The organism is Streptomyces sp. NPDC048269, from assembly GCF_040652395.1.
Taxonomy (GTDB): domain Bacteria; phylum Actinomycetota; class Actinomycetes; order Streptomycetales; family Streptomycetaceae; genus Streptomyces.
The window spans coordinates 1-56,950 of sequence record NZ_JBEZLW010000039.1 but is presented as its reverse complement, the minus strand read 5'-3'; the positions used below and the strand labels follow the sequence as shown (position 1 = coordinate 56,950).

48 protein-coding genes and 15 pseudogenes (1 of these 63 cut by a window edge) are annotated in these 56,950 nt (G+C 69.4%); 45 read left to right on the top strand and 18 right to left on the bottom strand.

Annotated features, from left to right (window positions below):
• The 6 genes from AB0D48_RS29670 to AB0D48_RS29645 all read left to right on the top strand — a co-directional run.
• Positions 1–288, top strand: partial view of a hypothetical protein gene (locus tag AB0D48_RS29670; RefSeq protein ID WP_362403595.1) — the 3' portion only. It extends 60 nt beyond the left edge of the window; the window shows 288 of its 348 coding nt (coding positions 61–348); its start codon lies off the left edge, out of view; it ends in the stop codon at positions 286–288.
• A gap of 85 nt (positions 289–373) precedes the next feature.
• A complete protein-coding gene (locus AB0D48_RS29665; RefSeq protein WP_362403592.1) occupies positions 374–1,471 on the top strand; it encodes a protein kinase family protein in 1,098 nt (365 codons plus the stop codon).
• Between the two features lie 602 nt (positions 1,472–2,073).
• Positions 2,074–2,322 (top strand): hypothetical protein, encoded by a 249-nt coding sequence (locus tag AB0D48_RS29660; protein ID WP_362403589.1) that lies wholly within the window; start codon positions 2,074–2,076, stop codon positions 2,320–2,322.
• Between the two features lie 84 nt (positions 2,323–2,406).
• The gene (locus tag AB0D48_RS29655) at positions 2,407–2,724 is read left to right on the top strand and encodes a hypothetical protein (RefSeq protein ID WP_362403586.1); all 318 of its coding nucleotides are present in this window, start codon (positions 2,407–2,409) and stop codon (positions 2,722–2,724) included.
• A 547-nt stretch (positions 2,725–3,271) separates the two neighbouring features.
• Entirely contained in the window at positions 3,272–3,853 is a 582-nt protein-coding gene (locus AB0D48_RS29650) for a hypothetical protein (RefSeq protein ID WP_362403583.1), read from the top strand.
• Between the two features lie 143 nt (positions 3,854–3,996).
• On the top strand, positions 3,997–4,188 hold the full coding sequence (locus AB0D48_RS29645) for a hypothetical protein (RefSeq protein WP_362403580.1): 192 nt from the start codon (positions 3,997–3,999) through the stop codon (positions 4,186–4,188).
• 636 nt (positions 4,189–4,824) lie between these two features.
• Here the strand turns inward: AB0D48_RS29645 and AB0D48_RS29640 are convergent.
• Positions 4,825–5,238, bottom strand: a complete 414-nt coding sequence (locus AB0D48_RS29640; RefSeq protein ID WP_362403577.1) for a hypothetical protein — start codon at positions 5,236–5,238, stop codon at positions 4,825–4,827.
• A 71-nt stretch (positions 5,239–5,309) separates the two neighbouring features.
• Positions 5,310–5,780 (bottom strand): annotated as a pseudogene (locus tag AB0D48_RS29635) (PaaX family transcriptional regulator C-terminal domain-containing protein); the annotation flags it as partial.
• Between the two features lie 113 nt (positions 5,781–5,893).
• Between AB0D48_RS29635 and AB0D48_RS29630 the strand changes: the two are divergent.
• Together AB0D48_RS29630 and AB0D48_RS29625 are read left to right on the top strand one after the other, a co-directional pair.
• Positions 5,894–7,402 carry a DUF4246 domain-containing protein gene (locus AB0D48_RS29630; RefSeq protein ID WP_362403575.1) on the top strand — a complete coding sequence of 503 codons (1,509 nt, stop codon included), beginning with the start codon at positions 5,894–5,896 and terminating at the stop codon, positions 7,400–7,402.
• 133 nt (positions 7,403–7,535) lie between these two features.
• Positions 7,536–8,273 (top strand): annotated as a pseudogene (locus AB0D48_RS29625) (IS5 family transposase); the annotation flags it as partial.
• Between the two features lie 199 nt (positions 8,274–8,472).
• Here the strand turns inward: AB0D48_RS29625 and AB0D48_RS29620 are convergent.
• Positions 8,473–9,366: a LysR family transcriptional regulator gene (locus tag AB0D48_RS29620; protein WP_362403572.1), complete on the bottom strand. Its 894-nt coding sequence runs from the start codon at positions 9,364–9,366 to the stop codon at positions 8,473–8,475.
• Positions 9,367–9,514: 148 nt separating this feature from the next.
• On the opposite strand from AB0D48_RS29620, the gene AB0D48_RS29615 reads away from it, so the two are divergent.
• The 8 genes and pseudogenes from AB0D48_RS29615 (at position 9,515) to AB0D48_RS29580 (ending at position 17,847) form a co-directional block, all read left to right on the top strand.
• On the top strand, positions 9,515–10,156 hold the full coding sequence (locus tag AB0D48_RS29615; RefSeq protein WP_362403569.1) for a hemerythrin domain-containing protein: 642 nt from the start codon (positions 9,515–9,517) through the stop codon (positions 10,154–10,156).
• Positions 10,157–10,237: 81 nt separating this feature from the next.
• Entirely contained in the window at positions 10,238–11,224 is a 987-nt protein-coding gene (locus AB0D48_RS29610) for a GNAT family N-acetyltransferase (protein WP_362403566.1), read from the top strand.
• 56 nt (positions 11,225–11,280) lie between these two features.
• Entirely contained in the window at positions 11,281–11,946 is a 666-nt protein-coding gene (locus AB0D48_RS29605; protein WP_362403563.1) for a DUF4097 family beta strand repeat-containing protein, read from the top strand.
• Between the two features lie 60 nt (positions 11,947–12,006).
• Positions 12,007–13,224, top strand: a complete 1,218-nt coding sequence (locus AB0D48_RS29600; protein WP_362403560.1) for a serine hydrolase domain-containing protein — start codon at positions 12,007–12,009, stop codon at positions 13,222–13,224.
• Positions 13,225–13,516: 292 nt separating this feature from the next.
• Positions 13,517–14,707, top strand: a pseudogene (locus AB0D48_RS29595) (glycosyltransferase); the annotation flags it as partial.
• An 18-nt stretch (positions 14,708–14,725) separates the two neighbouring features.
• Positions 14,726–15,463: a class I SAM-dependent methyltransferase gene (locus AB0D48_RS29590; RefSeq protein ID WP_362403611.1), complete on the top strand. Its 738-nt coding sequence runs from the start codon at positions 14,726–14,728 to the stop codon at positions 15,461–15,463.
• Between the two features lie 100 nt (positions 15,464–15,563).
• A complete protein-coding gene (locus AB0D48_RS29585; protein ID WP_362403557.1) occupies positions 15,564–16,448 on the top strand; it encodes an alpha/beta fold hydrolase in 885 nt (294 codons plus the stop codon).
• 187 nt (positions 16,449–16,635) lie between these two features.
• The gene (locus AB0D48_RS29580) at positions 16,636–17,847 is read left to right on the top strand and encodes a glycosyltransferase (RefSeq protein WP_362403608.1); all 1,212 of its coding nucleotides are present in this window, start codon (positions 16,636–16,638) and stop codon (positions 17,845–17,847) included.
• A gap of 353 nt (positions 17,848–18,200) precedes the next feature.
• Here the strand turns inward: AB0D48_RS29580 and AB0D48_RS29575 are convergent, their stop codons facing one another.
• Positions 18,201–18,419 (bottom strand): hypothetical protein, encoded by a 219-nt coding sequence (locus AB0D48_RS29575; RefSeq protein WP_362403554.1) that lies wholly within the window; start codon positions 18,417–18,419, stop codon positions 18,201–18,203.
• A gap of 554 nt (positions 18,420–18,973) precedes the next feature.
• Between AB0D48_RS29575 and AB0D48_RS29570 the strand changes: the two genes are divergently transcribed.
• Together AB0D48_RS29570 and AB0D48_RS29565 are read left to right on the top strand one after the other, a co-directional pair.
• Positions 18,974–19,504 (top strand): HD domain-containing protein, encoded by a 531-nt coding sequence (locus AB0D48_RS29570; protein WP_362403551.1) that lies wholly within the window; start codon positions 18,974–18,976, stop codon positions 19,502–19,504.
• A gap of 155 nt (positions 19,505–19,659) precedes the next feature.
• Complete coding sequence (locus AB0D48_RS29565) at positions 19,660–20,235, top strand: aminotransferase class V-fold PLP-dependent enzyme (protein ID WP_362403605.1); 576 nt, start codon at positions 19,660–19,662, stop codon at positions 20,233–20,235.
• A gap of 292 nt (positions 20,236–20,527) precedes the next feature.
• Here the strand turns inward: AB0D48_RS29565 and AB0D48_RS29560 are convergent, their stop codons facing one another.
• A complete protein-coding gene (locus tag AB0D48_RS29560) occupies positions 20,528–20,683 on the bottom strand; it encodes a hypothetical protein (protein WP_362403548.1) in 156 nt (51 codons plus the stop codon).
• Between the two features lie 310 nt (positions 20,684–20,993).
• Here AB0D48_RS29560 and AB0D48_RS29555 point away from each other — a divergent pair, with 310 nt between their 5' ends.
• From AB0D48_RS29555 to AB0D48_RS29520, 8 genes are all read left to right on the top strand, one after another.
• Positions 20,994–22,256 carry an ATP-grasp domain-containing protein gene (locus AB0D48_RS29555; RefSeq protein ID WP_362403545.1) on the top strand — a complete coding sequence of 421 codons (1,263 nt, stop codon included), beginning with the start codon at positions 20,994–20,996 and terminating at the stop codon, positions 22,254–22,256.
• Positions 22,257–22,272: 16 nt separating this feature from the next.
• Positions 22,273–23,502 (top strand): SidA/IucD/PvdA family monooxygenase, encoded by a 1,230-nt coding sequence (locus tag AB0D48_RS29550; protein ID WP_362403542.1) that lies wholly within the window; start codon positions 22,273–22,275, stop codon positions 23,500–23,502.
• The gene (locus AB0D48_RS29545) at positions 23,499–23,876 is read left to right on the top strand and encodes a cupin domain-containing protein (protein WP_362403539.1); all 378 of its coding nucleotides are present in this window, start codon (positions 23,499–23,501) and stop codon (positions 23,874–23,876) included. The genes AB0D48_RS29550 and AB0D48_RS29545 overlap by 4 nt, the downstream gene beginning before the upstream one ends.
• Complete coding sequence (locus AB0D48_RS29540) at positions 23,869–24,972, top strand: FAD-binding oxidoreductase (protein WP_362403536.1); 1,104 nt, start codon at positions 23,869–23,871, stop codon at positions 24,970–24,972. The genes AB0D48_RS29545 and AB0D48_RS29540 overlap by 8 nt, the downstream gene beginning before the upstream one ends.
• The gene (locus tag AB0D48_RS29535) at positions 24,969–26,600 is read left to right on the top strand and encodes a class I tRNA ligase family protein (RefSeq protein ID WP_362403533.1); all 1,632 of its coding nucleotides are present in this window, start codon (positions 24,969–24,971) and stop codon (positions 26,598–26,600) included. The genes AB0D48_RS29540 and AB0D48_RS29535 overlap by 4 nt, the downstream gene beginning before the upstream one ends.
• Positions 26,597–27,844, top strand: coding sequence for a hypothetical protein (locus AB0D48_RS29530; protein ID WP_362403530.1), 1,248 nt, complete (start codon positions 26,597–26,599; stop codon positions 27,842–27,844). The genes AB0D48_RS29535 and AB0D48_RS29530 overlap by 4 nt, the downstream gene beginning before the upstream one ends.
• Positions 27,837–29,120, top strand: coding sequence for an MFS transporter (locus AB0D48_RS29525; protein WP_362403527.1), 1,284 nt, complete (start codon positions 27,837–27,839; stop codon positions 29,118–29,120). Before AB0D48_RS29530 ends, AB0D48_RS29525 begins: the two co-directional genes overlap by 8 nt.
• 71 nt (positions 29,121–29,191) lie before the next feature.
• Complete coding sequence (locus AB0D48_RS29520) at positions 29,192–30,391, top strand: low specificity L-threonine aldolase (RefSeq protein WP_362403524.1); 1,200 nt, start codon at positions 29,192–29,194, stop codon at positions 30,389–30,391.
• A 208-nt stretch (positions 30,392–30,599) separates the two neighbouring features.
• Here the strand turns inward: AB0D48_RS29520 and AB0D48_RS29515 are convergent.
• Together AB0D48_RS29515 and AB0D48_RS29510 are read right to left on the bottom strand one after the other, a co-directional pair.
• Positions 30,600–31,116: pseudogene (locus AB0D48_RS29515) on the bottom strand (transposase); the annotation flags it as partial.
• Positions 31,047–31,412 carry a hypothetical protein gene (locus AB0D48_RS29510; protein WP_362403521.1) on the bottom strand — a complete coding sequence of 122 codons (366 nt, stop codon included), beginning with the start codon at positions 31,410–31,412 and terminating at the stop codon, positions 31,047–31,049. The gene AB0D48_RS29510 and the pseudogene AB0D48_RS29515, both read right to left, overlap by 70 nt.
• A 449-nt stretch (positions 31,413–31,861) precedes the next feature.
• On the opposite strand from AB0D48_RS29510, the gene AB0D48_RS29505 reads away from it, so the two are divergent.
• On the top strand, positions 31,862–32,128 hold the full coding sequence (locus AB0D48_RS29505) for a hypothetical protein (protein ID WP_362403518.1): 267 nt from the start codon (positions 31,862–31,864) through the stop codon (positions 32,126–32,128).
• On the opposite strand, the gene AB0D48_RS29500 is transcribed toward AB0D48_RS29505, so the two are convergent.
• Positions 32,100–33,089, bottom strand: coding sequence for a helix-turn-helix domain-containing protein (locus tag AB0D48_RS29500; RefSeq protein ID WP_362403514.1), 990 nt, complete (start codon positions 33,087–33,089; stop codon positions 32,100–32,102). The genes AB0D48_RS29505 and AB0D48_RS29500 overlap by 29 nt on opposite strands.
• 163 nt (positions 33,090–33,252) lie before the next feature.
• Here AB0D48_RS29500 and AB0D48_RS29495 point away from each other — a divergent pair, with 163 nt between their 5' ends.
• The 5 genes from AB0D48_RS29495 (at position 33,253) to AB0D48_RS29475 (ending at position 38,321) form a co-directional block, all read left to right on the top strand.
• On the top strand, positions 33,253–33,651 hold the full coding sequence (locus tag AB0D48_RS29495; protein WP_362403511.1) for a hypothetical protein: 399 nt from the start codon (positions 33,253–33,255) through the stop codon (positions 33,649–33,651).
• 253 nt (positions 33,652–33,904) lie between these two features.
• Positions 33,905–34,867: a hypothetical protein gene (locus AB0D48_RS29490; protein WP_362403508.1), complete on the top strand. Its 963-nt coding sequence runs from the start codon at positions 33,905–33,907 to the stop codon at positions 34,865–34,867.
• 482 nt (positions 34,868–35,349) lie between these two features.
• Positions 35,350–35,526 (top strand): hypothetical protein, encoded by a 177-nt coding sequence (locus tag AB0D48_RS29485; protein ID WP_362403505.1) that lies wholly within the window; start codon positions 35,350–35,352, stop codon positions 35,524–35,526.
• Positions 35,527–35,722: 196 nt separating this feature from the next.
• Complete coding sequence (locus tag AB0D48_RS29480) at positions 35,723–37,072, top strand: FG-GAP-like repeat-containing protein (protein ID WP_362403502.1); 1,350 nt, start codon at positions 35,723–35,725, stop codon at positions 37,070–37,072.
• Between the two features lie 115 nt (positions 37,073–37,187).
• Positions 37,188–38,321 (top strand): FG-GAP-like repeat-containing protein, encoded by a 1,134-nt coding sequence (locus AB0D48_RS29475; RefSeq protein ID WP_362403499.1) that lies wholly within the window; start codon positions 37,188–37,190, stop codon positions 38,319–38,321.
• Between the two features lie 136 nt (positions 38,322–38,457).
• Here the strand turns inward: AB0D48_RS29475 and AB0D48_RS29470 are convergent.
• Positions 38,458–38,684: pseudogene (locus tag AB0D48_RS29470) on the bottom strand (transposase); the annotation flags it as partial.
• Between the two features lie 469 nt (positions 38,685–39,153).
• Between AB0D48_RS29470 and AB0D48_RS29465 the strand changes: the two are divergent.
• On the top strand, positions 39,154–39,594 hold the full coding sequence (locus AB0D48_RS29465) for a hypothetical protein (RefSeq protein ID WP_362403496.1): 441 nt from the start codon (positions 39,154–39,156) through the stop codon (positions 39,592–39,594).
• 591 nt (positions 39,595–40,185) lie between these two features.
• Here the strand turns inward: AB0D48_RS29465 and AB0D48_RS29460 are convergent.
• Together AB0D48_RS29460 and AB0D48_RS29455 are read right to left on the bottom strand one after the other, a co-directional pair.
• A complete protein-coding gene (locus AB0D48_RS29460; protein ID WP_362403494.1) occupies positions 40,186–40,395 on the bottom strand; it encodes a hypothetical protein in 210 nt (69 codons plus the stop codon).
• A 21-nt stretch (positions 40,396–40,416) separates the two neighbouring features.
• Positions 40,417–40,749 (bottom strand): DUF6233 domain-containing protein, encoded by a 333-nt coding sequence (locus AB0D48_RS29455; protein WP_362403491.1) that lies wholly within the window; start codon positions 40,747–40,749, stop codon positions 40,417–40,419.
• A gap of 224 nt (positions 40,750–40,973) precedes the next feature.
• Between AB0D48_RS29455 and AB0D48_RS29450 the strand changes: the two genes are divergently transcribed.
• On the top strand, positions 40,974–41,408 hold the full coding sequence (locus AB0D48_RS29450; protein ID WP_362403488.1) for a hypothetical protein: 435 nt from the start codon (positions 40,974–40,976) through the stop codon (positions 41,406–41,408).
• Positions 41,409–42,007: 599 nt separating this feature from the next.
• Positions 42,008–42,286, top strand: a pseudogene (locus AB0D48_RS29445) (leucine zipper domain-containing protein); the annotation flags it as partial.
• Positions 42,287–42,534: 248 nt separating this feature from the next.
• Here AB0D48_RS29445 and AB0D48_RS29440 read toward each other — a convergent pair.
• A pseudogene (locus AB0D48_RS29440) lies at positions 42,535–43,071 on the bottom strand (HD domain-containing protein); the annotation flags it as partial.
• Positions 43,072–43,167: 96 nt separating this feature from the next.
• A pseudogene (locus tag AB0D48_RS29435) lies at positions 43,168–43,395 on the bottom strand (DEAD/DEAH box helicase family protein); the annotation flags it as partial.
• Positions 43,396–43,734: 339 nt separating this feature from the next.
• On the opposite strand from AB0D48_RS29435, the pseudogene AB0D48_RS29430 reads away from it, so the two are divergent.
• From AB0D48_RS29430 to AB0D48_RS29400, 7 genes and pseudogenes are all read left to right on the top strand, one after another.
• Positions 43,735–44,328 (top strand): annotated as a pseudogene (locus AB0D48_RS29430) (transposase); the annotation flags it as partial.
• A gap of 836 nt (positions 44,329–45,164) precedes the next feature.
• Positions 45,165–45,602, top strand: a complete 438-nt coding sequence (locus AB0D48_RS29425; RefSeq protein WP_362403485.1) for a hypothetical protein — start codon at positions 45,165–45,167, stop codon at positions 45,600–45,602.
• 252 nt (positions 45,603–45,854) lie between these two features.
• A pseudogene (locus AB0D48_RS29420) lies at positions 45,855–45,938 on the top strand (IS5/IS1182 family transposase); the annotation flags it as partial.
• A 119-nt stretch (positions 45,939–46,057) separates the two neighbouring features.
• Positions 46,058–46,651, top strand: a complete 594-nt coding sequence (locus AB0D48_RS29415; RefSeq protein WP_362403482.1) for a helix-turn-helix domain-containing protein — start codon at positions 46,058–46,060, stop codon at positions 46,649–46,651.
• Between the two features lie 50 nt (positions 46,652–46,701).
• The gene (locus AB0D48_RS29410) at positions 46,702–47,064 is read left to right on the top strand and encodes a DoxX family protein (protein WP_362403479.1); all 363 of its coding nucleotides are present in this window, start codon (positions 46,702–46,704) and stop codon (positions 47,062–47,064) included.
• Between the two features lie 501 nt (positions 47,065–47,565).
• On the top strand, positions 47,566–48,024 hold the full coding sequence (locus AB0D48_RS29405) for a hypothetical protein (RefSeq protein WP_362403476.1): 459 nt from the start codon (positions 47,566–47,568) through the stop codon (positions 48,022–48,024).
• A 144-nt stretch (positions 48,025–48,168) separates the two neighbouring features.
• A pseudogene (locus AB0D48_RS29400) lies at positions 48,169–48,345 on the top strand (HNH endonuclease); the annotation flags it as partial.
• 808 nt (positions 48,346–49,153) lie between these two features.
• Here AB0D48_RS29400 and AB0D48_RS29395 read toward each other — a convergent pair.
• Positions 49,154–50,046: pseudogene (locus AB0D48_RS29395) on the bottom strand (IS5 family transposase).
• A 289-nt stretch (positions 50,047–50,335) separates the two neighbouring features.
• On the opposite strand from AB0D48_RS29395, the gene AB0D48_RS29390 reads away from it, so the two are divergent.
• The 3 genes and pseudogenes from AB0D48_RS29390 (at position 50,336) to AB0D48_RS29380 (ending at position 53,478) form a co-directional block, all read left to right on the top strand.
• Positions 50,336–50,893, top strand: a complete 558-nt coding sequence (locus AB0D48_RS29390; RefSeq protein ID WP_362403473.1) for a transcriptional regulator — start codon at positions 50,336–50,338, stop codon at positions 50,891–50,893.
• A gap of 33 nt (positions 50,894–50,926) precedes the next feature.
• Positions 50,927–52,019 (top strand): annotated as a pseudogene (gene tal, locus AB0D48_RS29385) (transaldolase); the annotation flags it as partial.
• A gap of 208 nt (positions 52,020–52,227) precedes the next feature.
• Positions 52,228–53,478, top strand: coding sequence for an FAD-dependent oxidoreductase (locus AB0D48_RS29380; protein ID WP_362403471.1), 1,251 nt, complete (start codon positions 52,228–52,230; stop codon positions 53,476–53,478).
• Positions 53,479–53,578: 100 nt separating this feature from the next.
• Here AB0D48_RS29380 and AB0D48_RS29375 read toward each other — a convergent pair whose 3' ends face one another.
• The 4 genes and pseudogenes from AB0D48_RS29375 to AB0D48_RS29360 form a co-directional block, all read right to left on the bottom strand.
• Entirely contained in the window at positions 53,579–54,124 is a 546-nt protein-coding gene (locus AB0D48_RS29375) for a ferredoxin (protein WP_362403469.1), read from the bottom strand.
• Positions 54,069–55,044: pseudogene (locus AB0D48_RS29370) on the bottom strand (IS5 family transposase). Before AB0D48_RS29370 ends, AB0D48_RS29375 begins: the two are co-directional and overlap by 56 nt.
• 68 nt (positions 55,045–55,112) lie before the next feature.
• Entirely contained in the window at positions 55,113–55,532 is a 420-nt protein-coding gene (locus AB0D48_RS29365) for a RacP protein (RefSeq protein WP_362403466.1), read from the bottom strand.
• A 2-nt stretch (positions 55,533–55,534) separates the two neighbouring features.
• A pseudogene (locus tag AB0D48_RS29360) lies at positions 55,535–56,534 on the bottom strand (DUF6192 family protein).
• Positions 56,535–56,950: the final 416 nt, after the last annotated feature.

The window sequence follows — 56,950 nt, the reverse complement described above, 5'->3', positions numbered from 1 at the left end:
TTCCTGGGCCTGATAGTGGCCGTCGCGCCGGGCCTGATCGTCGGGTACGCCTTCGTCGCGGTGAGCGGCAAGCTGTCGCTCACCGCGAGGGTTTCGTTGCTGGTGGCCCTGGCGATGGGTACGGCGGCGCTGTGGCTGGGTCTGGGGGAACCCGCCAGTGTCCTGCTGCCGCTGGCCATGTTGGTGTCGTTCCTCGCGACCCTCGCCTCGGGAGCCACGTTCCTCGGGCTCGAAGCCCGAAAGCGACGTGCACCTCGCTACCCCGCCCCGGCGTGGCAGAGCTGGTAGCGGCCAGGGGCGAACCGCAGGGCTACGCGTCGCGTGTGCGCGCCCTTTGGACGGGCCCAGGTATTTCAGAGAGGTTGGTGCCCTGGTGGAGGTAGCCGTCGAGAGCTTCGACGCGTCGCGTGGTGCGCGTTTGGCGGCCTACAGTGCCGTCTCCACATCGCTGGCGCTGTGCAGTGATCGCGAACTGCGGGACCTTGTGGATACGGCTGCGCCGATTGGTTCTGGCATCGGCGGGACCTCAGCGTTGCTGGAGGTCGGCGGAACCCCAGTCTTCGTTAAGCGGCTGCCGCTGACTGATCTGGAAAGGCAGCCGGAGAACGTCCAATCCACGGCGAACCTCTTCGAGCTACCGACCTTCTGCCATCCCGGCCTTGGGGTTCCCGGAAGCCCGGGATGGGGGGCCTGGCGGGAGTTGGCCGTGCACACCATGACGACGAACTGGGTGCTCGCACAGGACCATGAGGGCTTTCCATTGATGTACCACTGGCGGGTGCTGCCGCACCCCGGGCAGGTGCTGCCCGAGCTACTGGCCGACGTGGAGAAAGCTGTCGCCTACTGGGGAGGCGGACCGCAGGTGCGCCACCGGATCGAGGCGCTGCGGGACTCCTCGGCGAGCGTCGCACTGTTCCTGGAGTACATCCCGCAGAACCTGCACGACTGGCTGGACGTTCAGGTCAAAGCCGACGATGAGACGGCCGAGCAGGCATGCACCATGGTGGCGAAGGAACTTGAGGCCGGAACCTCTTTCATGAACGCCCGCGGGCTCCTGCATTTCGATGGCCACTTCCAGAACATCCTCACCGACGGCAAGCGTCTGTTCTTCACGGACTACGGCCTCGCGATCTCCTCCCGGTTCGACCTGTCGAAGGAGGAGGCCGACTTCTTCGACGAACACCAGACCTATGACCGCTGTTACACCGTCACCCACCTCGTGCAGTGGCTCGCCACCGCCCTGTACGGGTACGAGCGGGACGAGCGCAGCGCGTTCGTGCACGCCTGCGCCCGAGGGGAACCTCCGACAGGAATTCCGTCGCAGGTCGCGGCGATCCTCATCCGCCACGCTCCGATCGCCGCAGTGATGACGGACTACTACCGCAAGTTCCGTTTTGAGAGCAGGCAGACCCCGTATCCCCTGGAGGCGATCCGCCGGATCGGCGGGCCGGACAGCTTGTTCATCATCTGATGGACCTGGGCGGCCAACAGCCGGGCTGGATGCGGGAGGCGCCGGGTGCCCTGATCCGCTTCTGCTGAACGGCCTGCCTGCCTTGCCCGTAGCCACCGCGAACTCCTTGAGCCGTGCCTTCCCCTGGTTGAAGTCCCGGTCGTGAAACCGGCTGGTGGAGTCCAGGTTTGGGTAGAAGGAGGGGGGCGGCCCGTGCCCCGTGTCCGGTGGGATGGCAAGAACCAGGTGCCACGGCTGCCGCGGCCGCGAGCGGGGCACTTGCTGCCCACCATCTTCCCGGGGTGGTTGTCTGCGTCGGCGAGGGCTGCGAACAGGAGCAGCACGGCTGTTGGCAGGAAGAGGACCATGCCGATGACCAGGCCGACCACCGCCCATGTTCGTCGGCCTCGGCGGCGGCATCGTCCCCATGCGGTCGCACCCCACAGCAGACCCCAGACCAGACTGGTGACTGATCCGATTCCCGATTCCCGGTGACCGGTGACCGGTGACCGGTGACCGATCGGCGCCTCGTCGGTCATCGGTCATGACCGATTCCCACGTGACCGGTCACAGAGACTCTGACTACCGTCCCAGCAGCAGTTCCGCTGAACCTGGCCGTGTGGGTGCTGGCTTCGGTGGGGCGGGGGATCGAGCTGCCGTACGGTCTTCACGGCACGGTGATGGTGACCGGCCCGCAGCCCCAGGAGCTGGATCCGGATCCGGTGGCGGAGGTTCAGGGTGTGTGCGTGGTGGTGGCCGAGGTGCGGGCCGAGTGGCAGGACCGGCCGCCGGCCAGCGAGGGTGCCGCTCGCGCCGAGCTCCCTGCCGCCGGCCGGTATGTCAGGGATGCACTGCGGGCTCCGACGGCCTGAGGCCCTGTACGCCGCGGGACACGTCCCGCGGCGTACAGGGCCTGTTGCGAAAGGCTGGTTGCGGTGGGTTGTTAGGGTCCGGGCATGACGCGCCTGAAGGTTGAGATATCCGTTCCCGAGAGTCATGTGGAGGTGGTGAACGATGCTCTCCACGCGGCCGGAGCGGGACGGGTTGGCGAGTATGCCCGGTTCTCCAGTGTGTGGCGGGTGACCGGCACCTGGCAGCCGCTGCCTGGGTCGCGGCCATATGACGGTGAGGTGGGCGTCGTGCAGTCCGGCAAGGAATACAGGATCGAATCCGTCTGCGATGAGGAACAGGCCCGTGCAGTCCAGCAGGCGGTTCGCGACGCCCACCCGTATGAGGAAGCGGTCATCCACTTTCTGCCTTTGTACGAGCCGTGAGCCAGCTGGCTGCCCGCCGGGTCTCGTCCACCTCGGTGGACGGCCCGGTTTGGCGCCCCGCGGTCGCAACAGCTCAAGCCGAGCCGAACTGGTTACTCGTCAGATCGCCACGTTTCCACGACACGTGATCACCAACGAAGAAGGATTCCCTCTAGCGGTGCGGCGTGGTGTCAGGCCCGAACCGTGAAGGGCTCTGTGGGGCGGGCTTGCCGGAGAGGGCCTGGGTGATGGTGTCTTCGATGGTGAGGTCGTAGGTGCGTGCCATCTGCCGGATGCGGGCGACGGTCCGGCGGGGCTGGCTTTATCGAGCAGTAGTGGGTTCTGGCGCACATTCCGTGAACAATCTGGCTGGCTCTCCGGCAGCAGGACGTGCACCCCACGTGAGGTGCGCGGATTGGATGTCACGAGAGGTTTGTCGAGCCCGAGTCGAGATCGTTCACGGAATGTGTGCCAGAACCCACAACCGAACACACGCCCTGAGGGCTGCCGGGCGCCGAGCAGTATGTGTGAGACTCCCTCTGATTGATCACTCGGGGGGAGTTTCGCGTTGAACGCGCTGTTGAAGAGGGTGTGGATCGGGCTGGCCGCGACCTTGATCGTGAGTCTGGCCGCCGTGGTCCTGCCGGACCACATCCAGATAGACGACGACGGGCGCATCCACCTGGGCGCGCCCGCGCCCACGCCGTCCTCATCCACGGCGGCGTCCACACCGGAGTCCACGTCACCGCCCCTCACACGGGACGCCGTGGACGAGGTGATCCGGACCGCGGTCAGCGCGGCGGGCCTCGACCCGGCGCAGGGCCGCCCGGCCGTCGCGGCCGGCGCCAACTCGAACAGGACGGGCTGGATGGCTGTCCGCGAGAAGACTGCCGCACAGTCGGAGATGAACGCGATCTGCGCCGACCTGGAGCGCCAGGGCTGGACGCTGAACCCGAACGGCGACCGCCCCGACGCCTCCCGCAGTTACAAGCGCGGGGGCTGGTACCTGCTGGTGAGCACGCGCGGGAAGACCCAGGCACCGTCCACCACCTCCGCCTTGACCGACTCGCAGACGTACCTGACCCTGACCGGGCTCCAGCTGAACCTTTCCGACATACCCCTCCCCGAGATCACCGTCCGCATCGGCTGACCCCTCACAGAGAAGCCCACACCGTCTTCCCGGGAAACCCCGCCCTGGGCCCGCGGCGAGGAGGTGGCGGTCGCCCAGGTGGAGTTGCTGGGAGACGTCGCTGTTTTCGTCGCCGCGGCTGCCTGCCGGGTCCGGTGAGCGTGGTGGGTGACTTGAACGACTGGCAGCCCGGAGTCCACACCCTCAAGGCCCGCAAGGACGGCAAGCGCGCGGTCACGATCGCACTGCCCATGGAAAGCGTCCACTCGTTCCGGTACCTGGCCGCGGGCGACTACTGGTTCAACGACGAAACGGCCGGCGACCAGGACGGCCCCAACAGCCGTCTGCACACCTGACCGTTAGCGGTAGGGCCGGACCCGGCACGGTGGATGCCGGCTCCGGCAGAGCCCAGCCGCTCCGCGCGTCCTCCCCCGTCCCGGCGGGGGAGGGTTTGCGGACGGCGGTGGGGCAGCGCGACCATCGATTCGGGCCATCTGGTGCCCGGATCCGGGCGGGCGTGCATCAAGCCTGCCGGTCGCGGCGAGGTGAGACGACATGGACTTCCAGATGATGAAGAGGCGCTACGGGCCTACCGTGCACCTCACCCCACCGGCGAGCTCGACCTGGACACCGGAGCCGCTCTCGACGACGTGTAGAGCGACCTCGACGGCGTCGCCGCAGTGGCCTGCGACATGCGGCACCTCACGTTCATGGACGTGACCGGCCTGCATGGCCTGAGCGCCTTCGCCCACCGCCTGGGCACGCGCGGCCGGCCCCGGTGCCCCGTTCCGGCCTGCCTGGTCCGCTCCAGGCCCGGGTGTTGAGCGGGGCTTGCGAGTGCCGTACGGACAGCACGGCCGGATCTGCCGGGCTCTGTCTGAGCGGTCTCGCGGACCACTGTTAGGGCGGCTGACAGGTTCGCGCAGGATGTCAGCGGCGCCGATTGCCGCAGGGTGAACGCGTCACCTGTCCGACGCCCCGCACCCGCCTTTTCACGCGGGCAGCCACCCCGGCCACCACGGCGGCACGTTGTCCGGCCCGCACAGCCCCGAATCCCCCGGATACCCGTCCAGGGTGCCCTTGACGGCGAAGAACCAGATGACCAGTACCCCCAGCACGAGCACCACCGGCACCATCCGCAGCAGCGGGTGCCGGCGCGGCGTGAGCATCGCGACTACCACGGCGCACACCGCGAAGCCCACCACCAGGACCGGGAGCAGGAAGGTCAGCTCGGCCACACCACCCGCTTCCCAGCCTGCGTCGCAGTAGGCGCGTGCGCGGGACGAGAGGGCGATCGCCAGGCATCCGGCCGCGGCGCCCATCAGCCCGGAAGCGATCACCGAGAGGACGCCGGGCCACGTGCGGGACCTGTCAGGGGCAGGGGCAGGGGCCGGGTCCGTGGGCATGGGTTCGACTCTGACTCGGTGCGGGGGGCGTTCGGTTCCTGTCACAAGATCAGGTGACGCTCCGGCCGCAGCTACGGTTCCACGAACCCGGCGCCGACGTCCCGCAGCCGGTCGTGGAGTTCGGCGAAGACCGACGCCGAGCGGTCGCCCGGCCAGTCCGCCGGGAGGAGCTCGCGGGGCAGGACAGGGTCGGCATACGGGAGGCGGCGCCAGGTGTCCAGGGCGAGGAGGTAGCCGCGGTAGGCGGCCTCCGGCTCCGGCGGCGGACCCGACTGGAGGGCGCACAGGGCCGGTTCGTGGAGGTCGAGGAACTCCTCGTGCTCTTTGGCCAGCGCTGACAGGTCCCACCAGCGGGAAACCGACCCGGCCGTCGGCGGGAAGCCGAGGTGGGCGCCGCGGAACAGCTCCACGTGCGCCGTCAGGTGCAGCCGGTCCAGGGTGCGCCGGGTCTCCCCGTACAGGTGGGCCGGGGCGATCCACACGCCCGGCGAGACCGCGCCGAAGCCGAGCCGGGCGAGCCGGGAGCGCAGCAGGTGCTGTTTGGCGCCGGGGGGGCGACCGCGATGGTCGTCCCAGCTCGGGGGCCGCGGCTGTGGTGTCAGTGGGCCGGGCTATTCTTCCGGGCACCGCACACCGATCGTGAGGACCACCAGAAGTGACCGGCCTGTCCGCCTTCCCGCTGCCTTTCCAGACCTCCCGTTCCCCGGCGTTCGCGACGCCCCGGACGCTGCGCGAGCTGCAGATGATGCAGTGCAGCTCGCACCTGCGCGCCAAGCCCGCGTGGTTCGACAAGATGAACGACGCCGACATCGTCGCCAGGTGGACGCAGGAAGCGGTGGCGCAGGGCCTGACCGAAGCGCAGGTGCGCTACGTTCTCGCCGAGCTGGGGCACTACGCCGCGTTGCGGGACGCGCGCACTGGCATCGAGGTGTCCGCGGTCGACGGGGTCTGGCAGTCGGACACCCTCGTCGACGAGCAGCTCAGGTCCCGGTTGAGTGAGGCGGTCCGGGTCCTGGAAGAGGTCCCCGAAGCGGAGCGGGACTGGCATCCCGGATCCGACGGCCAGGTGTTGGATCTCGTGCACCCCTCACTGTTCTGCCTGGTGAGGGAGGTGAGTGGAGGGCCCGAGCGGGCCTGGCAGAACCCGACGAACCACTACTCGAAGTACGAGTTCTCGGAGAGGTTCCAGTGGCTGCCCACGGACGTCGACGTCAGTGACGACGGGGGCGTCACCTTCCGCTCGTACGTCAATAACGTCCACCCCGAGGCGCATCGTGCACTGGCGTCCGTCCTGCCGGACGTGTTCGCGCGCCTGCGCCCGTTGTTCGAGAACGTGCTCACCGATCTGCGGCACCCGCGGCCCCTGCGGATCGAGGCCGATCCCTACGGCTGGTACGACTCGGAACCGGAGTATCCGCGCCAGTCGTCCTACAGTGACAACGCGACCTACATGGATGCCCGCGCTGTCTGGGAAGAGGCCTATGAGGCCTGGTGGGAGAACCGCCGCCCGATCGTCCCGGACGCCCCGGCCTTCAGCCCGCCTGCACTGCCCGACGCCTCCGCCCGGGTCGACCTGCGCGGCCGCCGGCTCCAGGTCATCGTCAAGCTCGCCACCGTCCACCTCACCCCGGACAAGCCCGAATACCCCGGCGGTTCCTGGCACGTCGAGGGCATGCTGAACGAGCGGATCGTCTCGACCGGCATCTACTACTGGGACAGCGAGAACATCACCGAGAGCCGGCTGGGATTCCGGACCGCACTCGACGACCCGCACTATGAACAGAACGACGACGCCGGGCTGCGCGAGGTCTATGGCCTTCAGGACGAAGACGCGCTGAACCAGGTGCTGGGCTCGGTACCGACCCCGTCGGGCCGCTGCCTGGTGTTTCCCAACGTCCTGCAGCACCGCGTGGACGCGTTCCGCCTCGCGGACCCCACCCGCCCGGGACACCGCAAGATCCTCGCGTTCTTCCTGGTCGACCCGGCGGAGCAGATCGTCTCGACCTCCGACGTACCGCCGCAGCAGCCCTGGTCCGACACATCGACCATGACGCTCGAGCAGGCCAAGACGTACCGCGAGGAACTCATGAAGGAAAGGAAGTTCTTCGTCGACGAGCACAACGAGCAGCTCTACGAAAGGGAGTTCTCCCTCTGCGAGCACTGAACCGCGGGTGCCGACCCGGTCAGGTGTGGTTGCGCAGGTTGGTCGGTGGCGTTGCGCCGGGCCGAGGAGCGGGCGCACGCGTGCCTGATGGGCGTCGTGTGAGGTGCACTGGGTGTGCGTCACGGGTGTGGAACGGCGGACGCATCATCCCGGGCGTAGGCGCCATCCGGACCGATTGGTGTTCCAAGGAATCCTGTTCGTGCTCCATACCGGAATCGCCTGGGAACACCTGCCGCAGGAACTCGGTCTCGGCTCGGGCATGACGTGCTGGCGCCGCCTGGCCGAGTGGACCGAGGCTGGTGTGTGGCCCCGGCTCCACGAGGTTCTTCTGGCCAAACTGCGTAGCGCGAACGTGCTGGACCTCTCCCGTGCTGCGGTCGACGGCTCGCACATCCGGGCTTTGAAGGGGGCTCCAAGACGGGGCGGAGTCTGTTGGCCGGGGCAGGACGGGCAGCAAGCACCACCTGATCACCGACGCCATCGGTATCCCGCTCGCCGTCACGCTGACCGGCGGCAATCGCAACGACGTCACCCAGCTCATCCCGGTCCTCGAAGCCGTGCCACCGTACGGGGAAAGCGCGGCCGACCACGGCGCCGACCGGACGTCGTTCTTGCCGACCGCGGGTGTGACCACGACAAGTACCGCCGCCTGGTGCGGAAGGTCGGCGTGAGGCCGCTCGTCGCCCGGCGGGGCACCGAGCACGGCTCCGGATTGGGCACTCAACGCTGCGTTGTCGAGCGCGCGTTCGCCCACCTGCACTGGTTCCGCCGGCTGCGGATCCGCTGGGAAGTCCGCGACGACATCCACGAAGCGTTCCTCACCCTGGGATGCGCGCTGACCTGCTGGCGACGCTTGACCTCACCGCGATGAAGGTGCGTCAACGCGTGCAGGGGAGTGCAGGACCAGGTCGTCCACATCACCCTGACACAGCGGCGCGACGGCGTCGATGAGCTGTACTTTCCGGCTGTGGGCACCGCAGTCCGGCTCGCCCTCGGTAAAGAGATCGCGAGCCTGGTGAAAGATCCGCGAGGCTGCGGCGCCTACGACGTGGTGGAGTCGGCAGACTGCGTCAGAAGCGGAATGCACCCAGGTCGCGCACGGTGTCGGCCAGGGCGCGGATGAGGTCGTTTTCGGCTTCGGTCCGCCAGACCAGAGCGAAGGTCAGGGCTGCCATCTCGGGGACGGGGAGGAATCGGATGTTCGACATGCCCCAGTATCTGGTGACATGGCCGGGGAAGGTGTGGATGATGTCGCCCATGCCGATGTGGCTGATCAGCTGATCGGCGTTGTCCGAGGCCGCGGCCGTGAGGCGCTCGATCGAACGGCCGCGTGGGGTGGAGAAAGGCAGGTAACTGTCCTCCCAGTAGTCCGGCAGGCCGAGGGCAGTGGCGTGTGGGAACTCGGCGAGCAGCTCCACCGGTACGGAGTCCCGTGCCGCGAACCGGTGGTCGGCGGCCACGGCAAGGACTCGCGGGTCGGTGCACAAGGTCGGCCCGACGGTGAAGTCCGGCTCCTCCACCGGCAGCCAGACGATCATGACGTCCATGGCGCCGCTGCGGAGCTGGCCGAACGGATCGGTGAAGGTTGCCTGGCGGATCTGGAGGCCCCATTGCGGGTGGCGCGCGCGGAACGCCTTCCAGTAGGGGTGCAGATCGACGACGTTGAAGGGCATCAGGCTGACGCGGAGCTGTGCGGTGATGCCGCGGGCCGCCAGCTGGGCTCGCTCCAGGGATTCGTGCAGTCCCGCGTAGACCGGTTGCAGGTCGTCGCGGAACTGCCGGCCGACCTCCGTCAGGCGAACCGTGCGGCTGGTGCGGGCGAACAGCTCGGCCCCGATGCGCCGCTCCTGCTTCTTGATGGCCTGGCTGACGCGTGCCTGGGAGACGTGCAGCCGCTGTGCGGCCCGGCCGAAATGCAGCTCCTCCGCCAGTACGAGGAAGATCTCGATGTCCCGCAGCTCCACCGGCCCCCCCCCGCCCCCCGTATCGATAACCCAGCGGTTATCGAACCGCGTGGAAGTATGGCTTGATCATATGCACGGATCGCAAGATCGTTTGAGGCATGCATGTACGCATGAAGAACCGTGAAGAACGCCGCGTTCGTCCGGCCCGATGAGCGACTCCATCGACCTGACCTTGATGTACGCGATGCATGGCGCCCTGCGCCGGGACCTGGCCCAGCTCGACCGGGTCACCACCGCCGCGGACCGTGACCCCGTGCGCGTACTGGCCACCGCTGCCGGATGGACACTGTTCAAGCAGGCCCTCCGCGCGCACCACGCTGCCGAGGACGGCGCGCTGTGGCCGTCACTGCGGCAGAATCTGGCCGGCAGCCCGAAGGACCTGGCGCTGCTGGAGGTGATGGAGGCCGAGCACGCCGCCATTGCTCCGGTGATCCAGGCCATCGACGAGCTGCTGACCGAGCCCGGAGCCGACCCGCTGCGGCTGGGCCAGCTCACCGACGCGCTGACCCGCGGCCTGGCTGGACACCTCAAGCACGAGGAGGACACGGCCTTCCCGCTGATGCGGCGGACGCTGACCGCCGAGCAGTGGGCCCATTTCAGCCAGGTCCACGCCCAGCACATCGGCAAGGACGCACCACTTCTGCTGCCGTGGCTCCTGGACGGCGCCGACAAGCCGACCATGACGAGGCTCCTCGCCCAGCTGCCCGCGCACGCGTACGCCGCCTGCACCGCCCGATGGATCCCGGCCTACACCGCTCTCGACCACTGGAGTCCAGGCACCACGGCCTGACACACCTTCACCACCCGCCGCCCTCTCGGTCCATCGCCCGGCCGAATTCGCCCCTCGACCTCCACCACGAAAGCCATCAAAGTGTCCCCATCTGCACACGTCACTCCGCTCCAACGCGTCTCGGATACCGACGCCGCCGCGTGGCACCAGGTCGTCGCCGCCTCGACGGCCCACGACCTGCCGGGAGTACCGGCCCCCGACCCCGGACATATCCACGCCCAGCTCACCCAGCCTGCCCTCGGCAGCCGTCGGCTGACCTGGCTCGCCACCGCGGCGGACGGCGCCCCCGTCGGAGTTGCCGGCCTGCGGCTGTTCACCTCAACGGGCCAGCAGCACCTGGCCGAACTGGAACTCCACGTCGATCCCGCACACCGGCGCCTGGGAACCGGCACCCTCCTCCTGTCGGCGGTCGTGGCGGCCTGCCGCGCCGAGGGCCGGCGCAGCCTCGTCGCGACAGCCGCGGCCGCCAGCCCGGGCGAGGCGTTCAGCGAGCGCCACGGCTTCCGCCGGGTGCTGGCATTGGACCACCTGCTGCTCGACGTCGCGCGGGCCGACGCTGCCGCGGCCGACACCGAGTACCCCGGCTACGAACTGGCCTGCTGGACCGGCACGGTTCCCGACGACCTGGCCGAGGCGTTCGCCGCTGCCAAGAACGCGATGAACGACATGCCCATGGGCGACATGGACTACGGCAGCCAGACCTGGACCGCCGACCGGGTCCGGGCCATGGCCGAAGTGCTGGCCGACCGCGGTGACGTACTGCTGACGACCGCTGCGCTCTGCAAGGGGGAGATGGCCGGATACACCGAGATCGTCATCCGTGCCGGGGAGACTCGCCGGGCACTGCAGTACGACACCGTCGTGGTGCCCGCACACCGCAGCCACGGGCTCGGGCTATGGGTCAAGGCAGAGATGGTGCGCAGGCTCCGCGCCGAGCAGCCCGGAATCGTGGAGATCGAGACCGACAACGCACAGGACAACACACACATGCTCGCCGTGAACCGGCAGCTGGGTTTCCGCTTCCACCGCAGCACCCACGAACACCAACTCGACCTGCCCACCACCTGACCACTCCACCACCTGGCCATTCCACGGCCTGACTACCCCATCAAGGAGAACGTCCCATGCAGAAGTTCGAGACCCCCGACGCGATCGCCGCCGTGGTGGAGATACCCGCCGGACGCATCAGCCTCCTCGCCGCCGACCGCGCCGAGACCACCGTCGAGGTGCGTCCCGCGGACGCCGGCAAGGGCCGCGATGTGAAGGCCGCGGAGCAGACCACGGTCGAGTTCGGCGACGGCGTGCTGCGCGTCGTCGCGCCGGAGGCGAGGAACCAGGTGCTGAGCAACCCCGGATCCGTCGAGGTGACGGTTCAGCTCCCCACCGGCTCCCGCGTCGAGGCCGCCTCCGCCGCCGCAGAGGTGCGCACCGAAGGCCGGCTCGGCGACGTCGCCGTCCATGGCGCCCACCGCCGCATCGAGATCGCCGACGTGGAAGGCCTGCGCCTCACCTCTGTCGACGGCGATGTCCACGTCGGCCGGCTGGGCGGCTCAGCGGAGATCTCCACCGCGCGGGGCGGCATCACCATCGGCGAGGCGGTGCGCGGCACGGTGGTGCTCCGCACCCAGCACGGCGACATCTCGATCGCCGCCGCCCCCGGCGTCTCCGCCACGCTGGACGCCGACCCCCGCCACGGCCGCGTCAGCAACGCCCTGAAGAACAACGGCTCCCCCGTGCTGAAGATCAGCGCCACCAGCGGCAACGGCGACATCTCCGCGCGCAGCCTCTGACCCCCGCATCCGTCACCTCCTCCTTCCCGACACTTCCACCCGACCAGGGAGCACCCCACCATGTCCCAGTTCACCCCTTCCGGACAGCGCAAGATCCGCGACGTGCTGGCCCGCCACGTAGACTCCGGCAAGATCCCCGGCGTCGTCGCCCTGTACAGCAAGGACGACGAGACGCACGTCGAGACGCTGGGCGCGATGGAGCACGACGGCGGCGCGCCGATGCGCCGGGACACCATCTTCCGGATGGCGTCCACCTCCAAGCCGGTCTCGATAGCGGCGGCGATGGTGCTGCTCGACGAGTGCCGGCTGCGGCTGGACGACCCGGTGGACCGATGGCTGCCGGAGCTGGCCGACCGTCAGGTGCTGAAGGCGTTCGACGGCCCGATCGACGACACGGTCCCGGCACGCCGTCCGATCACCGTCCGGGACGTGCTGACCTCCACCTTCGGCCTCGGTATGGACATGACCTCCATCGGTACGCCGATCATGAACGAGGTCTTCGCACAGGGGCTGACGCCCAACCTGCCCACCCCGATGCCGGAGCAGGACGAGTGGCTGCGCCGCCTGGGCGCCCTGCCGCTGATGCACCAGCCCGGAGACCACTGGCAGTACCAGCTCGCCAGCGACCTGGCCGGCGTACTGGTCTCCCGGGTGACCGGCAAGACCTTCGAGGAGGCGCTGCGCGAACACGTCTTCGGCCCGCTGGGGATGGAGGACACCGGCTTCCACGTCCCGGACGACAAGATCGACCGGCTGCCGGTCCTCTACGCGCCCGACCCGGAGTCCGGCGAGTTCCACGTATGGGACGAGTCCAAGGGCGGCCGTTGGAACATCCCTCCGGCGTTCCATGGCGGTGGCGGTGGTCTGGTCTCCACCGCGGACGACTACCACGCCTACTTCAAGATGCTGCTGAACGGCGGCAAGCACGGCGGCGAGCGCGTTCTGTCCAGGCAGGCGGTGGAGCTGATGACCACCAACCGCCTCACCCCCGCGCAGAACGCCGCCCGCACCGAGCTGGCCACCAACAACGTCCACATCTCCTTCGGCCAGGGCCAGCACGGCGGTTGGGGCTTCGGGATGGCGGTGCGGACCTACCGCGGCGACTACGCTCCCGTCGGCCAGTTCGGCTGGGACGGCGGCGCCGGCACCTCCACCTACGCCGACCCCGTCAACAACGTCGTCGGCATCCTCCTCACCCAGGTCGGCACATCGGTCCCCGACTCGGTCCACCTGATGCACGACTTCTGGACCACTCTGTACCAGGCGATCGAGGACTGATCGCCGGCAGGTCCGTTCCCTCAGCACATGCGGATGGGGCAGTGGTCGGACTGCACCCATGCCGCGCCCGGAGCGGGCCGGGGCCCACGTCGCGATGGACTGCTACGCCCTCGTTTCCGTACCCGGAACCGAAGGCACCCGCGAACTTCCCTGGGCCCGCTGATCCAGCTGATCAGCGCCGCCCGACACGAACCCGCCCCAACGGGCGCGAGGCAAGCAGGACCCGGAAGATCCGGATCCTGCCGCACCGACGCCGGCCGATGCCGGCACCTACAGAAACGAGAAGCACGACATGCGTGTGCTGTTGATGGCGTACGGATCCCGCGGCGACATCGCGCCGCTGGCGGGACTGGCGGCGCACTTGCGGAAGCTCGGCGCGGAGGTACGCGTGTGCGCACCGCCGGACGAGGAGTTCGCCGAACTTCTGGCCGGTGTCGGCGCGGAACTGGTGCCCTTCGGGCGGGACGTGCGCGCGCTGCGGACGGGAGCGCCGCCGTCGGACGCGGCCGCGTTCGCGGCGGAGCTGGTCGCCGCGCACTTCGACACGGTCGGCAAGGCGGCCGAGGACTGTGACGTGCTGGTGGCGAGCGGTCTGATGCCGGCCGGCGCCCGCTCGGTGGCCGAGAAGCTGGGCATCCGCTACGTGTACGCGGGCTTCCACCCGTTCGAGATGCCCTCCCCGCACTACCCGCCGCCGCCGCGGCCCGGCCCGCCGGCCCCGCCCGACATGACCGACCGCCGGGCCCTGTGGGACCTGGACACCCAGAAGGTCAACGCCCTCTACCTCCAGACCCTCAACGCCCACCGCGCGGCGATCGGCCTCGTCCCCGTGGACGACGTCCGCGCGCACGTCTTCACCGAACGGCCGTGGCTGGCGGTGGACCCGGTCCTGGGCCCGTGGCAGGAACTGCCGGACCTCGACGTCGTGCAGACCGGTGCGTGGATTCTGCCCGACGAACGCCCTCTGCCCGCCGACCTGGAGGCGTTCCTGGACGCCGGCACCCCGCCGGTGTACGTCGGCTTCGGCAGCATGCCCATGAGCACAGCCACCGACATTGCCCGGACAACCGTCGAGGCGGCCCGTGCGCAGGGCCGCCGCGTGCTCGTCTCCCGCGGCTGGGCAGACCTGGGTCCGGTCGACGATGCGGGCGACTGCTTCGCCGTCGGCGACGTCAACCACCAGGCGCTGTTCCGCCGGGTCGCCGCCGTCGTACACCACGGCGGCGCAGGCACCACGACCACCGCCGCCCGAGCCGGTGCACCCCAGGTGGTGGTCCCCCAGTTCGTGGACCAGCCGCACTGGGCCGCCCGCGTGGCCGAACTCGGCATCGGAGCGGCCCACGACGGCCCGACCCCGACCTTCGAGTCCCTGTCGGCCGCTCTCAGGACGGCCCTGGCCCCCGAAACGGCAGCACGGGCGAAGGCCGTCGCCGGTACGATCCGCACCGACGGGACGACGGTGGCCGCGAAGCTGCTCCTCGACACGGAGCACGCCGCGCCGATGAGCCGCGAACAGATTTCCAAGATCGCCCATGCCGACCACCCGATCAAGTCCCCGCTCGACGACGACTCGGTCAGCCGGCTGCTCGAACGCGGCCTGCCGCGAGGTGACGAGCGAGTCCTCGACCTCGGATGCGGCACGGCGGAATGGCTGCTGCGCGCCCTGGCCACGCGCGCGCACCTGCACGCCGAAGGCGTCGACGTCTCCGAAGTCGCCCTGACGCAGGCCCGCCAGGCAGCGAGCAGACTCGGGGTCGACGAGCGCCTGGTTCTCCACCAGCAGGAGGCCGCGGACTTCGTCTCTCCACAGCCGTTCGACCTGGTGATCAGCGTCGGCGCCACTCATGCCTTCGGCGGTCTCCTGCCCACGCTCGCGGCAGCCCGCGAGCACCTGGCTCCCGGCGGCCGCGTCCTGATCGGCGAGTCGTTCTGGGACCGCGACCCGTCACCGGCGGCCGTCGAGATGTTCGGTGACCTCGACGACCTGGCGACCACGGTGGACCGCCTCGTCGCCGACGGCTGGACCCCGGTCCACGGCCACGTCAGCACCCGGGCTGAGCTGGACGCCTACGAGTGGGCCTGCTGGGGCTCGCTGGCCGCATGGGCTCTGGACCACCCCGCGGATCCGGCCGCCGCGCAGGTGCTGGAAACGGCCAACGCCCAGCGTTCGCAGTGGCTGCACGGGTATCGGGACAGCTTCGGCTTCGTCTGCATGGTGCTGCGTCGGACCTCGGAGTGAGGCGTAGGCCGCTGGCAAGCCCACGCACCCAAGACGTCCCCCGCACCCGGGGCCCTGCCATGGCCGCAGCCCCTGCGGCGGCCGGAAAGTGAAGAAACAGATGCAACCGACGTTCGTACTCGTGCACGGAGCATTCGCGAACTCCTTCTCCTTCGCGCCCCTTCAGGCGGAACTCGGCCTCCTCGGGCACCGCTCTGTCGCCGTCGACCTGCCCGGTCACGGGTTCCAGGCGACCTTCACCCACGCCTATCAGGCGCCGCAGGACCCCGCCGGTCTCGCGAGCGCGCCCGGCTCGATCAAGGGCGTCACGCTCGCGGACAACGTCGCGCACCTGATCGGCATCCTCGAACGGGCCAAGCGGAACGGCCCCGTGATCCTCGTCGCCCACAGCCGCGGCGGTGCCACGGTCACGGCCGCTGCCAACGCGCGCCCGGACCTGATCGACCGCCTCGTCTACGTCTCGGCCTGGGCCCCGGACGACCTCGACGTCAACGACTACTACGCCGAGCCGGAGATGGCCACGGTCGACCCCGTGGCCTTCGCCGCGGCGCTGGCCGGGAACCCCGCCGTCCTCGGCCTGCTCCGGGTCAACTTCCGTACTGCGGACCCGGACTCGCTCGCGGCGTTCAAGGCGGCCTTCTTCGCCGACGGCACCGACGAGCAGTTCCTCACCTTCCTGAACACCTTCCAGCCCGACGAGAACCTGGACGCCGGCAGCGCCGCCGACCGGGCGCAGGCCGCCACCTGGGGCCGCATCCCGAAGACCTACATCCGCCTGGCCGGCGACGCGAGCCTGCCCCTCGCCGTACAGGACCGGCTGATCCGCGAGGGCAACGAGCTGACGCCGGACAACCCGTACGACGTCCGCACGCTGGAGGGCAGCCACCTGAAGTGGCTGGTCGACCCCGCGCCGGCGGCCCGCATCCTGTGCGAACTCGCCACGCTCCCCGCCCCGTCCGCGCAGGGCGCGATCGGAACGGCGTGAACGGTTCGGCGGTGGTGGGACAAGGAACGAGAGTGTTCATGTGGGTGCACCCACCACCGCCCCGGCACTGAGACGGACGCCGACCGGGTGACAGCCTTCGCCACGGCCGTCACCCGGGCTCCACGCCGACCCAGGATGGTCGGCCTGGCCAAGAAGCTACGGAAAATAGGAGATCAACGAAGTGCGTGTGGTGTTGTCGACTTATGGGTCACGTGGGGACGTCGAACCGTTGGTAGGGCTAGCGGTGCGGTTGCGGGAACTCGGCGCGGAGGTGCGGGTGTGCGCGCCGCCGGACGAGGACTTCGCGGAGCGGCTGGCCGGGGTCGGAGTGTCCATGGTGGGCGTCGGGCAGTCAGCACGCACGCTGACTACTGCGGCGCCACCGCCGTCGAAGGTCAACCTGCCCCAACGCGCAGCGGAATTGATCGCCAGTCAGCTGCAGGTGATACCCGCGGCAGCCGAAGGGTGTGACCTGCTGGTGGCGACGGGCGCAATGCCAGCCATCGCCGGGGCGCGGTCGGTGGCCGAGAAGCTGGACATCGGCTACGTATCCGCGATCTTCCAGCAGCTGACCCTGCCCTCGCCGCACCGCCCGCCGCTGGCGTACCCGGGGCAGCCGTTCCCGCCGGAGGTGACCGACAACCGGGCACTGTGGGACCTGGACGCCCAGAGCATCAACGTGCTGTTCGGTGAGGCGCTCAACACCAACCGGACGTCGATCGGCCTGCCGCCGGTGGACAACGTCCGCGACTACGCCTTCGGCGACCGGCCGTGGCTGGCGACGGACCCGGTGCTGGACCCTTGGCTGGAGACGCCGGACTACGACATCGTACAGACCGGCGCGTGGGTGCTGCCCGACGACCGGCCGCTCCCGGCTGATCTGGTGGCCTTCCTGGATGCCGGCGCGCCGCCCGTGTACGTGGGCTTCGGCAGCATGGCCGTGCGCGCCGGGGAGGACGCGGCCCGGGTGGCCATCGAGGCGGTCCGCGCGAGCGGCCGCCGGGTACTCGTCGGGCGTGGCTGGGCGGACCTGGGCCTCATCGACGACCGGGACGACTGCTTCGCCGTCGGCGAGGTCAACCACCAGCAGCTGTTCGGACGGGTAGCCGCCGTCGTGCACCACGGTGGCGCGGGTACGACGACGACGGCTGCTCGGGCCGGCGCTCCCCAGGTGGTGGTGCCCCAATTGGCGGACCAGCCGTACTGGGCTGGCCGGGTGGCCGAGCTGGGCATCGGCGTAGCGCACGATGGTCCGGTGCCGACCGCCGAGTCCCTGTCGGCCGCGCTCAAGACCGCCCTTGAACCGGAAACCGGCAGCCGGGCGAAGACCGTGGCCGGCACGGTCCGCACCGACGGGGCGATGGTGGCCGCGAAACTGCTGCTCGACGCTGTCAGCTGAGAGACGTGAGAGGGGTCCGCGAGAACCACGCGGACCCGTCCTGCCAGGGTCAGTGCCCGGCGCCGGGTTGCACCGCCAACTCCGTACGCCCGAAGAGGCCGGCCGCATTTTCCCGTAGGGCCACGACAGCCGCCCGACGTCGTAGCACCGGCGAGCAAGACAACCGGCCGCCGAGTTCATTCTGTCAGGAGTTCCAAGCGGAGCCTGGGTCTGCGCGACGTCGGCCGCCCACGGCACAGACAGGAGTCTGCGTGCCGCCATCCGGGTGGGTGAACCCACGACCGAGGAACAGGCCGTCGGCACGAGCGCCTCGGGTCGTCGGTAGTGAGCCGACGACCCTGGGTCGCGCGTGGTCAGTAGCCGCTGCTGCCGTAGATCCGCTGGCCGTTGTACGTGCCGCCCTGGCAGTACCAGTAGCCGGTGCTGTGCTTCGCCGGCTTTCCGCCGCCGTACTCGCAGTCGGCCCAGGAGACCTGGGGTGCGGCCGCCTCGGCCGCGAAGGGCCCGGTGAAGCTCATTCCTGCGAAGGCCAGGGTTGCCAGGGCCAGGCCGAGCAGTCGTCGAACGCGCATGGCTTGCTCCTCTCGGGGTTAGCCCGTTCGGGCCTTCCCAGGATGACTGCGCGGCGTTTCCGTGGCATGTGTGATTACTCCAATCGGGTGACTCTGGGGAGCGGCAGGGTGCTGCGCCCGACGTCCTCCAGCCGGTGCGGGGCACGGCTTGGACGGCCGCTGGCGGAGATGTGGCAGACCCTCCGGCTCGGCGCGGGCTGGGGCATCAGTTCCGAACCCTGCAGCGGGCCCTTGCACGGACCGAAGCAGGCCCTGCGGCATAGGAGGCGGCGGTTGGCCCCGGCGACCGCCGCAAGGACGGCTGGGGCACAGGCCAGCGATGTGACGCGGTACACCACAAGGGGTCTGACGGGACAGGGGGCGCACGAATTCGTGGATCTTCCTCATTAACCGGCCTAACGCCGTCCGCGCTACCAGTCGGCACGGCCGGAAGGAGGCCGATCACTCCGACGTGTCGCGGTGAGAAGCCGTGACCCTGCCAAAGCATCCGCCGCTCCGCCAACTCTCGCGTGACTGAACGCTGCGACCCTGCAAACAACACCGATCAATGTTCGATGACACGCGCTCAACCGAATGCGAAGACCGGCTGGTGGTTTACCGGGAACGACAATCCCGAGAGCATCGCCGAGCACTCGTTCCGTGGGGGCATCGGCGGCGCTGTCCTGGCCATGATGGAGGGCGTGGACCCTGCCAAGGTCGCTGTGATGTGCCTGTTCCACGACACGCAAGAGACCCGCATCGGGGACATTCCGCACATCGGCCGCCGGTACATCGACGCGGCCACGAACGAGACCGTCACCGCCGACCAGGTCTCCGCCGCGCACCCGGCGGTCAGGTCCGGGGTACAGCGGGTCGTCGGCGAGTACGAGAACGGCGACACCCCCGAGGTGATCGTCGCCAAGGATGCCGACAAGCTCGAATGCCTGGTGCAGGCGGTGGAGTACGGGGCTCAGGGCTCCAGCCTGGTGCAGGACTGGGTCGACACCTCGTTGAACAGCCTCAAGACGGCGTCCGCGCAAGCCCTCGCGGAAGCCGCGGTGACCATGTCGCCCCTGGAGTGGCGCAAGACGTTCCTTGGCCAGTGACCAGGCCCCAGAACAGAAGCCCCCGCCCCGAAGGGCGAGGGACTTCTGCGCGTCGATGGCGGAGTGGCCGCTCTCGGTCTTGCGTGGCTCTACTCGCAGGCCACACCGTCGCCGACTATGCCGAGATGGCAGCCGTAGCCGGGTCACTGCGATAGATCGGCGACCTCGCCTCCCTCGCCGCCCACAAACACCACCGCCCCAAAAGCATCGGCGCCCTCTGCATCCGCGTCGGCACCCGCATCACCGCCCAGCAGAACGGCGGCGGGCAAGAACGCGGCCTACGAGCCGGCACCCCCGACGTCCCCGCCATCGTCGGCTTCGGTACTGCAGCTCACCTCATTTCCAGCGATAATGTCCCCGACGCCACGCGCATCCGAGCCCTCCGCGACCAGCTCCAGGCCCGGCTCCTCACCGCGATACCCAACGCGACGGTCAACGTCCACCCGCACCAGCGACCTCCCGGGAACCTGAGCGTCACTCTCCCCGGCACCGAAGCCGCCGACCTCCTCGACCGCCTCCCCGAGATCGCAGCCTCCACCGGACCCGCCTGCAACACCGGCAGCAGCGACCCCTCGCACGTCCTCACCGCCATCGGTCTCACCCGCATCCAGGCCCGCGGAACCCTCCGCCTCAGCCTCGGCCGCACCATCACCACAGAAGACATCGATAAGACCGTCGCCCTCATCGGCCGGGCCACCGCTACCGCCTGGTCGGTGACCAGCGCGGCATGACGGTTCGCACCGTAGCGGCCCGCGCCGTTCAACCGAGGCCGCTGTCCTGCACCACCTCGTGCCGAGTAGGCCGGGCACAGTTCGCAGCGCGCCGCGGCTGGCGCGGGTCAGGTTTCGGAGGCGTTGCTGCTGGTTCGCCGGTTCAGGGAGCGGATCAGCTCGGCGCGGATCAGGGCGGCCCGCCAAGCATCGACGCGTTCCCAGAACTGGACAACATGCTCGCTGTCTCCAACGCACCGTTCTCGGCAATGACCAGCAAACGCTGCTGGTTCTCGGCGACAAAGCCAGCCGCTCAGCAGGCCAGAACGGCGGCGCTGTCGCGGATCCTGGCGCGCTGGCCAGGTTGCGCCGCCTGCGCGATGCCGCGGACATCGCCCTCGAGAACGTGCCGCAAGAAGTCGCCACCGCCCTGGTGGACGAACTCCGTGAAGCCGGTGCGTGCGCCCACGCCGAAGTGGAGCAGTGGCCGCCCTCGCCGAGGCGACCGGTGGCGACGGCGTGCCCCGTCCGCCCGCGCCGGAGCCGGCCGAGGGGACGTCTCGCCGCTGAGAACCTTCACGAAGGCGTTCGGTCACTTCCGGGACCCGAACATGCGCTGACGGGGCTCTCGTTCCGGAAAATGCGCGGCTCGGGTTCGCTCTCGCAGATATTTTTGCGGTGATCCATTGACCGGGACCAAGACGCCCGGATAGAAAGATCACGATCAGGACCGCGATCACGAGTCCGGTCCATACAGCACTGCCTCGGGGGATTTCGCTTTGCCGCACACAGATGCACTTCGTCCTGCCCGCGTCCTCGTGGTCGAACCCGCCTCCTCCGGGGGCGCCACCCTGATCGGTGTCGCGGCCGAGATGGGACTGCGGGTCGTCGTCGCCACCGCCGACTCCGGCGATCGCCGGCTCTCCGACGCTGTGCGCGCGGCGGCCGACTCGGTGCTGACGGTGGAGACCAACGACCAGGCCGCCCTCGAAGCGGCCGTGCTCGAACTGCACCGGGCCGAGCCGTTCGAGGCGGTGCTGCCGGGCTCCGACATCTATGTGACGGCGACCGCGCGCGTCGCCGCGGCACTGGACCTGCCCGGCCTGCCCGTGGCGACCGTCGACCGGGTCCGGGACAAGAGCGTCATGCGGGCCGCAGTGGCGGAGGCCGGGCTGCGCACCCCGCGCTTCGCCCAGGCGACCACCGACGCCGAACTGCGCGCCGCGGCCGAACGGGTCGGCTTCCCCTGCGTGCTGAAGCCGGTCGCCTGCTCCGGCAGCATCCACGTCAGCCGCGCCGACGACCTCGACCAGCTCACCGCCGCGTTCCAGCGGCTCGTGACCGACCCGGAGCCCGACATGGGCAAGCTGCACGAGCACCGGGTGCTCGTCGAAGAGTACGTCCAGGGCCCCGAGTTCAGTGCTGACGGCTATGTTCTGGAGAGTGGCGAGGTCACCGTAGTCGCCCTCAGCCGCACGCTGCTCGGCCCCGAGCCCGACTTCGTGGAGCTGGGCCACCTCACCCCGGCCCTCGTCGACGACACCACCCTGAAGAGCGTCGAGGCGTACGTCGGCGACGTCGTCCGCGCCGTCGGCATCACCAGCGGCCCCTTCCACTGCGAACTGCGCCTGGCCGCCGACGGTCCGGTGCTCATCGAGATCGGCGCCCGGCTGCCGGGCGACCGGATCGTGGAGCTGCTGCGGCTCGTGACCGGCGTCAGCCTGCCCAGGGTGGCCGTCGCCACCGCGCTCGGCGTCGGCCTGGAGGCGGCCGGAGCCTTCGCGCGGCCGCAGGCCGAGAGCGCCGGCATCCGCTTCTTCTCCGCCGCGGGCCGCTCCTCGTACCAGGAGCTCACCGGGTGGCCCGAGCTGGAGGCACTGCCGGAAGTCACCGAGACCGCCGTGTACTTCGCGCCGGGTGAGACCATCCCGGGCGTCGAGGACTGCCGCTCACGCCTCGGCCACGCCCTGTTCACCGCCGACTCGCCGCAGGGCGCCCTCGACCGCTGGCAGGCGCTCGGCGACCTCGTCGTCCCGGCCTGACCCGGCGGATCCCACCATGAACGCACACATACTCGACTACGCGGCCGTCGGCATCGGCCCCGCGAACATGAGCCTCGCCGCGCTCGCGCATCCGGTCGAAGGGCTGCGCGGCGCCCACCTGGAACGCCGTGAGAGCTTCTCCTGGCACCCCGGACTGCTGCTGCCCGAGGCCACCCTCCAGGTCTCGCTGCTCAAGGACCTGGTGACGCTGGTCGACCCGACCAGCCCCTTCTCGTTCCTGTCGTTCCTCGCGAGTGAGGGCCGGCTCTACCGGTTCCTGGCCGCGGACTTCCCGGCCGTCCTGCGCGCCGAGTTCAACCAGTACCTCCAGTGGGTCGCCGGGCGGCTGCCGAGCCTGACGTTCGGGGCGGACGTGCGCAGTGTGGACTTCCACGACGGGGCCTTCCACCTCCGTACCGGCGAACACGATGTGACGGCACGTCATCTCGTGCTCGGTACTGGGCTCACCCCGTCCGTTCCCGAGCCGTTCCGCCCCTTCCTCGGCTCCACCGTCTTCCACTCCGGGGAGTTCCTGCTGCGGGCCCCCGAGGTGACCGGACGGCAGGTCGTCGTGGTCGGCGGCGGCCAGAGCGGCGCGGAGATCGTGCGCCACCTGGCGGCCGGCGCGGCCCCCGAGAGCATCACCTGGGTCAGCCGGCGCTCGTCGTTCCTGCCGATGGACGACTCGCCGTTCGCCAACGACCTCTACACGCCCGACTACGTACGCCGCTTCCACGCGCTGCCCGCCGACCACAAGGCCCGACTCCTGGAGCGGCAGAAGTACACCAGTGACGGCATCGACCTCCAAGTCCTGCAGGACATTTACCGGTTGAGCTACCGCGACGAGTTCATCGAAAACAACCCCGGCAGGCTGCGCTTCCTGGCGGACAGCGCGGTCACCGCGATCGAGGGTGGCCCCGACGAATGGAAGCTCGTCGTCGAGTCCTCGGGCCCGGAGGCACCCGCCGTGCTCGCCGCCGATATCGTGATCCTGAGCACCGGATACGCCTACGCGCTGCCGGACTTCATGGCTCCGCTGGACGCGCGGCTGCGGCGGGACGGCGGGACGCTCGTCGTCGGCGACGACTTCTCGGTCGCATGGGACGGGCCTGCGGAGAACCGGATCTACCTCCAGAACGGCGCCCGGCACTCCTGGGGCGTCGCCGATCCCAATCTCAGCCTGCTCGCCTGGCGCAGCGCGGTCATCCTCAACAGCATGCTCGGTGAGACGAGGTATCCGGTATGACCGCTCGTCAGGTCCCGCAGTTCCAGGCCGATGCGGTCGGCGTCCTGGTCCCCTTCGGTCCGACCGAAGTGGAACCCGACGGAGTGACCGTCGCCGAGGCGGACTTCGCCCGTTCGGTCTTCCCCCGCGTGCCGTTCAAGGCGGCCCGCTTCACCGTGCCGCCGGGCGGGACCAGCTCGCCCGACCAGCACGCGGTCCAGGAGATCTGGGTGGTCCACGCCGGATCCGGCACCCTGGAGGTGGACGGCGAACGGTCGCTCGTCGGGCCCGGCTCCCTGGTGGGCTTCGCCTCGAAGGCCGTCCACGAGATCTTCGCCGACCAGGGCGAGGAACTGGTCATCTACTCCTTCTGGTGGTCGGCGCCCGATGAGTGAGCGCACCACCGGGACCAGTGAGGCGCCCCACTACGACCTCGCCGTCCTCGGCGCGGGCGCGGTCGGCGCCCTCGCCGCGTACTACGCCGTGCAGCGGGACCCGGGCCGCCGCGTCGCCGTGATCACGCACGCCGGACGGGGGACGGGCGCGACCCGTCTCTCGGCCGGGTTCGACACGCCCACGGGGCACAACCCGGCCCAGCGCGCCCTGGCCGCCCGCAGCACCGCGCTCTTCGACGAGCTCGCCGCCGGACTCGGCGACGCCGGACGCGCGCCGGTCGACGTCCGCTGGCTGGTGGCGCGCGAGAACACGGCCGCGCTCGACGCGACCATGGCCGACGGCGGCCACACCCGCCCGGTCACCGGGGAGCAGCGGGCCCTGCTCGACCGGACGTTCCCCGGGCTCGCCCACGGCGGCCACGAAGTCCTGCTGGCCACCGCACCCATGACGGCAGGTCAGCCCCAATGGCTCACCGACCGGCTGCTCGACGAGGTCCTCGGCCGCCCGGACAACACCCTCCTGGAGGGCTTCCGGGTCACCGAAGTACGCCGTACGGGCGGGCGCGTCGAACTGGTCGCCGCCGACGGCAGCCGGATCACCGCCGCCAAGGCGGTCCTCGCGCCCGGCCCCTGGGTCCTCGACGGCCCCGTGGCGGCGGCGGCCCGCGAGCGCGGGGCCCGGGTCAAGAAGGTGGTGGCGTTCCACATCATGACGCCGCCCCCGCCGGGCGCCCCGGCACTCGTCCTGGAGGACGCCGACGCCTTCCTGCTGCCCCACCGCCCCGGCGGCCACTGGATCTTCAGCATCACCTCACCCGACTGGGACCGAGGCCCCGACGAACCGCTCGCCATCGACGCCCGCGACCGGGAACTCGCCCGAGCCCTGCTCGCCCGGCACGTACCGGGATTCCTGCCGCACCTGCTCGGCGGCCGCGTCTTCAGCGACTGCTTCACCCCCGGCCATCTGCCGGTCGTGGACACGGTCGGCGGTGACGACGTGGTCATGGCCATCGGCGGCTCCGGCTCCGGCTACCGACTCGCCCCGGCCATGGCCGAGGACGCACTGAACCTGCTCGACGGGAGAACGCGAACATGAGCCTGCTGACCGGGGACACGCACACCCCTCGGCACTACCTCCTGGTGCCGCCCGAGGCCACGCCCAACGGCCCCCTGCACCTCGGCCACATCGGCGGCCCCTTCCTGTGGTCGGACATGATCGCGCGGCATCTGCGGGTCCGGGGCGACCTGCCGTTGGTGATCACTGGCAGCGATGTGTACGAGTCGTACGTGATGCTCAGGGCGCACGCCGAGGACTCCACGCCCGGCGAGGTCGCCGCCCGCTACGGACAGCGCATCCAGGACGACCTGGCCGCGCTGCGCATCGGCATCGACGCGTTCATCGTCCCCGATCAGCAGCCCTGGCGAGAGCAGTTCGAGCAGGAGGTCGCCGCCTCGATCGAGCGGCTGACGGCCCGGGGCGCGGTGCTGACACGCACCGAGCGCGTGCCCTACTGCACGGCGTCGGACCGCTGGGTGGTGGGCGGCTGGCTCCAGGGCCGCTGCCCCGAGTGCGGTGCGGGCATCGCCAGTTACTTCTGCGAGGAGTGCAGTGCGCACTTCCTGCCCGAGTCGGTCGTCGAGCCGCGCCCCCTGCTCGACGAGGGGCCGCTGACCTGGCGGGAGATCTCCAGCCTCTTCCTGCGGCTGCCGGACCGCGACCTCCTGGACAGCACGCTCGTGGACCTGGGCGTCGCCGACCGCTACCGGGCGACCGTGGCGCGCTTCCTGGAGCGCGACGGCATGACCGTACGGCTGAGCGCCCCGCAGACGTGGGGACTTCCGCTGCCCGCGCCCGAGCCGGACGTGCCGCGCGCCCTCTTCCCGTACGCCGGGATCTTCATGTTCGCCCGCCTCGCCGGCGCGGTCCACGGCCGGCTCTCCGGCACCGGCGTGAACGCCTTCGACCCCGACTCCGGGGTCACCACCATCACCACCCTGGGGATCGACAACGTGATCCCCACCCTGGTCTCGATCGTCGGCACCAGCCTGCTGCACGGCGACATGAAGCCGTACGACCGGTGCCTGATCAACAACTTCTACCGGCTGGCCGGGCGGAAGTTCTCCACCAGCGCCCGGCACGCCATCTGGGCGGCGGACATCGCCGCGTCGCCCGCCATCGGCGTGGACACCGTCCGGTACTACCTCGCCGGGGCCGATCTGGAGTCCGGGGCGGCGAGCTTCGAGACGGCGGACTTCCTTCAGACCGCGAACGCCACGCTCGCCGACGGCCTCGGCAAGCGGATCGACGCCGCCTGGAGCCGGCTGCCCGAGGGGCCACCGCAGGCGCCCGCCCCGGCCGTCGCCGACCTCGTGGAATCCCTGCTCGCCGAGCAGTCCGCGGCGCTCGACGGCGCCCGTGTCTCGACCCGGCGCGCGGTCGCGGCGCTCGACCGCTGGTGCGCCGACGACGCGGTCGCCCACGCGGCCGAGGACGGCGCCTACTGGTGGCTCAAGGGCCTGTCCCTGCTGGCGTTCCCGGTGATGCCGGACCTCGCCGAGCTCGTCTGGCAGCGCCTCGGCGGCGCCGGAGAGCCTCGCGCGGCGGCCTTCCTCGCCAGGACCCCGGCCCACCGTGACCGGCCCGCGCCCGGCTTCGGCCGGGTGAGCGCCGCCGATCTCGACGCCTGCCTGCCCGACACCCTGCGACCGGGAGCGGACGCGTGACCGACCGGACCACACCGCTGTACGTCGTCCTCAACCGCTCCGGCGACGAGTTCGGCGAATACCACCGTTTCCTCGACGGCCACCTCTGCCGGATGGTGTACCTCACCACGCCTGGCGGGTTGCCCGCGCTCGACCAGGACGGGGCGACCGAGGTCCATGTGCGCGACAGCCTCGACCACGACGACCTGCTGCCCCTCGTACGGGAGATCGCGGACCGGCACGGCACGCCCGAGGCCGTCTTCGGCCAGTCCGAGTACGACATCCTGACGGCCGCCCGGCTCTCGGCCGCACTCGGCGTCCCCGGCGGCTACGGCCTCGACCTCGTCCAGCGGTTCAAGGACAAGCCCGCCATGAAGAGCGCGGTAGGCGCGGCCGGACTGCGGGTTCCCCGGTTCCGGAGCCTCGACGACGCGCCCTCGGCGGAGGCGGTCGTCGACGCCCTCGGCGGTCTGCCCCTGGTCCTCAAGCCGCGCGCCGCGGCGGGCTCCCAGGGAGTCACGGTCGTCCACAGCGCCGACGAACTGCGCGACGCGCTGGGGGGCGTCGACCCCGAGGCGTACGAGTGCGAGGAGTACGTCGACGGGGACATCTTCCACGTCGACGGCGTCCGCCGCTCCGGCCGCCTCCACTTCGTCACCGCTTCCCAGTACGTCCACACCTGCCTGGACTACGCACACGGCCGCCCGCTGGGCTCGGTCCTGCTCGACCCGGGCCCCCAGCGCGACGAGCTCACCACGTTCGCCGACCGCTGTCTGCGGGCGCTCGGGCTGCGCGACGGCGCGTTCCACCTGGAGGCGATCCGACGTCCGGGGGGCGAGCTGGTGTTCCTGGAGGTCGGGCTGCGGCCGGGCGGCGCGCAGGTGCCGTTCCTGCACGTCGACCTCTACGGCATCGACCTGTTCGCCGAGGCGTTCCGGGCGGCCCTGGGCCTGCCCCCGCTGTGGCAGCCGTCCGAACCGGTCGGGCCCCGGGCCGGCGGCTGGCTCATCTACCCCGCCCCGCGCGAGCTGCCCGGACGGGTCGTCGCGCGCACCTCGCCCGGGTCGGCCGTCCCCGAGGTCTACCACGAGGAACTGCCCGCGATCGGCCAGATCATGACCGGGCCCGGCAGCTATGACGAGGGCTGCGGGATCTTCCGGTTCCGAGGGCGGAGCGCCGCCGGGGTTCGCGCCGCCGTGCACACCGCGATGGAGGTGTACGGGCTGCGGACCGAGCGGGCCGAGGGAGCTGAGCCGCATGGCTGAGGCACGCCGGTACGGCATGCTGCACGCCTGGTTCCGGGAGATCCTTCCGGCCGCCGGGAACGCGCGCAGACTCGGCGTCCTCACGCTCATCCAGTCCCTGGGGCTCGGGGTGTTCCTCACCTCCAGCGCCGTGTTCTTCACCCGGACCATCGGTATCCCCGCCCAGCGCGTGGGCCTCGCCCTGTCGGTCGCCGGGCTCTGCGGACTGGTCTGCACCGTGCCCATCGGCCGGCTCGCGGACCGGCTCGGCGCGGCCCGGGTACTCACCGTCAACTTCCTGCTCGCGGCCGCCGGCTTCACCGCGTACTGCCTGGTGGACGGCTTCGCCGCGTTTCTCCCGGTCGCATGCGCCATCGCGGTCCTGGAGACCTCGGCGGGCGCGCTCCAGGCGTCGCTCACCGACGCGCTGGTGGGCGAGGCGGAACGAGTCAGGGTGAGCGCGCAGATGCGCAGCCTGTTCAACCTGGGCTTCCTCGGCGGCGCCGCGCTGGCCGGAGCCGCCATCGCGGCCGGCACCTCGACCGCCCTGTACGCCACGGTCCTCGCCAACGCCGCCCTCCAGTTGGTCTCCGTCGCCGTGCTGCTCGGAATGCGGCTGCCCGGGGGCGCCGGGCCCCCGGCCACCGCCGCCGAGGCGCCGGGCGGGGTGCTGCGCAGCGCCGCGCTGCGGGACGTGCGCTATGTGGCGGTCGCGCTGGTGTGCGGCGCTCTGGAGCTGTACCACCCGTTGCTGACGGTCGGTCTGCCGCTGTGGATCGTCACCGGCACCGACGCGCCCGCGCTGCTGGTGTCGGGGCTGCTGATCCTGGACACCGTCCTGGTGCTGTTGTTCCAGGTCACGGTCAGCAGGGGCGCGCGTACCCCGGCGGGAGCGGCACGTATGCTGCGTTGGGCGGGATGGGCACTGGGGGCGTCCTGCCTGGTCTTCGCGGTGAGCGGGGGACACGGCGCGCTCCTGGACAGCGCGGCCCTGCTGGGCGGCGCGCTGGTGCTTGTCCTCGGCGAGCTGTACCAGGCATCGGCGAGCTGGGGCCTGTCCTTCGGGCTCGCCCCGGCGGGCCGGCAGGGGGAGTACCAGGCGGTGTTCTCCCTGGGGCGCGGGCTCCAGCAGTTCGCCGGGCCGTGGCTGATGACCTCCCTGGTCGTCGGCGCGGCGGCGACCGGCTGGCTGGTCCTCGCGGCGCTCTTCGCCCTGCTCGGGCTCGCCGCGCCGCCGTTGGTGCGCGGCCTGGAGAAGGCCCGCGCGCGGACGGAGCCGGCGCCGGCGCCGGCCTGAGCGGACCGGCCGGCGCCCGTCCGGACCACATGTGTCACACCCGTACGACCGAAAACAAGTGAGCGAGCACCATGACCCTACAGCGACGACACGACCCGGACGAGCGCGGCTTCGCCAGCGACAACTACGCGGGTGCGCACCCCGAGATACTTGCGGCGATCGCCCTGGCCAACGGCGGCCACCAGGCCAGCTACGGTGCCGACGTCTACACCGAGCGCCTCCAGGAAGTGGTGCGCGGCCACTTCGGCCCCACCGCGCACACGTACCCGGTCTTCAACGGCACCGGCGCGAACGTGTTCGCGCTCCAGACCATGCTCGACCGCTGGGACGCCGTGGTCTGCGCCGAGTCGGCCCACATCAACGTCGACGAGGGCGGGGCGCCCGAGAAGGTCGCCGGGATCAAGCTCCTGACGGTGCCCACATGGGACGGCAAGCTTACCCCTGAGCTGATCGACCGTCAGGCATGGGGCTTCGAGGACGAGCACCGGGCCCGGCCCAAGGTCGTCTCGATCGCCCAGTCCACCGAGCTCGGCACCTGCTACACGCCGGACGAGATCCGTGCCATCTGCGACCACGCGCACGACCTCGGCATGCTCGTCTACCTGGACGGCGCCCGGCTCGCCAACGCCGCCGCCACCCTCGGCGTGTCCCTGCGCGAGATGACCACCGACGCCGGCGTGGACGTCCTCTCGCTCGGCGGCACCAAGAACGGGCTGCTCTTCGGCGAGGTGGTGATCGTGCTCAACGAGAACGCGGTGCGCGGCATGGCCCACCTGCGAAAGGCGAGCATGCAGCTGGGTTCCAAGATGCGTTTCATGTCGGTGCAGTTCGAGGCGCTGCTCGGCGGCGACCTCTGGCTGCGCTCGGCGGCCCGCTCCAACGCGATGACCCAGCGGCTGTACGAGGCGGTGCGCGAACTGCCGGGCCTGGAGATCCCCCGCCCGGTGCAGGCTAACCAGATCTTCGCCGTCCTGCCGCCGGCCGTCACCGAGCGTCTCCAGAAGCGTTTCCGCTTCTACACCTGGGACGAGCAGGCCGGCGAGGTCCGCTGGATGACCTCCTTCGACACCACCGAGGACGACGTGGACGCGTTCGCGGCGGCGATCGCGGAGGAACTGGCGGCGGAGCGAGGCCCAGGGTCGGCGGGCGCGCTGACCACGGCCGAGCGCGAGGAACTGGTGCAACTGCGCCGTAAAGTCCGCGAGATGGAAGAGACGATCGAAGTGCTTGGGAAAGCGCCCGCCTTCTCCGCGAACCGCAAGACGAAGTAGCCGGCGGCGGAAGCCTGGGGGTCGGTCGAGCGTTCTGGCCCCCGGGCAGGAGAAGCACGAAGAGGTCGTCCAGTTCCAGGTCTTACTGCTCGGCAGCATGCTCGGTGATCACGTGAGGAGGCTGCCCCGTCGCTGCCACGACCAGCGACGCTGTCGTGCGGTCGAGGGGCAGCCTCGAAGAGACCGCCGCTGACCAGCTAGCGCCCTGCTACATTCCAGCCGCCCGGCATCGTCCGGGTCTGTCCAGTAGACGGTGTAACCGTGGTTGGCCCGTAGGCCAGACTCGGTTGTTGGTGAGGCGTCCGTCGAAGGCTTGGAGTGCTCGCTTCCAGCGGGTCGTCCAGCGTTTGCGGCCGGCGCCGGTCGGGTCGAGGGACATCACCGCGAGGTAGACGCACTTCAGGGCGGCGTTTCTCGGAAGGGAAGTGGCCACGGGCACGGACCGCCCGGCGGATGCGGGCGTTGACGGACTCGATCGCGTTGGTCGTGCAGACGATCCGGCGGATCTCGGCGTCGAACTGCAGGAACGGGCCGAACTCAGCCCAGGCGTTCTTCCACAACCGGACGATCGCCGGGTATTTGCCGCCCCATTCCTCGCAGAACTCGAGGAACCGGCTGGTGGCCGCGTCCTCGGTCGGCGCGGTATAGACCGGCTTCAATGCTTTCGCGATCTTGTCCCAGTCCTGGCGGCCCGCATAGCGGAACGACGCCCGCAGCAGGTGAAGCCGTAGCGCAAGATGACGTGTGCGGGACGGAAGGGCAGGTCGTGGAGGATGGGAGCCATCACAGCGAATAGCTCATCGGCGTTTGGTCCGTAGGCGTAGAGGACCACCTCGCCACCGCCGAACTCGTTTCCGTCGAACTCGCCGACGTCGGCTTGCTCGATCGCCTCGGTGAGCAGGGACTGGGCCTGGCGTACGACCTCCCGTTGGCTTTGCCCGCCGAGGCCGTCATCGGCCAGCCGATAGCGAGCGATGACGGCATGCTCGATGTCGGTTTCTTCTTCGTCTGTGTCACCCATGGGGGAAACGCTCTCATACCGAACGGACACCGTGGCCGGCTCGCCGTCCGGGGGGCGGTCCGGAGGCGATCACGTCGGCAGATGCCGGGTCAAGAACGCCCGTACGAGATCGCGCACGGCGACACGCGGGTCGGTCCGGCCCACCATGGTGACGCGCCCGCGGCGGGCATGGGTCCGGCCTTGTGGAGCTGGGGGACAGGGCCGCGTAGTCGGTGGAGACCCAGTGCGCGGTGTCGTCGAGCTGCCCCCGGGAGACGGGCCGGTGTGAGCGAGAGCGCTGCCCAGGACCGGTCCAGCCGGGCGTCGCGCAGCCGTCCCCCTCCCCTCGAAGCCGTCGTCACGTCGCCCGAGGGCAGGGAGGCAGCACGGTCTCACGACAGGTGCTGCGCGATGAGCTGTCGAGCGACACGGGACGAGTTCCCCGTCTTTGCAGGACTATGACTGATTTCATGGTGCAGGTCCCCGCGGACTGGCTGGCCTGGGTGTTTCTCACTTTGCGCCGCGGGGCATCGGACGGCGCCCAGGCCGTTGCCGCTGAACTGCAGCCGTTCACGGAGAAGCCCGGCCAGCGAGTACCGCTCCCGAGGCCTACGGTGCTGCGTGCCGAGCTGGCGCTGCGGCGGGAAGCGGAGATTGCGAGGGAACAGGGCAGGCGTGCCGAGCTGTCCGACCAGGCCGAATACCTGGTCAAGTTCCGTTTGGAGGCGTGTGGGTGAAGGCGCTGCGGTAGGAGCGAGGGGGGACTCCTCGGCGGCGGACGAACTGTGCTCGAAGGACGGCCGCGCTTCCGTAGCCGACCTTGCGGGCGATCTCGTCGATGGGGAGGTCCGTGGTTTCCAGAAGCTCTTCGGCACGGTCCAGCCGTAGGTTGCGGAGCCAGGCGTGTGGGGTGGTGCCGGTCGCGGCGCTGAATCGTCGGGCGAAGGAGCGTCTGCTCATCATTGCGCGCCGGGCCAGTTCGGCGACGGTCAGTGGTTCGTGGAGGTTCTCACGTGCCCAGGCCAGAACCTCCGCGAGGTGCTCGCCTTGGTCGTCCTGCGCGACTGGCGCTGTCATGTATTGGGCGTGTTCGCCGCCTCGGTGGGAGGGCAGCACCAGGTGGCAGGCGGCGGCGTTGGCTACTGCCGCACCGTGTTCCCGCCTGAGCAGGTGCAGCCACAGATCGAATCCCGAGCCGTTTCCGGCGCCGGTGACGATGTTTCCCTCGTCGACGTAGAGGGCTTTGGAGTCGATGGTGACGTCGGGGTGCCGGCGGGCCAGAAGTTCGGCGACCTGCCAGTGGGTGGTGGCGCGTCGTCCGTCGAGGAGCCCGGTAGCGGCGAGTGTGAACGCGCCGTTGCATTCGGCCGCGACGATGGCGCCACGTTCGTGAGCGTCTGTGAGCGCTTGGAGGACGCCGGGGGCGGGTGGTGCGAGGAAGTGGGTTCCCGGCAGGACGATCACGAGGTCGGTAGCGGCGATCCGGTCCAGGCCGTACGGGACGGGGAGCGCTATGCCGTGGTCAGTGGGAACCAGTCCTGGCTGGTCGGTACACAGGGCGAAGTCGAAGTCGGGTAACCCCTCACGCGGTCCGAACATTTCGGTGACGAGGGCGACGGCGAGCATCCCGACGCCGGGTGGGGCGTAGGCGGTGACAGTCAAAAAAGGCGACATGCCGATCAGCCTGGCACGTTTCATGCGATCAGTGGCACGGGTGACACTCGTGCCCCCGCGTCCCGGCAGGAAAGCTTGTGGCTGCGGCTGAGACACCGCTTCGCCGCAGCGGGCAGATACGACTCTGCGCGCTTCCGCTACATGCAGCAGGGGAGAGCCCTGTGATTCTCACGTGGGAGGACGTCAGGTGAAGCAGACGCGTAAGTGGTTATCCGGGGCGCTTGTCGGGGGGCTGGCTGTGGTCGGCATGATGGCGACCGCTCCGTCTGCGGCGGCGGTCGGCGGCTGCCCGGCGGGCAAGCTGTGTCTCTACGAGGACATCCACTACGTCGATGTCGACCTCACCTCGACCCGTACGAAGGCCTGCTTCTACCTGTGGGAGTTCGGTGAGGATGAGTTCGCATCCGGCATCGGCTCGTACGTGAACAATCTGCCGGTGAAGGCTGACGTCTATCACTGGGATGGCAGGAACCTCGTGTACGTACATGACGGAACGATCCGGCCCGGAGGGTCCAGCTCCAACAGCAGGACCGGTAGCTGGTTCGGACATTCCGGCAAGGTGTGCACGGGCGGGGCCACCTCGTAGCACACAACCCTGAGCTCCAAGAGGCCCCGCCCGGCTGGGCGGGGTCTCGGACCGCGGCCCCGGCGGGGCGGGCCAGTGCACGGCGGCCGAGGCAGGCGCGGCGGCAGGCGTCAGCGTCGCGTGTCGGTGGTGCGGTCACGATGAAGACTCAATTTCGTACACGTGGTGCGCATGTTTGGGCGTTTGTACATGACCAACCGTCAAACCAGTGGAGGTACGGGTGAACTATGTGCACAGGAGCATTCGGTCGGGGATGGGGCTTGCCGCCGTGGCGGCGATCATGACGGCCTTGCCCGCTGCGGCGGCTTCGTCGGTGTTCGACTACCCGGTCGACCCGGCCAGCGCACCGGACGTGTACAGGGACATCCCGGGTACGGACATCACGTTCGACGCGGCGGCGGGGGAAAGGTCGTACCTGTGGTCACGGAATCTGACCACCAGCAGTCTGAACACACTTACTGCTGGTGACAACGTCGGGCTCACTTTCGCGATCCGCTGCCGGTATGCGGATGGCACTCAGTTCGAGGAAGGCGTGGAAGCGGGAGCGTACTGGGCGGCGAACCTGGTGCCGCCCGGTGAGACGCGTCTGACACCGGGCCTGCGCTGGCTCTTCACTGCACCGAGTACCGGTCGCTACACCTGCCGACTGTCAGTGGTCGCCTACTCGAGCATCATCAAGGACGGGCGGAGGATCACCATGCGGATCCCCGCCGGCGCCGAACTCGCCCGGCTCTCCACCCCGGCCGCGGCGCGTTGGACGCTACCGGCACAGAGCACCGTCAATGTTCCCCGCGGTTCGACGGCGACCACTCTCGGCTACACCTACGCCCCCTCCGCGACGGGTGAGAACATCACGGTGGTCCAGGACGCGAACTTGACCACCTGCATTCTCAACTCCCGGATCTGCGCCGGCGGAACGGCCGCCTACAAGTACACGCAGGCCGAGACCTGGATCGAAGCCCAGCCGCAGATGCCGGACGGAGCCGAGTGCGGAGGCCCGATCAAGAGCCCGGCCGCCCAGTGGAACATCACCGACGCCCGCCACCACCAGGCAGCCACCAACACCCTCAAGCTCACCAGGTCCCAGCTCGGCGGCTGCACCCAGATCCGCACCACCCTCAAGGTCAAGAACATCGACGGCAATCCCGTCAAAATCCACGCCGGCCATGGCAGCGGACAGATCGCAGCCACCCACGGACTCGCCTACACCCGGTGACCCCTTCCGGCCCCCTCGCCCACGACTTCCGGCTCGGCCGGGCATCCCCGCCCACCCCAGAAGGGCGTACCCAACGGACGCATGCAGACCGGCCGACGATCCCACCCCGTACTCGGCTCGTACCTCCTGTCGGACCGGCTGCTGGAGGCGGAGGCGGGCGGCGCGCAGGGTGTGCCTGCGCGCCCTGCTCAACTGCCCGGAGCTCAGCAGCTGGACTCTGCTCGAGGCCCAAGCCCCACTGCTCGCGCCCGCCTTCGAAGAACCGACGCCCGGTTCCAGACCGCCGCCGCGGGTGGTGGACGGAAAGGTCCAAGTCCCATTCAGTCCACCCGGAAGCTCTTCCAACACCCCTGACCGGCGACGAAAGCAGTGATCGCCGACAGGGAACACCGACCGGCAGGCAAGAACCGAGAACGCATCACCGCGGGATGCAGACCGGTTCGGGCCACCCGAACGCTCCAACCCAGCAAAGGTCTCCTGCCGTGATCCGCACCCGTATCGCCCTGGCCGCCGCGGTCGCCTCCCTCGCCCCCGCGGCTCCCGCCGCCGTCCTGGCCGCAGACTCCGCCGCCGGCGCGGCCACCACGAACTTCACCGCGGCCGCCCCCCTGGGCGAGAAGCCGGCCGTCGCCACCACCGACGACATGATCTGGCAGTAAGCCCCTCCCGAGCCCGAGCCCGAGCCCGAGCCCGAGCCCGAGCCCGAGCGAGCCCGAGCCCGACCCGGCTCGTCTCAGCTCCACACCTTCTTCCGCCCCGGTTCACCCCCCGACCGCTGCTCCTGCGGGCAGCAGTCGCACGAACCGCCCGGCCCCACCGCCTTCTCCCCAGCAGCACCCGACCCGAGGATCTGTCATGTCCCTGTCCTTCCGTACCCGCCACACCCTCTCCGCCGCCGGTGTCACCCTCGCCGCCATGGGCTGCACCCTGCACCTGGCCGCCGGCCCCGCCTTCGCCGACACCACCACGCAAGCCGCCTCCCTGGCCCGCGCCCAGGTCGGCGACAACGCCTGCTCGACCAACAGCCTGGGCGGCAGAGGCTTCCTGACGAGCTGCAACACCTCCACCGGAAACGAGGCGGAGCCCTGGTGCGCGGACTTCGTGAAGTGGGTCTGGAAGAACTCGGGCTTCAACGTCAACGGGACGGACGCACGGGCCTCCTCGTTCTACTCCTACGGCCAGTCGAACGGCACCCTGCACACCTCCTCCTCGTACCAGCCCCAGGTCGGAGACGCCGTGGTCTTCGAGTACTCGAACGGCTGGGCCCAGCACGTCGGCATGGTCACCGCCGTCAACTCGGACGGCTCGATCATGACCACCCACGGCAACTGGAGCGACCGGGTCGCCGACGTCGCGGTGAGCGCCTCGCAGAAGCAGGTGGGCGACACACCCAGCTCCATCGGCCAGCGCATCAGTGCCTACGTCACGCCGCTCGGCGCCACCCCGGCCTCGTACAGCAAGGGCGACCGTGACTTCACCGGTGACCTCAACGACGACCTGCTGGGCGTCAGCGCGAGCGACGACAAGCTGCGCATGTACGCCGGCAACGGCGACGGCGACTTCGCCTCGCACGAGGTCGGCGCCGGCTGGGGCGGCATGGACAAGATCAGGGCGGCCGACTTCAACAACGACGGCGACAGCGATCTGATCGCCCGCAACGCCTCGACCGGCGACCTCTACCTCTACCTCGGCAACGGCAACGGCGGCTTCAAGACCCCCACGAAGATCGGCAACGGCTGGAACAGCATGTCCGACTTCGTCGCGGGCGACTTCACCGGCGACGGCAAGGCCGACATCGTCGCCGTCCGCAAGGACGACGCGACCCTCCAGCTCTACACCGGCACGGGCACAGACGTGACGTACACCAAGCAGATCGGGCAGGGCTGGGCCGGCATGTCCAAGCTCGCCGCAGGTGACTTCAACGGCGACGGCCGCGCCGACCTGGTGGCGCAGGTCAACTCCACCGCCGACCTGAACCTCTACGTCGGCACCAGCACCGGCGTCGCCCCCGCCATCCAGATCGGACAGAACTGGGCCGGCATCGGCAAGATCACCCTCGCCGACATCGACAGCGACGGCCGCGCCGACGTGGTCGGCACCGTCGCGAGCACCGGGGACCTCTACCTCTACAAGAGCCAGAGCAACAGCCTCAAGGCGGGCGTGAAGGTCGGCCAGGGCTGGGGCGGCATGAGCCACCTCATCTAGCCGGCATCCGGCCGGGGCTGGGGGCCCGTCCTTCCGGAACGGGCCCCCAGCCCCCGCCTCCCCACCCTGCTCCTCCCTCCCCGCTACCGCGCCGTACGAGATGAAGGTCCGCCCCATGCCCCAGCACGCCCTGCGCCGCTCCGCCCTGACGCTCCTGGCCGCCTCCGCCCTCAGCGCCCTGATCCCCCTGGCCGCCGCAGCCCCCGCCTCCGCTGCGTCCGTCGCCACCTGGGACAAGGTCGCCCAGTGCGAGAGCAGCGGCAACTGGGCCATCAACACCGGCAACGGCTACTACGGCGGACTGCAGTTCTCGAAGTCCACCTGGGACGCCTACGGCGGCGGCACGTACGCCTCGTACCCCCACCAGGCCTCCAAGACCGAACAGATACTCATCGGCGAGAAGGTCCTCGCCGGCCAGGGCGAGGGCGCCTGGCCCACCTGCGGCCCGGCCGCCGGCCTCGGCTCCGACGACCGGAACCCGTACCCCACGCAGCCGGCCGTCCAGCGCGACCACGACTTCACCAGCGACGGCAACGACGACCTGCTCGGCATCACCCAGAGCGACAACAAGCTGCGCATGTACGCCGGCAACGGCGACGGCCAGTTCGCCTCGCACGAGGTCGGCGCCGGCTGGGGCGGCATGGACAAGGTCAAGGCCGCCGACTTCAACAACGATGGCGACAGCGACCTGGTCGCCCGCGACGCCTCGACCGGCGACCTGTACCTCTACCTGGGCAACGGCGGCGGCAGCTTCAAGTCCCCCACCAAGATCGGCACCGGCTGGAACGCCATGTCCGACTTCGCGGCGGGTGACTTCACGGGCGACGGCAAGGCAGACATCCTGGCGGTCCGCAAGGACGACGCCACCTTGCGCCTCTACTCGGGCACGGGCACGGACGTGACCTACACCAAGCAGATCGGGCAGGGCTGGTCCGGCATGTCCAAGCTCGCCGCCGGTGACTTCAACGGCGACGGCCGCGCCGACCTGGTGGCGCAGGTCAACTCCACCGCCGCTCTGAACCTTTACGTCGGCACCAGCACCGGTGTCGGCCCCGCCATCCAGATCGGCCAGAACTGGTCCGGCATCGACAAGCTCACCCTGGCAGACATCGACAGCGACGGCCGCGCCGATGTGGTCGCCACCATCGCCTCCAGCGGCGACCTGTACCACTACGCCAGCATGAGCAACAGCCTCAAGGCCGGCGTCAAGATCGGCCAGGGCTGGGGCGGCATGAGCCACCTCATCTGACCAGCACTCCAGCGACCCCCGACAAGCCGCCCCGCCGGGCGGCTTGTCGGCCTGCTACCCACGAAAGCGACGGGCGCGGTGCAGCAGCAGGGGGACAGCCCCGGCTGCCGCGCCGCCGTCCGTGTTCGGTTGCGACCTGGTCGAGGAGCCGGGTGCCGGCCACCGAGTCCTGCACGCTCGCCGCGGTGACCAGCACCGCCATCACGAGCCCGATCGTGTCGGTGACGATGCTCCGCTTCCTGCCCACAATCTTCTTGCCCGCGTCGATGCCCTGACTCGAGGCATGAACGCTGGTGGAGGTCTTGACGCTCTGGGCTCGATCACACAGGCCGACGGCTCCGCATCCCGCCCCTCCTTCTCCCGTAGGAGTGCCTGAGCAGGCCGTTGAGCTGGGCGGCGAAGGTGCCTTCCTGCTGCCATTCGCGAAGTAGCCGTAGGCACTGTTCCAGTGCGGGGAAGTCATGCGGGAGGTAGCGCCACTGGAACCCACGGTCCGGTCCACGTAACGTCTGCGGGCGCTCTCGGTGGTTTGGTGCCGATCTCGTGGCGGCTCGGCCGATACCCCACGTTCAACCAACTGCTGGCTGATTCTCAACTAATGGCGCCACGGGTTGCACTGGCTATACCTGCGATCAAATTCTTCCCGCTCCCCTCTCAGCTCCGCCTGCGGCCCGCCGGGTTAGAAAATCGAAGCAGCCGCTTCCGTTTTCCCCATGCGTTCAGCAAGCTCAACTTATCCTCAAAGGCATTGCACAGTGCGTTTGCGGTCGGATAGTTTTCAATCGTGTCCAGCCCGAAACGAATGGCAATCTCAGGTTTAAAGGACTCACAGATGGGGGATCTCGTGAAGGTCTTCAAGCGTGGACTAGGGCTCGCCGCAGCGGCCGCCGCAGTCACTCTCATGGCAGGCGGAACCGCTTCGGCGGATACCGTGTTCAAGGATTCTGGGGCGACGTATTCGCAGTGCACGAACTATGTGTTCATGTGGAACGCTGGCGACAAAATGTACGCATACGGCCAGATGAACTGCCCCAACAGGGCCGCAATCATCGCCCGCCCTACCATCGCGCTCTCTGGAAATAACGGGGTGACGTTCCAGAGCAGCGGCAAGGCATGCCACCTCGCGAAGACCTGCCGAACGCCAACCGTGACTGTGAAGGCGACCAAGGGCTGGACCTATCGCGCATCGAACGCGGGGACCGCATCGACGGGGGCAGGTGCGGGCGAGTTCTGGCCTACCTCAACTATCGCCCATGTGGCCGTCACGCTGTAGAAGGTCTGAGTTAGCAAGGCACTGGTGTGACCCGATCTCCGATCGGGCCACACCTTTTTGGTGATTGACCGACTTATTTACCTCCACCCTGCAGGAGGTGTTAGTCAGATCAAACTGTCCGGGAAGGTGCTCTCTTTGACGAACGAGTGGGACGCAGCAAGCTGCCCATCGAAACGTGTCGGCGTACAAATGAACGCAGAGGAGTGCGCGGATAACGGGAGCATATTCTGGAGCACGCGGCCCCGGATCCGCTGCCAGATCAAGCGGCGACCCCGAGGACGAAGGGCCCAGCAGATCTCGGCCGTGGTTCGGGGGATCGAGGTGCTGGTTCACCCCCGCCCCGTAGCCAGGCCGTCGGGCGCACCCGGCCGACTTCGGACCGTCTCCCGCGCTCGCGACGTGGAGGGCGTAGCGGGCTCCGACTTGAGCGATGCCCAGCCATCCGGGCCGTGGAAGCCGCCCCGTCCCATCGTGGACACCCAGAGAAAGCCGTGCGTGGAATTCGACGTCGTGCAGGGTGAGCCGTGCGCGATGATCCACCGGTAGCCGGTCCCTGCGGCCGGATCCGCTGACCGGCCCGCACTGCTGCGCTCACTGCTCGCCGGGGTCGGGACTCCAGACGGCCGGGCCCCCTCCGCGCGACTCGATGAGCAACGGATCGTCCAGGCGGACGACGTCGGGGTCCAGGCCGGGCCGCCGCAGGAACCCCAGCAGGTCGGCGGGGCCGAGGATTTCGCATCGGACGCGGCGCCCGCCCTGGGCGTCCGGCGGATAGACGACTACACGCGGGGCAGGGCTCACCTTCACCCTGCCGGTGCCCGGTCACTCCAGCACTCCGAGGGCGGTGTCGGGTCGGCAATGGGGACATGCGGGCGCGCCTTCGGCCAGCAGCTGCCGTATCTGCTCCGGGGTGGCGGGGGCGCAGCGGTTGCCGTTGTCCCAGCAGTCCCCGGTGTGCACGCGGGCCGGAAGCCGGCCGCCTCCGGTGCCGCGCTCGACCAGCCACGCGGGCGGCTCCTTCGGCGGCCGCCGGGACGCGGTGAGGGCCTCGTGCTCCTCGGCCGTGGCAAGGGCCTGTTCAGCCCGGCCGAGTTCACCGCGCAGGTAGGTGACCAGCGTCCGCAGCCGAGGCAGGCCGTGCGGCAGGACGGACACGGTTCAGCTCCCGTAGCCCTATGCACCGCGTGCCGAGGGCGGGCGGCCCCTGCGAAAGTTCAACCGACATACGACGCTGGGCCGGGCCGGGTACACCGCAGGGGGTAGGCCGGCTACCCCCGTGGTGGGCCCGAAGATCAACCCGGGGTGGGTCGAGAGGGCTCCGCCGCCCGGACTACATTTTCCGCCGTCCCGTGCGACGTGAACCAGACGACGGAGGAACGATGAAGCTCACGACGAAGGCCGCCCTGATCCTTGCCGCGGTCCCGGCCGCGCTGCTGCTGCTCGCGGGGCCGGCCTCTGCCGGCTCCGGTTTCGATGTCACCGGCACCGGCGGTGACATCGGCGGCACCTGGGCGCACGGATACTACGGGAAGGCGGCCGACGGCCGGGTCCACCTGAGCGGCGAGCTCAAGGACACGGCGGGCGACGGCAAGGGCGCGGCGCTCAAGATCCACGCGGTGTACTCGGACGGCGGCACCCGCGACGAACAGGTCTGGAACACCCGCGGCAACCAGGCGCTCGTGGGCATCGGCGAGTACACCTTCGCGGGGAACGTGCGTCGTATCGAGCTCAAAGAATGCCTGTTGTACCGCGGAGGCGACGGCAACATCTACGTGGGCACCTGCGCCGCGGGCGCGGAAGTCCTGTACTTCTGACGCTCGTCCGAACGCTGTACGGTCGGTCTAGTGCTGTGACCGGAAAGGTTCACGGTGTCACGGCGCCCGGCACGCCACCTCGCCGCGTTGTCGGACCGCCCAACTACGTCCAGTTCAAGCCGCACCCCTCCGCTTGCGATGCACCGCACCGAACACCGCGACCCAGCAAACCTTTCCGGCCACAGCAGGCCGCGGGGGCGGGGGTCGGTCGGCGCTGGTTGCACGGTCCGCCTCGGGAACGGTGTCGGCCGGGGCGGTGGACGTGGACTCGGGCAGGCGGGAAAGGGGCAGTACCAGCCCGGTGTTGGGCCCTGGACGGTGCGGTCCGGTGGGCTGCTTGAGGTCCGCCAGCACCTCGGCGGGCGAGGCTGCGGCGGGCTGGGTAGGGGCGGGGCGGACGGTGACGCATCCAGGGCCGCGAGCAGCGCGGCGAGGAGCAGGGGCAGGGACCAGCGACGCATGCCCCCCACCGTGCCGCACGCGGGCTTAGGTGTGTCGTCCCGGGACGTTGGTGACACGCGTGACGGGTGCTTGAAATGGGTGAGGGCCTTCTGGCTCGGTGTTGATTGCGACATCTGCACCGATCCGAGGAGGCCCTCGTGCCCCACCGTAATGCCCCGCTGACCGAGACCGGACGACTGCGTCTTGCCCGCTGTGTCGTGGACGACGGCTGGCCCGTGCGCCGGGCCGCACAACGTTTCCAGGTCAGCCACACCACCGCGGCCCGCTGGGCCACCCGCTACCGCACGCTGGGCGTTGCCGGAATGAGTGACCGCTCCAGCCGCCCCCACCACCAGCCGCGACGGACCACGGCCGAGGTCGAGGAACACGTGCTGCGGCTGAGGCACGAGCACCGGATCGGCCCCCTGCGACTGGCCGCCCGGGCACGGCCTGACTGCCCCGTGGACTCTGTGCCCGACCGGGATCCGGTCGATGGCCGGTGCGCGGGCACCGCTGTCCCACTGGCCGAGGTGCACGATTCAGGTGCTTTTGCGTGGGATGCAGCGCGGCATGAAGCGTACGCGAACGACCAGGCCAGCCCGGACACGCTGATCGCGGTGTCGGCGAAGTCCAACCGCAGCAAGGCGGACAAGGACCCGGCGCAGTGGCCCCCGCTGGCCGCCGGCTACCACTGGCAGTACGCGGCGACATGGGTGGGAACGAAACTGGCCGGACCGTGGTGGGCTTGTTGACGCGGCCGAACGCGGTCTCCGCAGCGGGCAGGCGGGCGTGCAGGAGGTGCATGTCGACGGTGCTGCCGTACTGGGCGGCCAGGTGCCGGTAGGTGGCTTGGGCGTGGGGGACGGTGGTGCAGATGACCGCCGCGCAGCCGCCGTCCCGGACAAGCGGGCAGAGCTCGTCGAGGATCGTGTCCTGCCGGTGGCGGGTGCCCCGGGTGGTGACCATCGCGATACGGAGGTCGCGTCCACGGCCGGTGCCCACGGGATCGGGCGGGGTGTGGAGGCGCCGCCTTGCCAACGTCATGCAGCCCCGCCCAGAACGCCACCACACTGCGCGCCACATCCGCCTCCACTCCCAGCGCACGCGCGATCAGCCTGCGCTGCGCCCGAGTCAGGTACGTGTCCGACAGCAGGTCGGCCATCACTGCGGTGTCCACCAGGTGGCGCAGCACTGGGTAGTGCGACCCGTCTGGCAGGCCCTTCGACTTGCCCCATATCCGGCACTCAAAGTCATTGCCAGACACGACACCCCTTGTGCGCATGCGGTTGGGAGCATAACTGCTGCCACTGACAAGCCCGGTCTGCACGAGCAGGTCCGGCGTTGGGACCATGACCAGGATCCGCCCAGCCGCGAAGCAGTCCAGCGCGGCCGCAGCAGCCGTGATCGTCTTCCCCGAGCCCGTAGCCGATACCACCGTGGCACGCGCCCCCGACGACGGGACGGGGTTCCGTGAGGGAAATCCGACCCACCGTCGAATACGAGCATTCGCGTCCACCTGGTGCTCGCGGGGTCGGATGACCGACAGTCCAAGCCTCTCAGCCTCTACTGCCGGACCTGCATGTGGACGGAGTGGATCCTGTTTTGGTTGCGGTACTCAAAATCCCTCTGCCGAAGGGAGGTTGACCGATAGGAGGTGGTCACCGAGGGTCCGGTGCAACTACCACCGCACTGTGACCGAGGCCGGGGCGGAGGTGAAGCGGAGGGAGAGCAAGGACCTCCCCCCGGCAGGCTGCGGCTGGCTTCTCCGTACGACACTGACGCGCGCTACGGTCTCAAGCAGGGCTCCTGGTGGACCGGCTACAAGGTCCATATCAGTGAGTCCTGCGACGACCCCGACGCGCCGGACGCGGCTACCGGCCAGGCGATGGTCCTCGGAGCCGGCGGACCGCCGCCGCGCTTGATCACCGGCATCGCGACCACCGACGCCACGGTGACCGACGCGGAAATTACCGAACCGGTCCATCACATGCTCGCCGCCCGCGATCTCCTGCCCGCCGAGCACTTCCTCGACTCCGGTTACGTTTCCGCCGAGTTGATCGTCGGCATGAAGAAGAACTTCGGGGTCACCCTGGTCACCCCGGTCCTGATGAACAGCTCACCCCAGGAACGTGCCGGCGCCTGGTTCGGCCGCACCGCGTTCACCATCGACTGGGACAAGCGGCAGGCCACCTGCCCACGCGGGGACACCAGCACCTGGTGGAGCCCCGCCACCCTGCGCGGCACCAGGGCCATCGTCATCAAGTTCGACAAGGCGACATGTCGCCCCTGCCCGGTGCGCGACCAGTGCACCCGCTCGAAGACCGGTGGCCGAACCCTCTCCCTGCAACCCCGCGAGGTGCAAGAAGTCCTCGACCATGCCCGCCTCCAACAGGGCGACGAGCGGTGGTGAGCTAAGTACGGAACCCGCGCTGGCATCGAGGTCACCATCCACCAGGCCGTCGCGGTCACCGGGATGAGACGTGCCCGCTACCTTGGTCTCCAGAAGACCCACCTGGAGCACGTCTTCTCCGCCGTTGCGCTCCAACCTCATTCGCCTCGATGCCTGGTGGAACGGCCACCCGCTCGACCGCACCCGCGTCGGCCACCTTGCCCGCTTCGATCTCTCCCTCGTCGTGTGACCGATTAAGGGGTACCAGTAGTTCCCGCCGAAAAAGCAACGCTAAGCCCGTCAGACTCGCCCTGATCTGGGGTGATCTCGGGGAAGGCGGGGCGGTGACCCGTCACAGGGCGGCTCGTTGGGCTGAACGAGTGGCGGTGACGGGTGGGCGGGCGGATGCCTTCACACCTCACCCGTGCCCTCCTTGTTCGCCGGCTCACGGGCGGCCTGCGTAACGGCGGGCTCGATCGGACCGGCTACCCGGCTTCGGGCGGCCGCGGGCAGGAGTACTACCGCCGCAAGATCACCGAAGGCAAAACACCCGCCGAAGCGCGCCGGCCCTCAAACGACGCCTCTCCAACGTGGTCTACCGGATCATGAAACGAGACCAGCGAAACCGACTCACAGCCGCCGCTTGACACACAGAGGCGCTAATCAGCGGTCTGTCGATGCCTCCGGAGCTGGTGACACCACCCCCCAGGCCATGTGTTCGACAGGGGGAAAAGGTCATACCAACTCCGGAGGTCGGGCGCCCCATTGCGGGGCCACCAAGAAGGTAATGGGGGGGAGGTCATGTGGGGCGGATGGTGGTCGGTATGGCGGGGACCCGGGCGCAGGCCACGCATTTGAGCGTGTTCAAATGTGTGTTGAGCCCGTGGATGCGGGCCTGGCTGCGGGGTGGAGTTGCTGTGGGATGCATGGGATGGCGGCGTGCCGGGCTGCTGGTGGCTGTCGGCGCGGTGACGGTTGCCTGCAATGCTGCGGCGTACCACGCCGTGGCGCTTTCGGCCGACCAGCTGGCAGGGCAGTGGCGCAGCGGGGAGGGGACGGTCTTGACCTTCCACGCGAACGGAAGTTTCACCAGTGACGGGGTTGCCCGGTTGTCAGCGGCAGAGCGCTGCGGCGACCGGTCGGACCTGTCCTCCGGCAGCTGGCACTTTGGCTCGGTGGTGGACGAGCCGGTGGATCGCGGTGCCTACCTGCAGCTCACGTTCTCCGGTGCCGACTGCAGGGTTCCCGTCTTCCTTTTCGGCGAGGCGGATGATCCAGTGATGTGTCCGACCGTCGGCGATCCCGACGTTGGCTGCGAGTACGACGAATACCTCAGCCGCGTCACACTTGCCGCCTCGCCCTGAGCCAGGTCCAGGCCGACTCCTCTTCGACGATGTTGAGCACAACCGCGGTCCTGAGGCAAGTACTGAGGCGTTCTCAGAAGTCGGCAACACCACTTCCCCGGAAGAGTGCGTTCTCGCCATCGAGCAACAGACGTTCTCGCAACCCACTTACAAAACCAGCCGGGCGAGTGGCGTCAACGGGCGCCTTTGACGCCTACTGGCCGCCGTAGCAGGTGACGTCACCCCCCCCGCGGGCCAGGGCGAGGAAAGCACAACGACTGCAAGGCATGGTAGGAATCCGGCGCCAAGCCCGCCGCCGGCAAGACCATGCCGATCGCCGACGGCGGTCACCCCGGCATGGCGCCCGCTGCGCGATGATCTCCGGCTACGAAAATGCCGTCGGCCCCCCTCTTTGCATGCGCTGCAGTCCTCGCTATGATCATAAGTAAGTACTTACTTGCAGGGAGGGTGAGGGTGTGGACAGTCGTACACGTGTGGTGGCGGAGGCCATGCGGCTCTTCGGCGAGCAGGGCTACGCCAAGACGACCATCGCCGAGATCGAACGGGCCGCCGGGCTCTCGCCTGGGTCCGGAGCCCTCTATCGGCACTTCCGCTCGAAGGAGGAGCTGCTGGCCGAAGGTGTGCGCGCGAAGGTCGCTGAGAACGCCGGGCTGCTCGCACTCCTCGGTGACATGCAAGCCGTAGCCGCGCTGCCGCTGCGCGAGCGTCTGGCGACACTGGCTCGTGCCGGCCTGCGGCGTCTGGACGAGGAGCGCGACCTCAACCGGATCGTGGTGCGTGACCTGGCAGCCTTTCCGGCGCTGCTGGAAGAGGTCCGCGAGGGTGAGATGCACCGCATCCACGCCGCGGTGGCGCAGTGGCTGAGGATGCAGGCCGGCCCGGCCGAACGGGACTGGGACGCGCTCGCCGTGGTGCTCGTAGGGGCCGTCTCGCACTTCTGGCTGCTGCGGGACGTGTTCGACACCCATCCCAGCGGCCTCGATGAGGACCGCTTGGTGACTGCCTTCGTGGACCTCGCCGAAGGGCTCCTCCAGCAGCCAGCTTCCTGAACGGTGCCAGAACAGCCGATCGACCAACACATATAAATCGGAGTGGCTCGATGAACATCGCATTGTGGATCGCGCAGGGCCTGCTGGCCGCCGTCTTCATGGGATCGGGATTCCTGAAGTCGACGCAGACGAAGGAGAAGATGATCGCCACGGGCCAGACCGGCGTCGCGCCCTTCCCCCTGTCGGTGATCCGCGTGGTCGCGGCACTGGAGATCGTGGCGGCACTCGGGCTCATCGCTCCCCAACTGACCGGCATAGCCCCAGTCCTCACCCCGTTGGCTGCCGTCGGCCTCGCCGCGGTCATGATCGGTGCCGCCGTCGCGCACTGGAGCCTTAGGGAGTACAAGCAGGTCTTCGGCGTGAACATGCTCCTCCTGGTCGCCTGCGTCTTCGTCGCCCTCGGCAGGTTCTGAGCGCCGGCACTCCTCCCGGACGCTCTGGCAAGTGACCAGCCTTGGCTCGCCTCCTGGAGGGTGGGGTAAAGAGCGACCCTGGGAAATCCACAGATTTCCATCCGAGCTGGGACCTGGCCGCCGACGAGGCCGAGCGCCAGGCCCTGCTCGGGCTCGCCGAGGACTGCCCCACCACCACGGTCGTGTACGAGCCGGCCGCCCGATCGGGGCCAGGCCCTGCCCCGAGCCACCGTCGCAGTGGCGTGTGCCGATGCAGGTGTCGGGGTGCGGCCCCTGTCGCGGCCCGGGGGCCGGGGCCGCGCCCGTACAACCGTACGTACCCCCACCCTGGCAGGGGCTACTTCACAGAGATGAGGTCTACGACGAAGGCGAGGGTTGACCGATGGGTCCCCTCGGTGAGGTGTCGGTTGTGGGGGCCCGAGGGAAGCCGCAAGTTTTGAGCATGTTTCAAATAAGGGTGTGCGGCCGCAGGGCCGGACATCCAACCTCTGGGAGAGGTCTGTGAACATGCGCGGATGGCGTCCGATCGTTCTCGCGGTGACTGGGGTGGTGCTCACTGCGTCCTGTGGGTATGCCGCAGCGATCCACTCTGCGGAGATTCCGCAGGAGGAATTGGTAGGGACATGGACCAGCTCTGCCGGACGCTCCAAGGAGCACACCTTCGCCGGAACGGGTTTCGACAAGGTTGAGGCGATGGGTTGCGCCAATCCCGAGACACTGTCCACCGGCCGCTGGGCCTTCTACGTCCGCCCTGAAGGCGAAAGCCGCACCGTCGCCGACGAGACCGCCATGCGGGGTCATGAACTTCTGTTGTCCTTCACCGAGGATCCGACGTGCAGGGTGTGGGTCTACCTCTTCGGCGATGCAGAGGACCCCAGCATGTGCCCCACGAAGGACCCGGACGACGGCTGTCCTCCGGGCGGTTACCTGAAGCGGGATGAGGCCGCTTCCCACTCCTGATGCCCGTTGCCGCCACCGGGAACGCACACCGTTGCCGGCCCCGGCCGCACCAACAGATCGCCGGCTCGAACCTCGCAACCGCCGGGACCAGGCAGGAATACCGCACGTTGCGAATGACGCTCCCCACCAGTTGGTGGCTATGGCTGGACGACGGAGCGCCGTCGCCGGTACGCCAACGACCTGGGTTCGGACGTGACCCTGGTCGGTGTCACTGCCCGTTCGAACCGTCAGAAGTCGGATCAGGATCCGGCGACGTGGTTGCCGGCTCCGGCGGTGCACTGCCGGTACATCGATGAGTGGGTTGCCACGAAGCACCGGTGGGGTCGGCGGTGGACCAGGCCGAGCGGGAGGCGCTGCTGGGGTGCGCGGCTGGCTGCCCGGACGCCACCGCCCGCTTGCTCTTCCACGGCCTGAACCCGACCAGCTGTCCGCTGCGACCAACACATCGACGACACACGCCGCCAGCAGGAGGGGCACGCCCACACCTGCGCGGTGTGTGCGCGCCGCCTCCGACGGGCCGGCGGGCGGAGTGGTTCGCCACGGGCTGTCGTACGCGGGGCCCGGGAGAGACCTGCGCGTGCAAGCGCCACGACTGCGGCGGCGTCGTCCCGGTCAACTGCTGCCAGGAGCACGGCACGTCTGCCGAGCTGGTGATGGAGTGGCACCCCGCCGGCGGAATCCGGTGCGCGGACTTGGCCCGCCGCCGTACCAACACGGCAGCCGCGGACCGGCGCAGCGTCCGCATCTCGTAGGCCGGGGCCGTCGTCTCCGTCCGGGCGCCCGCTCCGGTTTTCTCGAGCGGGCGCCCGGCCGGACCGCAGGGCTCATCGCTGGCCGGGGCGGGCGAGCCCGGAAGGGTCAACGGCGACGGCGCTTGACGAGCACTGTGATGCCGAGGCCGAGGCCGAGGCCGAGGCTCAAGGCGACGACGGCGCCGAGTGCTGGCCACTGCCAGGGGAGGCGATGCCGCAGGCGCAGATGCCGCCGGCGTCGCAGCTGTCTGGTCGGTGCTGGGGTGGGAGTCTTCGCGGGGGCTGGGGCGGCCAGGGGGTCGACGTCAGGTGCCCCCGGGTCTCCCGCGCGATCGAGTAGCACCATGCGGGGGCGGACGGTGTCGACGTATGGTGCCTCAGAGGTCGTTTTCATCCGCTGTTTCATCCCGGAATGGGATGGTTGGCAGGCCTTTTGGGTTGCGCCAGGAGATGGCGTTCTCGCCGGTGAGGCGGCGGGTCATGAGGTCGGGCATTGCGATGTGGATCACGGCTTCGGAGCGGGTGGGCAGGGTTTCGTAGTCGCGGGCGAGACGCCGGTGGAGCATGAGCCAGCCGTAGGTCCGTTCCACCGCCCACCGTTTCGGGATCGGGGTGAATCTCCTGGTCCCGGGGGCTCGGGCGGTGATTTCCATGTCGATGCCGAGGGCAGCTGCGTGTTCGACGAAGGGCTGGCGGTGTCCGCCGTCGACCCACACCTTGCGGATGCCGGGGTGGTCGGCGGCGACCTGATCCAGGAGCCGGGTGCCGGCGATGGAGTCCTGCACGCTGGCCGCGGTGACCAGCACCGCGAGCAGGAGGCCGATCGTGTCGGTGACGATGCTCCGCTTCCTGCCGACGATCTTCTTGCCGGCTCGATGCCCTGGCTGGAGGCGTGAACGCTGGTGGAGGTCTTAACGCTTTGGGCGTCAATCACGCAGGCCGAGGGTTCGGCGTCCCGGCCCTCCTTCACCCGCAGGAGCTGCCGGAGCAGGCCGTTGAGCTGGGCGAACACGCCCTCGTCCGCCCATTTGGCGAAGTATCCGTAGACGGTGTTCCAATGCGGGAAGTCGTGCGGGAGGTAGCGCCACTGGACTCCGGTGCGGTCCACGTACAAGATCGCGTCCATGATGGCGCGCTGGTCGTGCTCGGGCGGCCGGCCGAAGTCCAGGGCGCGGCCGCGGCGCTCGAAGCGCCAGGCGGACAGTACCGGCTCGATCAACTCCCAGCGGGCATCGGACAGATCACTCGGATACGGACGTCGCTTCGCCATGCTTCCGGCGTACCGCTCTGGACCGAGTGCGCCCAGGCGCACAGCCGCGATGACGGAAGCGCGCAGCCCCGAAAGACGGACATCGTGGGACCAGACAGGAACGAGCCGCATCCCACCCCACCTGTCACCCCATACGACACCTGGCCCCCAACCACACCCACTACCTCACCATTACCACGACGCCGCACTCCAAGAATCACCTGATATCTCCGCAGTTCAGGTGAAAACGACCTCTACTAGGGCGGGGCTGCTGACTTCCCGTTACGACCACCCGGGCGGAATCCGCAGGGTGGGCCGCAAGCCCAAGGTGTACGAGCCGGCCGACACCGACATCCGCATCTCCATCCCCGAGCGCCGCCCCGACCTCGTGGCCGAGATTCTCATCGACGCGGTCCTCGACCAGCAGCTGGGGGAGGACGCGCAGTCCGCCGCGCTGCGCACGGCCCGCGATCGCGGTGAGACGCTCGGAGCCGCGACACGCGCCAGCAGCCGTCCCGGCCGTCTGGGCCCCGAGCGTTCTCTCACGCTTTCGGAAGCCGTGTTGGAGGAGCACGGCTTCGAGCCCGACCGGCAGGCTCCGACCGAAGTGCGGCTGCTGAACTGCCCCTTCCACTCGCTGGCCGCCCGATCGCCCGAACTGGTGTGCTCGATCAACCACGCCTTCCTTGACGGTTTCCTCACCGGCCTTCAGGCAGCTGGGATCGACGCGGTCCTCGCGCCTTACCCAGGACGGTGCTGTGTGCAATTTCGCGCCGCAGGCAGCGGTGCGAGCGTGCCCGGCCCCGCCACTGGGGTGTGTGTGAAGGAGTTCTGTGCCCGGCCTGCAGTGGACCTGGGCGGTACGTAGAGGCATCCGCGAGACGACGCGAAGGAGAAGATCATGAGTGAGAACCTGGACCGGCTATCCGCCGAAGGCGTGGCGGTCTGGCTCGATGGTCTGAGCCGGGAGCGGCTCGCCGGCGGACGGACTGGCCGACTTGGTGCGGGAGCAGCAGGTGGTGGGCATTACCAGTAATCCGACGATCTTCGCCAAGGCGATCCGCTCGGGTGCCCGCTACGACGAGCAGGTCGGAGATCTGGCCCGGCGCGGGGTCCGGGTCGAGGAGGCCGTCCGGCTGCTGACGGCGTTCGATGTGCGCTGGGCCTGCGACGTCCTGCGACCAGTGTACGAGGCCAGCGGCGGGATGGACGGACGGGTGTCGCTCGAGGTGGACCCGCGCGTCGCCCACGACACGGCGGCGACGATCGCCGAGGCACGGGCCCTGTGGTGGCTGGTGGACCGGCCGAACCTGTTCGTGAAGATCCCCGCCACCCAGCCCAGCCTGGAGGCGATCAGCACGGCGCTCGCGGAAGGAATCAGCATCAACGTGACGCTGATCTTCTCCCTTGACCGCTATGACCAGGTACTCCGCGCCTTCCTGGACGGCATGGGCCAGGCCCATGGGGCGGGGCGTGACCTGGCGTCCATCGTGTCGGTGGCCTCCTTCTTCGTCAGCCGGGTGGACACCGAGGTCGACACCCGGCTGGACAAGATCGGCACGACGGAGGCGCTGGCCCTGCGCGGGCGGGCCGCGATCGCCAACGCACGCCTGGCCTACCGGCACTTCGAGCAGGCTGCCGCCTCCCAGGAGTGGCAGGCGCTCGCTGCGGCCGGGATGCGCCCCCAGCGCCCGCTGTGGGCCTCCACCGGGGTGAAGGACCCCGCCTACGACGACACCCGCTACGTCGACGAACTGGTGGCGCCCGGGGTGGTCAACACCATGCCGGAGCAGACCCTGCGCGCGGTCGCCGACCACGGCCACATCCAGGGCGACACCATCCACGGCACCTACGCGGCATCCCAGCGGGTACTCGACGACCTGGAGACCGTCGGCGTGTCCTACGACGACGTGGTCCGTGTGCTGGAGGACGAGGGCATCGCCAAGTTCACCGCCTCCAGCAACGAACTGTTCGAGCAACTGGACGCCGAACTGCACACCACACGCACCGCCGCCGGACACGGCCGTCGACGAACGGTCCCAGCGCCCCAGTCCCCGGCGACAGCCGATCGGCAGACACACCGGGGAACAAATCAACCGCTGACAGCGCAGGGCTATCGACGACGATGGCCTGGCCGCGACGAGGGCAGGGAGCGGATCACCATCCGCGCGCGGGCCGAGCCAACGCAGCAGGGGAGAGAACATGGCCGCGAACAACACATTCGTGATCGTCGGAGCCAGCCTGGCCGGTGCGAAGGCAGCACAGACCCTCCGCGAAGAGGGCTTCGACGGCCCCGTCGTGCTGCTGGGAGAGGAAGACGAGCGCCCCTACGCAAGGCCGCCGCTGTCGAAGGGCTATCTGCTGGGCAAGGACGAGCGGGACACCGTCTACGTCCACCCTCCCCGGTGGTATGCCGAACACGACGTGGATCTGTGGCTGGGCGCCACGGTCACCGCGGTCGACCCGACCGGACACGAGGTGACGCTCGCTGACGGCAGCCGCATCGGCTACGAGAAGCTGCTCCTGACCACCGGCTCCTCACCGCGTCGCCTGACGGTGCCCGGAGCCGACCTCGACGGCGTCCACTACCTGCGCCGGCTCGCCGACAGCGACCGCCTCAAGGAATCTTTCGAGTCTGCATCCCGCATCGTGGTGACCGGCGCCGGCTGGATCGGTCTGGAGACCGCGGCCGCCGCCCGCGCGGCCGGGGTGGAGGTCACGGTGCTGGAGACGGCGGAGCTGCCGCTGCTGCGCGTGCTGGGCCGCGAGGTGGCCCAGGTCTTCGCCGACCTGCACACCGATCACGGGGTCGATCTGCGCTTCGGCGTCCAGGTCGCCGAGATCACCGGTTCCGGGGGACGGGCGAACGGTGTGCTGCTGGCTGACGGCAGCCGCATCGACGCCGACGCGGTCATCGTCGGGGTCGGCATCACCCCCAACACTCAGCTTGCCGATGCCGCCGGCCTGGAGGTCGACAACGGCATCCGCGTCGACGCCCACCTGCACACCTCACTCCCGGACATCTACGCCGCAGGCGACGTCGCCAACGCCTTCCACCCACTGCTGGGCAAGCACATTCGTGTCGAGCACTGGGCCAACGCCGTCAACCAGCCGCAGGTCGCGGCGAAGGCGATGCTCGGCCGGGACGTGGCCTACGACCGCGTTCCGTACTTCTTCACCGACCAGTACGACCTGGGCATGGAGTACACCGGCTACGTCGAACCCGGCGGCTACGATCAAGTCGTCTTCCGAGGCCGCAGGGACACCCGAGAGTTCATCGCGTTCTGGCTCTCCGGCGGCAGGGTCCTCGCGGGCATGAACGTCAACGTCTGGGACGTCACCGACCCGATCCGCGCCCTCGTCACCTCCGGCCGAGCAGTCGACGCAAGTGAACTCGCCGATGTGGACGTTCCGCTGCCACAGCTCCTCAACCACCCCGATGCGACCGGCTAACTGCCTGTTTGTGAGGATGCCATGACAAATGCTGTGGTGGCGGGGCGCGGTGCTGACGTTGTGTAGGTGTCCTGTCTCAGGCAAGTCGAGGCATGGCGGTCTACAGCTCGGGCAGCAGGTCGTCCGGGGTCGGAGAGCGGTGCTCCTGCAGCCAGTAGAGGTAGACCCGCAGGTCCGTCTCCAGGCTCCCGGAGTCGGTGCCGCCGGCGATGTAGGCCGCGAAGTCCTTGGCGCCCTCCACCGCTCGTTGGTTCGGGATCCACCGGTCGTACCGCTCCCACTCGTGTGCCTGGTCCCTCAGGTAATCCAGGACCCGCCCCCGGTCCCGCCACCACTCCCGGACCAGCTCTGGTGTCCACCGCTGGTCGCCGTCCCAGGCATAGCCGTCCATGGGGTCTGCCTCGATGGCCCCGAGCACGTCCCTGACTTCGTCCGGCGTGCGCGGCTGGCGGTAGACGTACTCGCTGAAGTACTGGCCGCCGTAGTGGATATGACGCGGGGCTTCGAGCCGGCCGGTCGCGCAGTTGTCCGTCTCACCCCCGTACACCGGCCCGGGGACGTTGAGCCACAGGCGGTCCTCCCAGCGGCCGTTACAGCTCGGGTGCGCCTGGAACAGGACTGCCGCTGCGTCGAAGTAGAGCGTCATGAGGGCAGCGTACTTCTGACTGACGAGAACCGAGAGGCGAGCCCGGACGCGCAGAGAAGGCCAAGATCGGCTGTTGATGTGCCTGGTCAGAGCAAGGGTGAGAACCGCTCGGGAGGCTTGCTGGTCTTGGTGATCCGGCGGGTCATGAGGGTGATGGCTGCCCACGTGATGAGGGTTTCGGAGTGCTGGACGAGCCGTTCGTAGTCACGTGCGTGCCTGCGGGCCCGCATCATCCAGGACCAGGTTCGTTCCACTACCCAGCGGCGGGGCAGGATGACGAAGCCGGAGGCGTCCTTGGGTCTGCTGACAGTCTTGATCGTCAGGTTGAGGTACTTTTTTGCCCAGGTCACGAGCTTTCCCGCGTAGGCGGAGTCCGCCCAGACGATGGTGATCTCCGGGTGCATGAGGCGGAGGCGGAAGAGGACTTCCTTGGCCGCGTGGCTGTCGTGGAGGTCTGCGGGGGTGACCATGACGAGCAGGGGGAGACCTCGGGTGTCGACGACCATGTGGCGTTTGCGGCCGTTGATTTTCTTGCCCGCGTCGTAGCCGCGTGAGTCCTTGCCGAAGGTCTCGGCTGCTTTGACAGACTGGGAGTCGATGACGGTGGCGACCGCGCGGGGGCCTTTGCCCATATCGCGGCGGATCCGTTGCGCGAGGGCGTCGCGGATCTGGTTGATGACGCAGGCAGCCCACCGGGCCATGAATCCCCAGACGGTCCGCCAGGGCGGGTAGTCCGCCGGCAGGGCCCGCCACTTGCAGCCGGTGTCGACGACGTAGCGGATCGCGTCGACGATCTCGCGCCGGTCGTGGTTCTCGGGCCGGCCGCCGGTGGTCGTCTCGCAGGCCGGAACGGGCAGCAGGGATTCGAGCAGGGCCCATTCGGCGTCGGTGGTGTCGGAGGGGTAGCGGCGACGGCGCATGGTCGTGGGCCTTCGAACCGGTGCTGCCCGGGGCCCGGCCGAAGGCCGGGCCCCGGGCAGCGAGGGGGTCAGTAGCTGTTGACGAGGTCCAGGGTGGATTCGATGGAGTTGAGCTGGGCGGTGATGTGGCGGACCAACTTGTCGCCCGGGTGGGCGGCGGCGTGGGGTGCGACGGTGCCGGTGATGAACCGGCGGAACTCGGTGAGCTTCTCCTTGATCACCTTTCGTTCGTATGCCTCCAGAGCGGCTCGCTCGGCTCCGAGCTGGTAGCCGTCGGCCCTGGTCCAGATCAGCGGGGGCCATCCCTGGTCCGCGATGACGTCTCTGAGGGCGGCCAGTCCGGACCTCACCTGGCTGGGGGTGAGGTCGCTGGCGCGGGTGAGCTGGTGGAAGAGGAGTCCGGCCGGGCGTGCTTCGAAGAGCACGAACCGGACCGTGTCGGCGTGCCGCAGAGCGGCGTCGCCCCGGCGCCGTGAGGCGCGGGGCATGGCTACTGGCCTCGGAGAAGTGCGGCGAGCTCGTCGTCCATGTCGACCTTGCCGGTGTCTACGGCGTTCTCGATCCAGTCGAGGGTGGCCCGCACCTTGGCGATGTTCTGGTGGACGATCGCCTGTTCGTCCTCGGACAACTGGCGGTCCCGCAGGGCCCGGGACCGCGCGGCCGGCCGCGGCGACGAAGGAGTGGCAGGCGGTGACCAGGTCCAGGAACTCGACCGTGCGGTTAATCTGCTTGACCGTCGGCGCGATAGGGCTGGTCCGTTCGAAGTTCTCGCGGGCCTGGTGGCCGCGTTCGACCTGGGCGTGGTTGACCTGGTGGCGGGCCGTGTCGTCGCTCATGGCCCTGAAGGCGACGTCCGGGCGCCGCAGCAGGCCGGTCGTCACGGTCGCGGCGACACTCTCGTCGCGGGTGAACTCCTCGACCACCCTGACCCGGTCCTCGACGGCGACGTGCGCCGAGACCGCGGGCCGGCGCAGCAGGTCGGTGGTGGCGACCGCGGCGACTTCCTCGTCCTGGGCCAGGGCGTGGATCGCGCTGATCTTCTCCTGCTTGGAGACCGGGTTCTCGACCTGCCAGCCGAGCACGCGGCTCGCGTCGTCCGCGGTCCACCGGGGCTTTCCGGCCGGGGGCAGTTTCACGAGCGTGAATCGCTCGGACTCGTTCTCGATGCTCGCCAGGATCCGGTAGACAGTGAAGGGGACGCCCTTCTGGCGGTGCTCCTTGGGCCAGCGGGCGGCAACCCAGCGGGCGTTGTTGACGGTGCTGTATTTGAGGCCGATGTCCTCGGCGAGCCGGGTCAGCGACGCCCTGACGGTCCATCCGCCCTCGGGCCGGGCCCCATCTCGGGGCCGGGAAGGCTCGATCTCCAGGGCTCGGTCACCGATCGTGAACTGGCCGCGGGAGTGCTGGTCGACGACTTCGCGGAGCTCGCTCACGATCTGTTCGTATCGTGACGGGCTGACGCTTCCGATTTTCTCGTTGTCCTCGGGCATGGTGTGTCACCACCCAGCGCGGGCCATGGTACGGCCATCTCCCTGCCGTGACGGTACAAGGCCCGCTCATCACCGAGAGTCAGACCATAAAGAGGAAGATCACAACGAAGGACCGCAAATTACCGGCAGTTGACCAAACTTGGACAACTGATGCGTTCTCGCTGCGGTTACTGTGACCGGTCTACGAACGGATCGTTCCGCCGGCGCCAGGCCCTCACCTTGCACTTCGGCGAGCAATACACGGCCGCGAATCGCCGCTCCACCCCCGCGATCCAGCGGGCCCCGCACTCACGGCACTCGCCCTCACCCGTCCCGCCCTGCACTCCGGCGGGTAGTTCTTCATGACCACGAGATGTCCGTTCTCAGATCCTCAGGATCCAGTGTCTCGTGTGTTCAACATCAGGGGTCAAGGCCCG

What these genes read in the sequence shown, in the direction of transcription:
- AB0D48_RS29605 (WP_362403563.1), top strand. Translation starts at nt 11,281, where the DNA reads ATGCAGAAGTTCGAGACCCCCGACGCGATCGCCGCCGTGGTGGAGATA.
- AB0D48_RS29600 (WP_362403560.1), top strand. Translation starts at nt 12,007, where the DNA reads ATGTCCCAGTTCACCCCTTCCGGACAGCGCAAGATCCGCGACGTGCTG.
- AB0D48_RS29575 (WP_362403554.1), bottom strand. Translation starts at nt 18,419, where the DNA reads ATGCGCGTTCGACGACTGCTCGGCCTGGCCCTGGCAACCCTGGCCTTC.
- AB0D48_RS29375 (WP_362403469.1), bottom strand. Translation starts at nt 54,124, where the DNA reads ATGACGCTCTACTTCGACGCAGCGGCAGTCCTGTTCCAGGCGCACCCG.
- AB0D48_RS29380 (WP_362403471.1), top strand. Translation starts at nt 52,228, where the DNA reads ATGGCCGCGAACAACACATTCGTGATCGTCGGAGCCAGCCTGGCCGGT.
- AB0D48_RS29640 (WP_362403577.1), bottom strand. Translation starts at nt 5,238, where the DNA reads ATGCCCACGGACCCGGCCCCTGCCCCTGCCCCTGACAGGTCCCGCACG.
- AB0D48_RS29615 (WP_362403569.1), top strand. Translation starts at nt 9,515, where the DNA reads ATGAGCGACTCCATCGACCTGACCTTGATGTACGCGATGCATGGCGCC.
- AB0D48_RS29365 (WP_362403466.1), bottom strand. Translation starts at nt 55,532, where the DNA reads ATGCCCCGCGCCTCACGGCGCCGGGGCGACGCCGCTCTGCGGCACGCC.
- AB0D48_RS29520 (WP_362403524.1), top strand. Translation starts at nt 29,192, where the DNA reads ATGACCCTACAGCGACGACACGACCCGGACGAGCGCGGCTTCGCCAGC.
- AB0D48_RS29545 (WP_362403539.1), top strand. Translation starts at nt 23,499, where the DNA reads ATGACCGCTCGTCAGGTCCCGCAGTTCCAGGCCGATGCGGTCGGCGTC.
- AB0D48_RS29510 (WP_362403521.1), bottom strand. Translation starts at nt 31,412, where the DNA reads ATGGGTGACACAGACGAAGAAGAAACCGACATCGAGCATGCCGTCATC.
- AB0D48_RS29490 (WP_362403508.1), top strand. Translation starts at nt 33,905, where the DNA reads ATGGGGCTTGCCGCCGTGGCGGCGATCATGACGGCCTTGCCCGCTGCG.
- AB0D48_RS29425 (WP_362403485.1), top strand. Translation starts at nt 45,165, where the DNA reads ATGGGATGGCGGCGTGCCGGGCTGCTGGTGGCTGTCGGCGCGGTGACG.
- AB0D48_RS29550 (WP_362403542.1), top strand. Translation starts at nt 22,273, where the DNA reads ATGAACGCACACATACTCGACTACGCGGCCGTCGGCATCGGCCCCGCG.
- AB0D48_RS29570 (WP_362403551.1), top strand. Translation starts at nt 18,974, where the DNA reads ATGACACGCGCTCAACCGAATGCGAAGACCGGCTGGTGGTTTACCGGG.
- AB0D48_RS29475 (WP_362403499.1), top strand. Translation starts at nt 37,188, where the DNA reads ATGCCCCAGCACGCCCTGCGCCGCTCCGCCCTGACGCTCCTGGCCGCC.
- AB0D48_RS29480 (WP_362403502.1), top strand. Translation starts at nt 35,723, where the DNA reads ATGTCCCTGTCCTTCCGTACCCGCCACACCCTCTCCGCCGCCGGTGTC.
- AB0D48_RS29655 (WP_362403586.1), top strand. Translation starts at nt 2,407, where the DNA reads ATGACGCGCCTGAAGGTTGAGATATCCGTTCCCGAGAGTCATGTGGAG.
- AB0D48_RS29540 (WP_362403536.1), top strand. Translation starts at nt 23,869, where the DNA reads ATGAGTGAGCGCACCACCGGGACCAGTGAGGCGCCCCACTACGACCTC.
- AB0D48_RS29535 (WP_362403533.1), top strand. Translation starts at nt 24,969, where the DNA reads ATGAGCCTGCTGACCGGGGACACGCACACCCCTCGGCACTACCTCCTG.
- AB0D48_RS29500 (WP_362403514.1), bottom strand. Translation starts at nt 33,089, where the DNA reads ATGAAACGTGCCAGGCTGATCGGCATGTCGCCTTTTTTGACTGTCACC.
- AB0D48_RS29590 (WP_362403611.1), top strand. Translation starts at nt 14,726, where the DNA reads ATGAGCCGCGAACAGATTTCCAAGATCGCCCATGCCGACCACCCGATC.
- AB0D48_RS29450 (WP_362403488.1), top strand. Translation starts at nt 40,974, where the DNA reads ATGAAGCTCACGACGAAGGCCGCCCTGATCCTTGCCGCGGTCCCGGCC.
- AB0D48_RS29505 (WP_362403518.1), top strand. Translation starts at nt 31,862, where the DNA reads ATGGTGCAGGTCCCCGCGGACTGGCTGGCCTGGGTGTTTCTCACTTTG.
- AB0D48_RS29525 (WP_362403527.1), top strand. Translation starts at nt 27,837, where the DNA reads ATGGCTGAGGCACGCCGGTACGGCATGCTGCACGCCTGGTTCCGGGAG.
- AB0D48_RS29585 (WP_362403557.1), top strand. Translation starts at nt 15,564, where the DNA reads ATGCAACCGACGTTCGTACTCGTGCACGGAGCATTCGCGAACTCCTTC.
- AB0D48_RS29465 (WP_362403496.1), top strand. Translation starts at nt 39,154, where the DNA reads ATGGGGGATCTCGTGAAGGTCTTCAAGCGTGGACTAGGGCTCGCCGCA.
- AB0D48_RS29410 (WP_362403479.1), top strand. Translation starts at nt 46,702, where the DNA reads ATGAACATCGCATTGTGGATCGCGCAGGGCCTGCTGGCCGCCGTCTTC.